We start from the raw sequence: 56,856 nt of genomic DNA, 5'->3' as shown, positions 1-56,856 counted from the left end.
CGATGTCGTTCGCAAATGCCGGCATTCCGGTCACCCTGATCGAGACCGGCGACGAGCAGCTCAAGCGCGGCCTCGGTGTCATGCAGAAAAACTATGAAGCCACCGCTGCACGCGGCGGCATTCCTGCCGACGCACCGGCCAAGCGCATGGGCCTGATCAAGGGCGTGGTCGGCATCGAAAACGTCAAGGATGCTGACCTCATCATCGAGGCCGTGTTCGAGACCATGGCGATCAAGAAGGACGTGTTCGGCAAGCTCGACCAGTTCGCCAAGCCGGGCGCCGTTCTTGCCACCAACACCTCGTATCTCGACATCAACCAGATCGCCGCCATGACCAAGCGTCCGCAGGACGTGCTGGGCATGCACTTCTTCTCGCCGGCAAACGTGATGAAGCTGTGCGAGATCGTGCGCGGCGAAAAGACCGCGCCTGACGCGCTGATGACCGCGGTGGCTGTCGCCAAGCGCATCGCCAAGGTGCCGGTGGTGGTTGGCGTCTGCGACGGCTTCGTCGGCAACCGCATGCTGGCCGCCCGCGGCAAGCAGGCCGAGAAGTTCCTGTTCGAAGGCGCGCTGCCGCAGCAGGTCGACGCCGTGCTCACCAAGTTCGGCATGCCGATGGGCCCGTTCGCGATGGGCGATCTCGCCGGCCTCGATATCGGCTGGCGCTCGCGCCAGGACCGCGGCATCAAGTCGGAAATCGCCGACGCGATCTGCGAGGCCGGACGCTTCGGTCAGAAGACCGGCAAGGGCTACTACAAGTACGAAGCCGGCTCGCGCTCGCCGCTGCCGGATCCGGAAATCGAAAAGCTGATCGAGGAAACCACCGCCAAGCTCGGCCTCAAGCGCCGCCAGATTGACGATCAGGAAATCCTCGAGCGCCTGATGTATCCGATGATCAACGAGGGTGCGCGCATCCTTGAAGAGAAGATCGCGGCGCGTCCGAGCGACATCGATGTGGTCTGGCTCTACGGCTACGGCTGGCCGATCTATCGCGGCGGCCCGATGTTCTACGCCGACCAGGTCGGTCTGAAGACGATCGCGGAGCGCCTGTCGTTCTACGCCAAGCAGACCAACGATCCGTCGCTCGAGCCGACCCCGCTGCTCAAGCGTCTGGCGGACGAAGGCAAGACATTCGCGTCCCTCGCCAAAGGCGCGTGAGTGTGAAAGAGCGGGCGAATCCGGAATCTCTGTTCCCTCCCCCCTTGCGGGGGAGGGTCAGGGAGGGGGGTGAGCAGCGAGTGTGGTGCTCGCGAGACCCCCACCCCCAACCCCTCCCCGCAAGGGGGAGGGGAGCAGATGCTCCATTCGCCTTCAGGCAACGGATTGCAGGGCATACATGACCCATCCCGGCGAACAGTACTATCCGGAGGGCGTGCGCTGGGATTCACCGATCCCACGCGGCACGCTGCCGGATTTGTTGTCGAAGGCTGCCGCGGATTTCGGTTCGCGCACGGCGATCGAATTCCGCGACCGGCCCATTTCCTTCACTGAGCTGCAAGGAATGGTCGAGGTCGCCGCGTCGGCGTTTCTCCGCGCCGGTTATGGCAGGGGATCGTCGATTGCACTGTTTCTGGGAAACTCGCCGGATCATCCGGTGAATTTCTTCGGCGCGCTGAAATCCGGCGCGCGCGTGGTGCATCTCTCACCGCTCGACGGCGAGATCGCGCTCACCCACAAGCTGAAGGATTCCGGCGCGCGCATCCTCGTCACCAGCAACCTGGCGACGCTGCTGCCCACAGCGCTGAAATTCTTCCAGAAGGGCCTGCTCGACAGGCTGATCGTCTGCGAGGACGGGACCTGGGGCGATGTCGGCAATCCGCAGGCTGCGATCCCGGCGAATCCGGCGATCGTTACGTTCAAGGATTTCGTCAAAGGCGCGCAGCCGCCCGCAAAGTGGCCTGAGGTCAGCGCCGACGACATCGCGCTGCTGCAATATACCGGCGGCACCACCGGCTTGCCCAAGGGCGCGATGCTCACCCACGGCAATCTGACGTCGGCGGTCTCGATCTATGACGTGTGGGGCGCGAAGCAGAAGGCCGAGCGCAACACCACCGAGCGCGTCATCCTCGTGCTGCCGCTGTTTCATATCTATGCGCTGACCGTCGTCCTGCTGCGCACGCTGAAGAACGGTGACCTGATCTCGCTGCACCAGCGGTTCGATCTCGAAGCCGTGATGCGCGACATCGAAGTGAAACGCGCCACGGCGTTCCCCGGCGTGCCGACCATGTGGATCGCCATCGCCAGCCTGCCCGATCTCGACAAGCGCGACCTGTCGTCGCTGGCGTTTGCCGGCTCCGGCGGCGCGCCGCTTCCGGTGGAAGTGGCGAAGGTGTTCGAGCGCAAGACCAAGCTCGCGCTGAAAAGCGGGTGGGGCATGACCGAGACCTGTTCACCCGGCACCGGCCATCCGCCGGACGGCCCGGAGAAGCCCGGTTCGATCGGCCTCATGCTGCCCGGCATCGAGATGGATGTGGTCTCGCTCGACGATCCGAAAAAAGTGATGCCGGTCGGCGAAACCGGTGAAATCCGCATCCGCGGCCCGAATGTCACCAGGGGCTACTGGAATCGCGAGGCGGAAACCGCCGAGGCCTTCGTCGGCGACCGCTTCCTGACCGGCGACATTGGCTATATGGATAGTGACGGCTATTTCTATCTGGTCGACCGCAAGAAGGACATGATCATCTCCGGCGGCTTCAACGTCTATCCGCAGATGATCGAGCAGGCGATCTACACCCACCCGTCGGTTCAGGAAGTCATCGTGATCGGCATTCCCGACGATTATCGCGGCGAAGCGTCCAAGGCGTTCGTGACGCTGCGCGCGGGCGCCGAGCCGTTCACCATCGAGGAACTGCGCACGTTCCTCGCCGGCAAGATCGGCAAGCACGAATTGCCGGTCGCGGTCGAGTTCATGAAGGAACTGCCGCGCACCAGCGTCGGAAAACTCTCTCGCCACGAATTACGCAACCAGCAACGCAACCAATCTCAACAACCAAAACTTGCAACAGGAGGTCGTTCATGACCGAAGCCGTTATCGTTTCCACCGCCCGCACGCCGATCGGCAAGGCCTATCGCGGCGCGCTCAACAACACCGAAGGCGCGACGCTGCTCGGCCACGCCATCGAACAGGCGGTCAAGCGCGCCGGTGTCGATCCTGCGGAGATCGAGGACGTGGTGATGGGCGCCGCCATGCAGCAGGGCGCCACCGCTGGCAACATCGCCCGCAAGGCCGCGCTGCGCGCTGGTCTTCCGGTGACGGTCGGCGGCACCACCATCGACCGCCAGTGCGCCTCGGGCCTTCAGGCCATCGCGCTCGCCGCGCGCTCGGTGATCTTTGACGGCGTTCAGGTCGCGGTCGGCGGCGGCGGCGAGTCGATCAGCCTCGTGCAGAACGAGCATATGAACATGTTCCACGCGGTCGATCCCGCGCTGAAGGCGATCAAGGGCGACGTCTACATGGCGATGCTCGACACCGCCGAAGTCGTCTCCAAGCGCTACGGCATTTCGCGCGAGAAGCAGGACGAATACTCACTGGAGAGCCAGCGCCGCACCGCCGCCGCGCAGCAGGGCGGCCGTTTCAAGGACGAAATCGCGCCGATCACCACCAAGATGGCTGTCGTCGACAAGAACACCAAGGAAGTCTCCTACAAGGACATCACCCTGTCGCAGGATGAAGGCCCGCGTCCCGACACCACCGCGGAAGGCCTCGCAAGCCTGAAGCCGGTGCGCGAAGGCGGCTCCATCACCGCCGGCAACGCCAGCCAGCTGTCCGACGGCGCCAGCGCCACTGTGATCATGAGCGACAAGGAAGCCGCCAAGCGTGGCCTCAAGCCGCTCGGCATCTTCCGCGGCTTCGTCGCCGCCGGCTGCGAGCCCGATGAAATGGGCATCGGCCCGGTGTTCGCGATTCCGCGTCTGCTCCAGCGTCATGGCCTCAAGATTGATGACATCGACATCTGGGAACTGAACGAAGCCTTTGCCGTGCAGGTGATCTATTGCCGTGACAAGCTCGGCATCGACCCTGAGAAGCTCAATGTCAGCGGCGGTTCGGTTGCGGTCGGCCATCCTTATGGCATGACCGGCGCACGTCTTGCCGGCCACGTCCTGATCGAAGGCCGCCGCCGCAAGGCGAAGTACGGCGTCGTCACCATGTGCATCGGTGGCGGTCAGGGCGCTGCCGGCCTGTTCGAAATCCTGCAGTAAATCCGACAGCTTTCACCTCCCCTGAAAAGGGGAGGTGAGCCAAGATAAATTCCGAACAGGAGGGTCCGATGGATCTCAGCTTCAGCAAGGAAGAACTGGCGTTTCGCGATGAAGTGCGGGCCTTCTTCAAGGAGAGTCTCCCCGCCGACATCCGCCAGAAACTGGTGGAAGGCCGCCATACCAGCAAGGAAGACATGGTCACCTGGCAGCGCATCCTGAACAAGAAGGGATGGGCGGTGCCGCATTGGCCGAAGGAATACGGCGGCACGGGCTGGTCGCCGGTGCAGCAGTATATCTTCCTCGAAGAGTTGCAGTCGGCGCCCGCGCCGTCGCCGCTGCCATTCGGCGTCAACATGGTCGGACCGGTGATCTACACCTTCGGCAACGAAGAGCAGAAGAAGCACTACCTGCCGCGCATCGCCAATCTCGACGACTGGTGGTGTCAGGGCTTCTCCGAGCCGGGCGCGGGTTCAGACCTTGCCTCGCTGAAGACCACCGCCAAGCGCAAGGGTGATGTTTACGTCATCAATGGACAGAAGACCTGGACCACGCTGGCCCAGCATGCCGACTGGATTTTCTGCCTCTGCCGCACCAACCCGGATGCGAAGAAGCAGGAAGGCATCTCGTTCATCCTGTTCGACATGAAGTCGCGCGGCGTCACCGTGCGGCCGATCCAGACCATCGATGGCGGCTTTGAGGTCAACGAAGTGTTCTTCGATGACGTTGAGGTGCCGGTCGAAAATCTCGTCGGCCAGGAAAACAAGGGCTGGGACTACGCCAAGTTCCTGCTCGGCAACGAGCGCACCAACATTGCGCGCGTCGGCATGTCGAAAGAGCGTGTCCGCCGCATCCGCGATCTCGCCTCCAAGGTCGAGTCGGACGGCAAGCCGCTGATTCAGGATTCCCGTTTCCGCGATAAGCTCGCGGCCGTGGAAATCGAGCTGAAGGCGCTCGAACTGACGCAGATGCGCGTGGTCGCCAACGAAAGCAAGAACGGCAAGGGCAAGCCCGATCCGGCATCGTCGACCCTCAAGATCAAGGGTTCGGAAATTCAGCAGACCATCACCGAACTCCTGCTGGAAATTACCGGACCGTTCGCGCTGCCTTACGCGGACGAGCACGACAAGAGCAATGAAGAGGCGAGCTGGGCGACGACAGTTGCGCCGGGCTACTTCAACTACCGCAAGGTCTCCATCTACGGAGGCTCGAACGAGATTCAGCGCAACATCATCACCAAGGCCGTGCTGGGTCTGTAACGGTTGTCATCCCGGGGCGCGCGGAAGCGCGACCCCGGAATCTCTATCAAGGCTTGCTGTGTGGATTCCGGGCCTGCGCGCTGCGCGCATCCCGGAATGACCGGCAAAGTCATCAAGCGAATGCGTCGAGCACAGGGATTGTAAAATGGATTTTGATTTGTCCGAGGAGCAGCGGCTCCTGAAAGATAGCGTCGAGGGCCTGCTGGCCGATTCCTATGATTTCGATCAGCGCAAGAAGTACGCCAAGGAAAAGGGCGGTTGGAGCAAGGCGGTCTGGAACAAGCTGGCGGAGCAGGGTCTGCTCGGCCTGCCGTTCTCGGAAGAAGATGGCGGCTTCGGCGCGGGCGCGGTGGAAACGTCCATCGTGATGGAAGCGCTGGGCCGGGCCTTGTTGCTCGAGCCGTATCTCGCCACCGTGGTGCTCGGCGGCGGCTTCCTTCGTCACGGCGGTTCCGCCGAACAGAAGGCCGCGCATATTCCCTCGATCATCGACGGCAGCAAGACGCTCGCCTTCGCGCAGCTCGAGAAGAACTCGCGCTACAATCTGGCGGACGTCACCACGACTGCGAAGAAAAAGGGCGCGGGCTGGGTCATCGACGGCGAGAAGTTCGTCGTGTTGCAGGGTGAAACGGCGGATACGCTGATCGTGACTGCGCGCACCAAGGGCGGCCAGCGCGATCGCAGCGGCATCGGCGTATTCCTGGTGCCGGCGAACGCCAAGGGCGTCACCGTCAAGGGTTATCCGACCCAGGACGGCTTGCGCGCTGCGGATATCCGGTTCGAGGGCGTCGAGGTCGGCGCGGACGCCGCGATCGGCGATCCGGAGAACGGTCTGCCGCTGGTCGAGCGTGTGGTGGACGAGGCGCGCGTCGCCCTGTGCGCCGAGGCGATCGGTGCGATGGACGAGTCGCTGAAATCGACCGTCGAGTATCTCAAGACCCGCAAGCAGTTCGGCGTGGCGATCGGCCAGTTCCAGACCTTGCAGCACCGCGCGGCGGATATGTTCGTGGCGCTGGAGCAGGCGCGCAGCATGTCGATCTTCGCCTCCATGGCCTCCAGTTTCGAGGATGCCAAGGAGCGCGAGAAGGCGGTCGCTGCGGCGAAGGTGCAGATCGGCAAGTCGTCGAAGTTCGTCGGGCAGCAGGCGATCCAGCTTCACGGCGGCGTCGGCATGACCATGGAGCTCAAGATCGGCCACTACTTCAAGCGGCTGACCATGATCGAGAGCACCTTCGGCGACACCGACTATCACCTGCGCCGCGTCAGCGAAGCGGGCAATCTGGTCTGACGCCCCTTACCTCTCCCCGTTTACGGGGAGAGGTCGAATCGCTTTTGCGATCCGGGTGAGGGGCCTTTCCTTCATCGAAATTATTCCCCCTCACCACAACCCTTTCCCCGCAGGCGGGGAGAGGGAGCAGATCGCGGTCGTGTTACTATTTTAGTCAGCAAGCAAGAGGGGAAGACGCGGCCATGACAACCTCACCGTTCGATCTCACCGGAAAAGTGGCCGTCGTCACCGGTTCGAGCCGCGGCATCGGCCGCGCCTCGGCGGAATTGCTGGCGCGGATGGGAGCGAAGGTTGTCATCTCCAGCCGCAAGGCCGACGCCTGCGAGAGCGTAGCAGAAGCCATCCGCAAGGAGGGCGGTGACGCCCACGTCATTCCCTGCAATATCTCGAGGCGCGAGGAGGTCGACGCGCTGATTGCCGGCACCGTGAAGCACTATGGCCAGATCGATAGTCTGGTCTGCAACGCGGCGGTGAATCCGTATTACGGCCCGTTGCTCGACATCACGGATGACGCCTTTGACAAGATCATGGGCGCCAACATCAAGAGCAACATCTGGCTGTGCAAGCAGGCAATGCCGCACATGGCCGAGCGCGGCGGCGGTTCGGTGGTCATCATTTCCAGCATTGGCGGCCTGCGCGGTTCGACCGTGATCGGCGCCTACGGCATTTCCAAAGCGGCGGACTTCTCGCTGGCGCGGAGCCTTGCCGGCGAGTGGGGCCCGAAGAACGTGCGGGTCAACTGCATCGCGCCGGGTCTCGTCAAAACCGATTTCGCCCGCGCGCTGTGGGAGGATCAGGAGAATCTCAAGCGCCGCACCGCGACCACGCCGCTGCGCCGGATCGGCGAGCCGCACGAGATCGCGGGCGCGGTGGTCTATCTCGCCTCCGACGCCTCGACCTTCATGACCGGCCAGACCATCGTGATCGACGGCGGCGTCACCACGGCGGCGGTGTAGCGTCTTCCTACCCTCTCCCCTTGTGGGAGAGGGTGCTGAGCGGCAAAGCCGCGAAGCGGGTGAGGGGTTTCTTACGGATGGAATGTCACCCCTCACCCGGCTCGAATTCGCTTCGCTCATTCTCGCCACCCTCTCCCACAAGGGGAGAGGGGAAGAAGCGTGCTCAATATTGACGCCCGCCCGCGCAATCGCTTTCTTGGCGTTTTGAAACCAAAACGAAAAGCATTCGAGGAAACGGCATGGCGTCCCATATTCTCGCGATCGATCAAGGCACGACATCGTCGCGCGCCATCGTCTTCCGTTCCGACATCTCCATCGCCGCCCAGGCCCAGCAGGAATTCCAGCAGCATTTCCCGGCGTCCGGCTGGGTCGAGCACGAGCCGGAGGATATCTGGACCTCGACACTCGCGACCTGCCGCGAGGCGATGAGCAGGGCCAATGTCACGGCATCCGACATCGCCGCCATCGGCATCACCAACCAGCGCGAGACGACGGTGGTGTGGGACCGCGCCACCGGCCATGCCGTGCATCGTGCCATCGTCTGGCAGGACCGGCGCACCGCGGAGATCTGCGCCCGACTGAAAGCCGACGGCCACGAACCGCTGATCAGCGCGCGGACCGGCCTCATTATCGATCCGTATTTCTCGGGCACCAAGGTGGCGTGGATTCTCGACCATGTTCCCGGCGCGCGCGAGCGGGCCGAGCGCGGCGAACTGATGTTCGGCACGGTGGACTCGTATCTGCTCTGGCGGCTGACCGGCGGCAAGGTTCACGCCACCGACGCCACCAACGCCTCGCGCACGCTGCTGTTCAACATCCACACGGGCGAGTGGGACGACGATCTGCTGAAGCTGCTGCGCGTGCCGCGTTCGATGCTGCCGGATGTGCGCGATTCCTCCGCGAGCTTCGGCACCACCGTTCCGGAATTGCTCGGCGGATCGATCGCCATTCGCGGCATCGCCGGCGACCAGCAGGCCGCTACCATCGGGCAGGCGTGCTTCACGCCGGGCATGATGAAATCCACCTACGGCACCGGCTGCTTCGCGCTGCTCAACACCGGCACCACGGCCGTCGCCTCGAAGAACAAGCTGCTGACCACCATCGCCTATCAGTTGAACGGCCAGCGCACCTATGCGCTGGAAGGCTCGATCTTTGTCGCGGGCTCGGCGGTGCAGTGGCTGCGCGACGGGCTCGGTCTGATCAAGCATGCGAGCGAAACCGGATCGCTCGCGGATGAGAACGACACCATGCAGTCGGTCTATCTGGTGCCGGCGTTTGTGGGCCTCGGCGCGCCGTACTGGAATCCGCGGGTGCGCGGTGCGCTGTTCGGCCTGACCCGCAACACCGGCCCGGCGGAACTGGCCCATGCCGTGCTGGAGAGCGTGTGTTACCAGACCTACGACCTGTGGGCGGCGATGCGCGCCGACTGGCCGGAGGCGAAAGAGACCAACACCGTGCTGCGCGTCGATGGCGGCATGACGGCATCGGACTGGACCATGCAGCGCCTCGCCGATCTGCTCAATGCGCCGGTGGACCGGCCGATGATTCAGGAAACCACGGCGCTGGGCGCGGCCTATCTCGCGGGACTTGGCGCCGGCGTCTATCCGGAGCCCGCGCGGTTTGCCGATTCATGGCGGCTGGAGCGGCGATTCAAGCCGAACATGTCGGACGCGACGCGCACGCGCAAACTCAAGGGCTGGTCACAGGCGGTGAAGGGCGTGCTCGCCTCCGATACGGGTGAAGACTGAGTTCAGATTTTTGAAAGCTGAGCTTGTTTTTAAAAGCAGAACTCGGCTCTTCACCTCTCCCGTGGGGAGAGGTCGACGCGCGGAGCGCGGCGGGTGAGGGCGTAGAATCCCGATAGATCGGAACCCCCTCACCCCAACCCTCTCCCCGCTGGGGAGAGGGAGCATATCGGCCTTGTGGGTACATGCGAGTAAGGGTTGCCAGCATGCTTGCCAGCCGGGTGCGTTGCCGGGTGTAATTGCGCTCGCAATCTCGCGGCGGAGATCACCTGATGAATCTGATCGGCCAGTACGACTCTCCTTTTGTGCGCCGTGTCGCGCTCGCACTGCGGTTCTACGGCATTCCGTTCGAGCACACGCCGTGGTCGACCTTCGGCGATGCCGAGAAGATCGCGCTTTACAATCCGCTGATGCGGGTGCCGACGCTGGTGCTGGACGACGGCGAGGTGCTGATCGAGAGCACGGCCATCCTGGATTATCTTGACGAGATATCCGGCCCGTCGCGGGCGCTGATCCCCGATTGCGGTCATGTCCGGCGCGAGGTGTTGCACATCTGCGCGCTGGCCACGGGCCTCGGCGACAAGGCGGTCAGCCTGCTCTATGAACGCGTGTTGCGCGGCGAGGAATCAAAACGCTGGGTCGAGCGCTGCCGCTCGCAGATCGCCGGTGTATTCGCGAGCCTCGAGGAGGATCGCGCGCGGCACAAGACGCGATACTGGTTCGGTGACAACATTACCCACGCCGACATTGCGGTGGCCTGCGTCATCCGTTTCACGCGGGAAGCCCATGCCGGGCTATTCGATGCGGCGCGCTATCCGGCGCTCGATCGTCATGCGGAGACCTGCGAAGCGTTGCAGCCGTTCCAGGATATCGTGCAGCCGCTGGCGCCGCCGAACTGACAGGCCAATGCGGTGGCCGGAGTGATTCCGCCCACCGCTGTTGTTCAATTTAAATCGCGATCAAACGTTACTGGCAGATGTTCCGCGTTCCCTTGATGAAGGTGCCCGGCTGACACATGAAGCCATTTCGCGCCGCATAATTCGACGACTGCGGAATCGCTACGCCGTTGTAGGTGTAGGTGGTGTCCACATAGCCCGGACCAAAGGCGTAAGTGTCACGATAGGCATAGCCCTCGCGATACGGTCCGCCGAACGGCGCGGCGGCAATGGCGCCTGCAGTATTCACGGCACCGGCTGCGACGGCACCCGCGGTTCCCACCGCGCCGGCGGCAACGGCACCCGGCCAGAAGCCGCGGTTATCCCAGCCGCGATCCCAATCATTCCGATTGTCCACGGCGGCGGAGCGCATGTAGGCCCGGTCACGGCTGTGAATACGGGCGCTGTGCTTCATATGCATGGTGTGCTTGGCACTGTGCTTCATGGGCTTGATCTGTTTGGCTTTGTCACTCTTGCCTTGCATCGCAGCGCGCGGCTTTGCCGTGTCCTGCGCGAGGGCCGGAGTGGCGACCAAAGCGGTTACAGCCGCAGCGGCGGCGAAAAAGCTCACCTTGCTCATGATCTCTCCTTTTGTGAGGTTGAAGCTTGCGGCGCACCAACGCCTCATGCGGGAGGGGGTTCCAGGTTATGCAACAGTTGATGTCACACGCGCGTGAGTTCCGGGAACATATCAATATAACGCGATCGCAGACCGCGCGACATCAAGCGTTAGATACAGCGAAGTTGAATCAACTTCAGCGCGCGACGGCATCCGCCACCGGCTTGCCGTTCATCCGCAGATGCATCGCACAGCCGCAGCCCGGGGGATGCTTGGCCAGCGGCAATTCCGCGACATCAGTCTCGTCAGACTCTGGCCGTGCATCACGCGATGGAATGTAGTTGAGGATCGGCGCCAGCCAGCGCTCGATTTCCTCCGGCGTCATCCCCTTGCGTTCGGCATAGTCCTCGACCTGATCGCGTTCGATCTTGCCGACACCGAAATAATAGCTTTCCGGATGGCTGAAATAGAGACCGGAGACCGACGAACCCGGCCACATTGCAAAGCTCTCGGTCAGGGTCACGCCTGCGGTGCGCTCTGCATCGAGCAGGCGGAACAGCGTTGCCTTCTCGGTGTGATCGGGCTGGGCCGGATAGCCCGGCGCGGGGCGGATGCCCGCATACTGTTCGAGGATCAGTTCGTCGGTGCTTAATGTCTCGTCCGGCGCGTAGCCCCAGAACTCCTTGCGCACGCGCTGATGCATCCGCTCGGCAAAGGCTTCCGCCAGACGATCCGCCAGCGCTTTCACCAGGATCGACGAGTAGTCGTCATTGGCGTTCTTGAAACGATCCGCGATCACGTCCTCGCCGATGCCTGCGGTGACCACGAACATGCCGATGTAATCCGGTACGCCGCTTGAGACCGGCGCGATGAAGTCCGACAGCGCGACGTTCTTGCGGCCTTCGCGCTTCTCGAGCTGCTGGCGCAGGGTATGCAGCGTGGTCAGCGGCCTGGTGCGCGCCTCGTCGCTGTAGAGAACGATGTCGTCGCCTTCGGCATTGGCGGGCCAGAAGCCGATGGTGGCGCTGGCCTTGAACCAATTTTCCTTGACGATGCGGTCGAGCATCTTGCGGGCGTCGTCATAGAGCGCGCGTGCGGCTTCGCCGACCTTTGGATCGTCGAGAATGGCCGGGAAGCGCCCGGTCAGCTCCCAGGTCTGGAAGAACGGCGTCCAGTCGATGTACTCCGCAAGTTCTTCAAGCGAATAGTCGCTGAAGCTCTTGATGCCGATGAACGCCGGCTTCTTTGGCTGGGTCTTCTTCCAGTCGATGACATGCGCATTGGCGCGCGCGGCGTCGAGCGACAGCCGGTTCTTGTTCTGCTGCGCCTTGAAATGCGCATTCGAAATCTTGGCGTAATCGGCGCGCACCTCGCGGGCATAGTCTTCGCGCTTCTCGGCCGAGAGGAGCGAGGACGCCACGCCCACCGCGCGGCTGGCGTCGTTGACGTGCACCACCGGGCCGCGCTTGTAGGCGGGATCGATCTTCACCGCGGTATGCACGCGGCTGGTGGTCGCACCGCCGATCAGCAGCGGCAGGTCGAGCCCCTGACGCTCCAGTTCGGAGGCCATGAACACCATCTCGTCCAGCGAGGGCGTAATCAGGCCGGAAAGGCCGATGATATCGGCGTTCTCGGCCTTTGCCGTCTCGATGATCTTGGCAGCGGGCACCATGACGCCGAGGTCTATGACCTCGAAGTTGTTGCACTGAAGCACGATGCCGACAATGTTCTTGCCGATGTCGTGGACGTCGCCCTTCACGGTGGCGAGCACGATCTTGCCGGCGGAGTTGCGGCCGTCACCGGCAATGCCGGCGGCAAGGTTGTCGGCCTTTTCCTTTTCCATGAACGGCATCAGATAGGCGACCGCCTGCTTCATGACGCGGGCGGACTTCACCACCTGCGGCAGGAACATCTTGCCGGCGCCGAACAGGTCGCCGACGACATTCATGCCGTCCATCAGCGGGCCTTCGATCACATGCAACGGCCGCTCCACCGTGAGGCGCGCGGCTTCGGTGTCGGCGTCGATGTATTCGGTGATGCCGTTGACCAGCGCGTGGCTCAGGCGCTTCTCCACCGGCCATTCGCGCCAGGCGAGATCCTGTTCCTTGACCTGCTTGCCCTGGCCGCGGAATTTTTCCGCAAGTTCAAGCAATCGCTCCGATGCGCCGGGATCGCGGTTGAGGATGACGTCCTCGCAGACCTGACGCAGTTCGGGATCGATGTCGTCATAGATCACCATCTGCCCGGCATTGACGATGCCCATGTCCATGCCGGCCTTGATGGCGTGATACAGGAACACCGAATGCATCGCCTCGCGCACCGGCTCGTTGCCGCGGAACGAGAACGACAGGTTGGAGACGCCGCCGGAAATATGCGCATGCGGCAGGTTCTGGCGGATCCAGCGCGTGGCTTCGATGAAATCGACGCCGTAATTGTTGTGCTCTTCGAGACCGGTGGCGATGGCGAAAATATTCGGATCGAAGATGATGTCCTGCGGCGGGAAATCGAGCTTCTCGACCAGGAGGTCGTAGGCGCGTTTGCAGATTTCGATCTTCCGCTCGAAGGTATCGGCCTGTCCGACTTCGTCGAAGGCCATCACGACCACGGCCGCGCCGTGACGGCGCGCGATTCCTGCTTCATGCAGGAATTTGTCGACACCTTCCTTCATGGAAATCGAGTTGACGATCGGCTTGCCCTGAACGCATTTCAGGCCGGCCTCGATCACGTCGAATTTCGACGAGTCGATCATCACCGGCACGCGGGCGATGTCCGGCTCCGAGGCGACCAGATTGAGGAAGTCGATCATCGCCTGCTTGGAGTCGAGCAGGCCCTCGTCCATGTTGACGTCGATGACCTGCGCGCCGTTCTCGACCTGATCCCGCGCGACCTGAAGGGCGGCGGTGTAATCGCCGTTCTTGATCAGCTTGCGAAAGCGGGCCGAGCCGGTGACGTTGGTGCGTTCGCCGACGTTGACGAACGGAATGTCGGAGGTGAGGTTGAATGGCTCGAGGCCCGACAATCGCAGCAGCGGCGGAATTTCGGGAACGATGCGCGGCTTGTGCGGCGCGCAGGCCTCGGCAATCGCCTTGATGTGTGCGGGCGTGGTGCCGCAGCAGCCGCCGACCACATTGACCAGACCGGCCTGCGCGAACTCGCCGACCAGGCGCGCCATGTATTCCGGGCTCTCGTCATACTGGCCGAATTCGTTCGGCAGACCCGCGTTCGGATAAGCACAAACAAGTGTGTCCGCGACACGGCCGATATCGGCGATATGCGCGCGCAGGTCTTCCGCGCCCAGCGCGCAGTTGAAGCCGATGGTGATCGGATTGGCGTGCTGGACCGAATACCAGAATGCTTCCGGCAACTGGCCCGACAGCAGGCGGCCTGATTTATCGGTGATGGTGCCGGACACCATCACCGGCACATGGATGCCGCGCGCTTCGGTGATCTCGGCGATAGCGTAGAGCGCCGCCTTGGCGTTGAGCGTGTCGAAAATGGTCTCGACCAGCAGGATATCCGCGCCGCCGTCGAGCAATCCGTTGATCTGTTCGCTGTAGGCGATGCGCAGGTCGTCGAAGGTCACGGCGCGGTAGCCGGGATTGGCGACGTCCGGCGAAATCGAAGCGGTGCGGTTGGTCGGGCCGAGGGCGCCTGCGACGAAACGCGGCTTGCCGTCCTTCGCGGTTGCACGGTTGGCGGCGTTGCGCGCCAGCCTGGCGCCGTCGCGATTCAGTTCATAGGCGAGGTCGACCATGTCGTAGTCGGCCTGCGCGATGGAGGTCGACGAGAAAGTGTTGGTCGCGACGATGTCCGCGCCGGCGTCGAGATAGGCGAAATGGATGTCTTCGATCGCCTGCGGCTGGGTGAGGATGAGAAGATCGTTGTTGCCCTTGACGTCGCGATGGAAGTCCTTGAAGCGCTCGCCGCGGAAGGCCGCTTCGTCGAACTGAAGCCCCTGGATCATGGTGCCCATCGCGCCGTCGAGCACGAGGATTTTCTCGCGGGCAAGCGCGCGGAATTGTTCGGTGACCGGAGATGTTCTTTTCGTCATGGGATCACGCGGCTTTCTGCGCACCGTTGGGACGAATTCCCAGAAGGTGGCTGATGGCGAACACAAGATCCGCACGGTTCATCGTATAAAAGTGAAAATTCTCGACGCCATGCTTGGCGAGCTTCTGCACCTGACCGGCGGCGACAGTCGCCGCGACCAGACGGCGCGTGTCGGCATCGTCGTCGAGGCCTTCGAATTTTGCCGACAGCCATTCCGGCATCGTTGCGCCGGCGCGCTTGGCGAAATTGGACGCCATCTTGAAGTTCTGCACCGGCAGGATTCCGGGAACGATCGGAATCGTGATGCCGGCGGCGCGGACGCGGTCGAGATAACGGAAGTAGAGATCGTTATCGAAAAAGAACTGGGTAATGGCGCGGGTCGCGCCGGCATCGACCTTGGCTTTCAGCGCGTCGATATCGGCCTCGAGCGTGGGACTTTCGGGATGCTTCTCGGGATACGCCGAGACGCTGACTTCCATATCGGGATGATGACGCTTGATGCTGGCGACGAGATCGGCGGAGCTTTGATAGCCCTCGGGATGCGCGGTGTAGGCATTGCCGATGCCGCTCACCGGATCGCCGCGCAGCGCCACGATGTGGCGGACGCCGACGTCATGATAGCGCGCGACCACGTCATCGATGTCCGCCTTGGTGGCGTCGACACAGGTCAGATGCGCGGCGGGCGTGAGTTTGGTCTCGGAGAGGATGCGCGCGATGGTCGAATGGGTGCGTTCGCGGGTCGAGCCGCCGGCGCCGTAGGTCACCGAAACGAAGTTCGGCGTCAGCGGTGCAAGCCGGTTGATGACTTCCCAGAGATTGCGCTCCATCTCTTCCGTCTTGGGCGGAAAGAACTCGAAGGAAATCGCCGGACGTTTTTGCCCCTGCGATCCGGCCGGGGCGGTTGCTTCGCTCGTCACGCTTCTCAACTCCACATCTCGATGGCGGCGCGGGGCCGGAATGGGCAGCGGCCTCTGCGAACTGGGTGCGCCTTCATTCCGCCCTTTGGGCCGGACTTCGTCACCGTTTCGCCATTCCGGACAAAATATGCGAAAGACCGCGTTTCCGACAGCCCATCCGTCAGGCTTCGGCCGTGGGAAATTGCCCAATTTGTGCCATTTGCCGATAGGATCAAGGCCGCCGGCGAATGCCGTGGAGGCAAAAGATTCGATATTTTTCCAACGAAACCGGCAATTTAGCGCATTTTTCGGATGAAACAGCGTGTTTGTAGTGGGCAGATATTCATGGGCTTAATCAATCTGTCATATATTTGCCCACTCGGTTTTGGCAACCGGCTCGATGGCATGCCCGGGCGACGCGTTGTCAGGCGCCTGCGAGTGACTAATTTGGCTTCATGACCCCGCTTTCCGTTCTCGACCTTTCGGTCGTCACCACCGGCACCAAACCTTCCCAGTCGCTGCGCAACAGCATCGATCTGGCGAAGCATGCCGACCGCCTCGGCTACACGCGCTACTGGCTGGCGGAGCATCACAGCCTTTCCTCGGTTGCGAGCCCCGCGCCCGAGATCATGATCGGGCAGATCGCAGCTGCGACGCAGCGCATCCGTGTCGGCTCCGGCGGCGTGATGCTGCCGAACCACGCGCCGCTGATGGTCGCCGAGCGGTTCAAGATGCTGGAAGCGCTGTTTCCCGGCCGCATCGATCTCGGCCTTGGCCGTGCGCCCGGCACCGATCAGACGACGATGCATGCACTGCGTCAGCGATTCGATCCGCGCGGCGGCGACGATTTCATCGAGCGCCTTGTCGAACTGACGTTATGGGAGACGCGCAAGTTCCCCGACGGCCATCCCTATCACAACGTGATTGCGATGCCCGAGGATGCGCCGCTGCCGCCGATCTGGCTGCTGGGATCAAGCGACTACAGCGCGCAGCTTGCAGCTCAGGTCGGCATGGGCTTCGCGTTCGCGCATCACTTCGCCTCGCACGATGCGGCCGATGCGATGATTCACTATCGTGCCCATTTCAAGCCGTCGAACTGGCGCGAAACGCCGTATGCCATTCTTGCGATTGCCGTGATCATGGCGGAGACGGATGAAGAGGCAGACCGGCTGGCATCGTCCGCCGATCTCAATCGTCTGCTGCGCGATCGCGGGCAGTATCGCCCGCTGCCGAGCATCGAGGAGGCGCAGGCCTATCCCTACTCGGACGCCGAGCGCGCCAGCATTGCGCGCAATCGCTCGCGGCTGTTCGTCGGCTCACCGCAGACGGTGATGGAGAAAATCACGCCGCTGATCGAGACCTGCAAGGCCGACGAGGTGATGGTGATCACTGCGACCTACGATCACGATGCACGCAAGCGTTCCTACAGCCTGCTGGCGGATGCGTTCGGCATCGGCAAACAGGCGGCGGCGTAAATCGCCTTATTCCGCAGCCTTTTCCGTGAATGCGACGCGGAACGGATGCGCCGGATAGACCCCGACGATCCGCAGTTCTTTAGAGAAAAATTTAAGTTCTTCCAGTGCATAGGCGAGATTTTTGTCGTCCGGGTGACCGTCGACATCGGCATAGAACTGCGTGGCGAAGAAGTTGCCCTCCACCATGTAGCTCTCGAGCTTGGTCATGTTGACGCCGTTGGTGGCAAAGCCGCCCATCGCCTTGTAGAGCGCCGCCGGAAGGTTGCGCACCCGGAAAACAAAAGTCGTCACCAACGGGCCGGAGCCCTGCGCGGCCCAGAGCTGCTCGCGCGCCAGAATGACGAAGCGCGTGGTATTGTGAGCCTCGTCTTCGATGTCCTCGGCCAGAATGTCGAGACCATAGATGTCCGCAGCAAGACGCGAGGCAATTGCCGCGCAGCTTTTATCGCCGCGCTCCGCGATGAGGCGCGCTGCGCCCGCTGTGTCGCTCGCGACAATCGGCTTGATGCCGAGCTTGCGGATGATGTTGCGGCATTGCCCGATGGCGTGGACATGGCTTTCAACCGTTTTGATGCCGTCAAGCTTTGCGCCGCGCGGACCCATCAATTGATGGCGGATCGGCAGAAACCATTCGCCGACGATGAACAGTCCTGACTGCGGCAGCAGGTGATGAATGTCTGCGACGCGGCCGGCCAGCGAGTTCTCTATAGGAATCATGCCGAGGCCGGCTTCGCCCGACGAGATCGCCGCCAGTGCATCCTCGAAGGTGGCGCAAGGCAGCGGCGTGGCGTCTGGAAAGGCTTCCGCAATCGCAATGTGCGAGTTGGCTCCGGGCTCGCCCTGGAAGGCGATTTTCATCGATTTGGTCATTGTGCTTTGCCTGCCAGCATTTGCCGCGCGGTCTCAAGATCGTGAGGCGTATCGACGCCCAGCGGCACCGTGTCAACCACCGTCACGTCGATCCGCATGCCGGCCTCGAGGGCGCGAAGCTGTTCGAGCTTTTCCCGGGTCTCCAGCGGCGAGGGCGGCAGGGCGACGAACCGCGCCAGCGCGCTCCGGCGATAGGCATAAAGCCCAATGTGGTGATAGCGCGGGCCGTCTCCATAGGGAGCCGTCGCCCGCGTGAAATACAGCGCCCGTAAACGGGCAACGCTCAGCGGCGATCCGATGACCTTAACCACGTTCGGATTGGTGTGTTCCTCGTCCTTGGCGATCACGGCGGCCAGCGTGGCGATATCGACTTCGGGATCGGCAAGCGGCGCCAGTACGGCGCGAATGTCCTCGGCCGCGATGGTGGGCAGATCGCCCTGCACATTGATGATGGTGTCGATCTGTCCTGCACTATCGATGGTCTGAAGCGCCTCGAAAATCCGGTCGGACCCGGACGGATGATCTGCGCGGGTCATGACGGCCTCGCCACCATGCGCCGTGACAATTTCGGCGATCTCCGGTGCGTCGGTCGCCACAACCACGCGGCCGATTCGCGCGGCGTCCGCACGGCGCACGACATGGACGATCATGGGCAGACCGGAAATGTCCAGCAAGGGCTTTCCCGGCAGCCTGGTCGCAGCCATGCGGGCGGGAATCAGCACCAGGGCGCGGGTTTCTTTCATGGGGGACGCTGGGCTCGGGACGGCCGGGTTGGCGAGGAAAATGACGGTGTTTTCAAGGGGTCGGCGCGTTTATACGGGTTGCCAGAAGGCAGGCAAACCGTTATCTCGATCCCGCTGCCTGTATTGCGCTGCACGCCTGTTCCCGGTAGCAATCCAAGGTCGCTCTGCGCGGCTAAATGTATCGACTTTCCGGCTCGGGGCCTGATCGAAAATGGACTCCTTCGAACTCAACAAGATCATGGGTGCGGTGCTCGCCACCTGCCTCGTTCTGCTCTCCATGAATATGGCTGCCAACGCGATTTTCTCGCCGAAGAAGCCCGAAAAGCCCGGTTTTGAAATCGCGATCAAGGAAGCTGAAGGCGCCGGTCCGGCTGCCGCGGCTGCGCCGAGCGAGCCGATCGAGAAGCTGCTCCAGACCGCCTCTGTCGAGAAGGGTTCTGCCGCGGCCAAGAAGTGCGCAGCCTGCCACACCTTCGAGAAGAACGGCCCGAACAAGGTCGGTCCGAATCTTTACGGCGTGATCGACGACGAGATCGGCCATGGCCGTAACGGCTTCAACTTCTCCGCTGCCATGAAGGGCAAGGGCGGCAAGTGGACCTACGATGCCATCAACAAGTTCATCGCCAGCCCGAAGGGCTTTATCCCCGGCACCGCGATGGGCTTCGCCGGCATCAGCAAGGACAGCGAGCGCGCGGATCTGATCGCCTATCTGCGCACGCTGGCCGACACCCCGGTGCCGCTGCCGACCGCCAGCAAATAAGCTCGGCGCGTGACAGAAATTTAATCCTAAAACGGCCAGGTTCGCCTGGCCGTTTTGCGTTGCAATTGCTGCTGTTTTCGAGCCGGACATTTCGCCGCAAAGAACGCGCCGCAACGGGCTGGCGTCATATCCAAAAACCGACATAATCGGCCAAGACGTTGCCTCGGCATCTGTTTTTCGATCAGCAACAGGAACATTGAATTTGAGCATTTCCCGACGCGATCTTCTTCAGAGCGGTGCGTTTGTTGCCACGGTTCCGATGCTGAAAGCGGCAGGGCTGGACGTGGTGGCTTCCGCGCAGGCCCAGACCGCTCCGGAATGGAAACATGCGTTGTCGCTGTTCGGCGACATCAAATATCCCGCCGACTTCAAGCGTTTCGACTACGTCAATCCGGATGCGCCGAAGGGCGGTATCGCCCGGCAGATTGCGATCGGCACGTTCGACAACTTCAATCTCGCTGTCGCCGGCGTGAAGGGAACGATCGCGCCCGCAGTCGGGCTGATCTACGAGACGCTGATGGCGCGGTCTCTGGATGAGGCGACCACCCAATATTGTCTGCTGGCGGAGTCGGTATCGCATCCCGACGATCATTCGTGGGTGATCTATCGTCTTCGCAAGGACGCGAAGTGGCATGACGGCAAGCCGGTGACTCCGGAAGACGTGGTGTTCTCGCTGGAGTCGCTGAAGAAATACAGTCCGATGTATTCGTCCTACTACAAGCATGTGGTGAAGGCGGAAAAGGTCGGCTTGCACGACATCAAGTTCACGTTCGACGCGCCCGGCAATCGCGAGCTTCCGACCATCGTCGGTGAACTGACGGTGCTTCCGAAGCACTGGTGGGAAGGCAAGGACAGCGAAGGCCGCAAGCGCGACATCGGCGCGACGACGCTGGAGAAGCCGCTCGGCTCCGGGCCCTATGCCATCAAGGATTTTGTCGCGGGCCGCTCCGTCACCTTGGAGCGGGTGAAGAATTACTGGGGCGAGAAGGCGCCGACGCGCGTTGGCCAGAACAATTTCGACGAGATGCGGTTTGAGTTCTTCCGCGACACGACGGTGTCGCTCGAAGCTTTCAAGGCCGACCAGGCGGACTGGATCATCGAGTCCTCCGCGAAGAGCTGGGCAACGGCCTATAATTTTCCCGCCGTGACCGAGAAGCGCGTCGTCCTTGAAGAATTTCCGATCAACGATTCCGGGCGGATGCAGGGTTTTGCGTTCAACATCCGCCGTGAACTGTTTGCGGACAAGCGCGTGCGCCGCGCCTTCAATTATGCGTTCGATTTCGAGGAAATGAACAAGCAATTGTTCTACGGCCAGTACAAGCGCATCAACAGCTACTTCGAAGGCACTGAACTCGCCAGCTCCGGCGTTCCGGTTCAGAGAGAATTTGAAATTCTCAAGGAGGTCTACGGCGACATTCCGCCGGAAGTGATCGCCAAGCCTTACGAAAATCCGGTTGGCGGCGATCCGGAGAAGGTGCGCGATAATCTTCGCAACGCTACAAGGCTTCTGCGCGAAGCCGGCTATGAAGTCCGCGAGGGCAAGCTGGTCAAAAAAGACGGCACGCCGGTTGCGGTCGAATTTCTGCTGGATAATCCATCGTTCGAGCGCATCGTGCTGTTCTACAAGCCGTCGCTGGAACGGCTCGGCATCACCGTGAATGTGCGTACAGTCGATGACGCGCAGTATCAGAACCGCGTGCGGAATTTCGACTACGACATCATCTCGGACATCTGGGGGCAATCGCTCTCGCCGGGCAACGAGCAGCGCGATTTTTGGGGCTCGCAGGCGGCCGACATTCCCGGCTCGCGCAACACCGTCGGCATCAAGAATCCCGTCATCGACAGGCTGATCGACAAGATCATTTTCGCGAAGGACCGTGAGACGCTGGTTGCGGCGACCAAGGCGCTCGATCGTGTGCTGCTCTGGCACTATTATGTCGTGCCGCAATTCACCTACGGGTTCTCGCGCTACGCGCGCTGGGATCGCTTCAGCCACGCGCCGCTTCCGAAATACGGCCGCTCCGGTCTGCCGGCGCTTTGGTGGTTCGACAAAGAGAAGGCCGACAAGATCGGCAAGCGCTCTTGAGCGGCCTTTCGCGGCGGCGGGTTCTGGTCCTTGGCGGCAGCGCGATGGCTGCGGCATGGTCGCCGCTGTCGGCTATGGCTCAATCCGGCATCCAGGCCGCCCCCGATAGCCACGGCATGTCGGCCTTCGGCGATCTGAAATATCCGGCGGACTTCAAGAACTTCGATTACGTCAATGTCGGCGCACCGAAGGGCGGCGTGTTCTCGACCGTTCCGTCGTCGCGCGCCTACAATCAGTCGTTCCTTACGTTCAACTCGCTGAACAGCTTTATCCTCAAGGGGGATGGCGCGATCGGCATGGATCAGACCTTCGCGGCGCTGATGGTGCGCGCCAGCGACGAGCCGGACGCAATGTACGGCTTGGTCGCGCGGTCGGTGCGGATTTCGCCGGACAAGCTGACATATCGGTTCACGCTGCGGCCTGAGGCGCGATTTCACGACGGCAGCAAAATCACCGCGAAGGACGCCGCGTTCTCCCTGACGATCCTCAAGGAGAAAGGTCATCCGATCATTCAGCAGCAGCTCCGCGACATGATCAAGGCGGAAGCTGGTGACGACGCCACGCTGACGGTGACATTCGCGGCAAAGCGCGGCCGCGATGTGCCGCTATATGCCGCGGGATTGCCGATCTTTTCGAAGGCGTACTACGACAAGAAAGCGTTCGACGAATCCACTCTCGATATTCCGCTCGGCTCCGGGCCTTACAAGGTCGGCCGCTTCGAGGTGGGACGTTATATCGAATACGAGCGCGTCAAGGACTGGTGGGCGAAGGATCTGCCGGTGTCGCGCGGCGCCTTCAACTTCGACGCCGTGCGCTACGAGTTCTACCGCGACCGCGATGTCGCGTTCGAAGGCTTCACCGGCCGGAATTATCTTTATCGAGAGGAATTCACGGCGCGCATCTGGAACACGCGCTACGATTTCCCCGCCATCAAGGACGGCCGCGTCAAGCAGGAGCTGCTGCCGGACGACACACCGTCGGGCGCGCAGGGCTGGTTCCTGAACACGCGCCGCGCGCAGTTCAAGGACCCGCGCGTGCGGGAAGCCATGATCCAGGCGTTCGATTTCGAATGGACCAACAAGACCATCATGTACGGCGCCTATGCGCGAACTGTCTCGCCGTTCCAGAACTCTGACCTGATGGCGGAGGGGCCGCCGCCGCCGGAAGAACTCAAACTGCTTGAGCCGTTCCGCGGTCAGGTGCCTGACGAGGTGTTCGGCGCGCCGTTCCTGCCCCCGGTCACCGACGGATCGGGACAGGATCGGACCCTGCTGCGCAAGGCGTCGCAGCTGTTGCAGGACGCCGGATGCGTCATCAAGGACGGCAAGCGCCGGCTGCCGAACGGCGATGCTTTCCGGGTCGAGTTTCTGCTCGAGGAGCCTGCGTTTCAGGCGCACCACGCGCCCTACATCAAGAATCTCGGCGTCCTCGGCATTGACGCCAGCGTGCGGCTGGTCGATCCGGTGCAGTTCCGGGCACGGGTCGATGATTTCGATTTCGATGTCGCGATCCAGCGCTTCAGCATGTCGTCGACGCCGGGTGATGCGATGCGGACGTTCTTTTCGTCACAGGTCGCCGACGTCAAGGGATCGCAGAATCTGTCGGGCATCAAGAATCCCGCCATCGATGCGCTAATCGAGCGCATCATCGCGGCCGAGAATCGCGACGAATTGCGCATCGCCTGCCGCGCGTTCGACCGCGTGTTCCGCGCGGGACGCTACTGGGTGCCGCAATGGTATTCCGCCAGCCATCGCATTGCCTATTGGGATGTCTTCGCCCATCCTCCGAACATTCCGCGTTACGCCACTGGCGTCGGCGCGCCTGACCTGTGGTGGTTCGATGAGGCAAAAGCCAAGAAGCCCGAGCAGGCCAAGCCCGTGCAGGCGAAGTAATCCATGACCGCGTATATTGCCCGCCGCATTCTGCTGATGGTTCCCACACTGCTGGGCATCCTGTTCGTGTCTTTCGTTGTGGTGCAGTTCGCCCCCGGCGGCCCGGTTGAGCGGGTGATCGCTCAGCTTTCCGGCTCGGACACCGGAGCCAGTTCGCGCATTTCGGGATCGTCCGGCGGCGATTTCGCCTCGCGGCCGCAGGCCGGGGCGTCGGCTGATGCGGTGTCTTCAAAGTATCGCGGTGCGCAGGGGCTCGATCCGGATTTCGTCAAGAGCCTCGAAAAGCAGTTCGGGTTCGACAAGCCTGCGCCGGAACGCTTCGCGCTGATGCTGTGGAATTTCGCGCGTTTCGATTTCGGCAAGAGCTACTTCCGTGACGTCAGCGTGATCCAGCTCATCAAGGAGAAACTGCCGGTTTCGATGTCTCTCGGCATCTGGATGACGCTGCTGACCTATCTGATCTCGATCCCGCTCGGAATCCGCAAGGCCATTCGGGACGGCTCGAAATTCGATACCTGGACATCGGGCATCATTATCATAGGCTTCGCGATCCCGGGCTTCCTGTTCGCAATTCTGCTGATCATCCTGTTCGCAGGCGGATCGTTCTTCGACATCTTCCCGCTGCGCGGGCTGACCTCGGACGGCTGGTCGCAATTCCCGTGGTACCAGAAGATCACCGACTATTTCTGGCACATCACGCTGCCGCTGGTTTCGATGGCGCTCGGCGCCTTCGCGACCATGACCCTGCTGACCAAGAACTCGTTTCTCGATGAAATCCGCAAGCAGTATGTGATGACCGCGCGCGCCAAAGGGTGCAGCGAAACGCAGGTGCTTTACGGCCACATCTTCCGCAACGCAATGCTGATCGTGATCGCCGGCTTTCCGAGTGCGTTCATTCACGCGTTTTTCTCCGGCTCGCTGCTGATCGAGACGATCTTCTCGCTCGATGGCCTCGGGTTGCTTGGTTTCGAGAGCGTGTTGAACCGCGATTATCCGGTGGTGTTCGGTACGCTGTTCATTTTCTCTCTGGTCGGTCTTGTGGTGAATCTGATCTCTGATCTTGCCTATATGTGGATCGACCCCCGGATCGATTTCGAGGCGCGCGAGGTATGACGATCGCCCCCGTCCCGCCCGTCGAGACCACGGCCTTGTCGCCGATGGGCGAAGCCGTGCCGCCGTCGCGCCACCCGCTCGGCATATCGCCGCTCAACCAGCGCCGCTGGCGCAATTTCAAGTCCAACCGGCGCGGCTATTGGTCGTTCTGGATTTTCGCACTGTTGTTTCTTGTCTCGCTGTTCGCAGAACTGATCGCCAACGATCGCCCGTTCCTGATCAAGTTCGACGGCAAACTGTATTTCCCGGCCTTCGTGACCTATCCCGAAACCGCATTCGGCGGGGACTTTGAGACGGCTGCCGACTACCGCGATCCGTATCTGCAGAAACTGATCAAGGAAAAGAACGGCACGGTGATCTGGCCGTTGATCCGCTATTCCTACAGCACGCATAATCTCGATCTGCCGACGCCGGCGCCGTCGAAGCCGACATGGATGCTCACCGAGGCGCAATGCAAGTCGGTGGTCGAGAAGAAGGGCCTGCGCGGCTGCCGCGACCTTGAGTATAACTGGCTCGGCACCGACGATCAGGGCCGCGATGTGGTGGCGCGCCTGATCTACGGCTTCCGGATATCGGTGCTGTTCGGTCTCACGCTGACGATCATCTCCTCCGTGATCGGCATCGCCGCCGGCGGTGTGCAGGGCTATTTCGGCGGATGGGTCGATCTTGGCTTCCAGCGCTTCATCGAAGTGTGGACCGCGATTCCGTCACTGTATCTGCTCTTGATCCTGTCATCGGTGCTCGTGCCCGGCTTCTTCGTGTTGCTCGGAATTCTTTTGCTTTTCTCCTGGGTGTCGCTGGTAGGCCTCGTGCGCGCGGAGTTCCTGCGCGGGCGCAACTTCGAGTACATTCAGGCGGCGCGGGCACTGGGTGTCTCGAATGCCACCATCATGTTCCGGCATCTGTTGCCGAACGCCATGGTGGCGACCATGACGTTCCTGCCGTTTATCGTCTCGTCGTCAGTGATGACGTTGACGGCGCTGGATTTCCTCGGCTTCGGTCTGCCGCCGGGTTCGCCGTCGCTCGGCGAATTGTTGTCGCAGGGCAAATCGAATGTGCAGGCACCGTGGCTCGGCTTCACCGGCTTTTTCTCGGTCGCGATCATGCTGTCGCTTCTGATTTTCATCGGCGAGGGCGTGCGCGACGCCTTCGATCCGCGCAAGACGTTCAGGTAAGGCCATGTTGGATTCCATCAACCAGCCTCTTCTCGATGTCCGCGACCTGTCTGTGGCGTTCCGTCAGGGCGGCAATGAAAGTATTGCAGTCGACAAGATTTCGTTCTCGATCGAGCGCGGACAGTGCGTGGCGCTGGTCGGGGAATCCGGTTCGGGCAAATCCGTCAGCGCGCTGTCTGTGCTGAAGTTGCTGCCGTATCCCACGGCGCATCATCCGACCGGAAGCATCCGCTTCAAGGGGCAGGACCTGCTCGAGATGAGCGAGAACGAGATTCGCGGCATTCGCGGCAACGACATCTCGATCATTTTCCAGGAGCCGATGACGTCCCTTAATCCGCTGCACACCATCGAGGCGCAGATCAGCGAAGTGATCTATCTGCACAGCGGCGTGCGCGGCGCGGCGGCACGGGCGCGGACACTTGAGCTTCTGACGCAGGTCGGCATTCCGGAACCGGAAACGCGCCTCGCCAGCTATCCGCATCAGTTGTCCGGCGGACAGCGCCAGCGCGTGATGATAGCGATGGCGCTGGCGAACGAGCCTGACCTTTTGATCGCCGACGAGCCGACCACGGCGCTTGACGTCACTGTGCAGGCGCAAATTCTCAAGCTACTCGCCGATATCCGCGAGCGCCTCGGCATGAGCATGCTGTTTATCACCCACGACCTCGGCATCGTGCGGCGCATCGCCGATGTGGTCTGTGTCATGAACAACGGCAGGATTGTCGAGCAGGGGCCGGTGGAACAGGTCTTCACCGCGGCCCAGCATCCTTACACCAAGGCGCTGCTGGCGGCGGAGCCGAAGCCGGATCCCGCGCCGCCGCGGCCGGAATCGCCGGTGGTGATGTCATCCGATGATTTGAAGGTCTGGTTTCCGATCAAGCGCGGCCTGCTGCGCAAGACCGTCGGCCACATCAAGGCGGTCGACGGTGTCAGCGTGTCGGTACGCAAGGGCGAAACGCTCGGCGTGGTCGGCGAGTCCGGTTCGGGCAAGACCACGCTCGGCCTCGCGTTGCTGCGCCTGATTTCATCGAACGGGCCGATCGTGTTTCTCGGCAAGGATATTCAGGGCCTGAAGTTCAAGGAGATGCGTCCGGTCCGGCGTGACATGCAGATCGTGTTTCAGGACCCATTCGGGGCGCTCAGCCCGCGCATGTCGGTCGGCGACATCGTTGCTGAGGGCCTGGGCGTGCATCAGCCGTCGCTGAGCGAGGCCGAACGCGAGGCACGGGTGATCAAGGCGCTGAAGGATGTCGGCCTCGATCCCGCGACGCGCTTCCGTTATCCGCATGAATTCTCCGGTGGCCAGCGTCAGCGCATCAGTATCGCACGCGCCGTGGTGCTGGAGCCGAACTTCGTGGTGCTGGACGAGCCGACCAGCGCCCTCGACATGCTGTTCCAGGCGCAGATGGTCGATCTGCTCCGCGAGCTGCAACGCAAGCGCGACCTGACCTACATGTTCATTTCGCATGACCTGCGCGTGGTGGCTTCACTGGCGAGCAACCTGATCGTGATGCGTCACGGCAAGGTGGTGGAAGAAGGCGCCGCGGCGGATATCTTCAAGAATCCGAAATCCGATTATACGCGCGCGCTGTTCGCGGCGGCGTTCAACATCGAAGCCGCGCCGAATATCGTGCCGGATTTGTGAAAGCTAGCGCAAGCGTTTGATGCTGGTCACGTCGCTGCCTGCGGCTTCGATGCGCGCCATGGCTGCGTCTGTCGGCTCGATGGCTGTCGCCATGTGGTGCGCGTTGGCGTGGACGATGGTGCTGCCATCGCGCACGATTGCGACATGGCCCTTCCAGAAGATCAGATCGCCGCGTTTGAGATCATGCCACTGCGACGGTGGCAACGCCGTTCCCAGAGCGCCTTCCTGCATGTCGCTGTCGCGCGGCGCTGCGATGCCGACAGCCGCGAGTGAGGCCTGCACCAGTCCCGAACAATCGATGCCGAGGCTTGTCCTTCCGCCCCACAGATAGGGCGTGCCGACGAAGCGTTCCGCAATGGCAACGAAATCCGTCTCATTGGTGTTAAGCGGCGCCACGTGCTGCGCTGGCAGATAATGCCGCTGGCTGGTAATGGCGAAGCCGCCTTCGGTCTTGAGGACTTCGATATGTGCGCCGAGCGGCAGGCTTTCCGCCGGCGGCAGCTTGATCGAGGGTCCTGGAAACGCGAAGGTGCGCAGCGCCGTGACTTTGTGCGTGGGTGTCGAGCGCGGCTGAACCAGCGCATTGTCGGGGAGCCATCCGACATAGCCGTCGGCCTTGAGCTGGCCCCACGCCCATCCCTCGGCGTCGCGATCGTAGATGACGACGCGTTCACCCTTCAGCGCCTCGGTGTCCAATGCTGCCTCGTGCGAAGGCTCGCGCCGGACCGGCGCAACGGGATCGAAGATTTCATATTCCGTTCCTTCGACAAAACGCGCGGCCGTCACCTTGCCTTCGAGATGCTTCGCGGCAAGATCAGGCCGTGCGGGCGTGAGCCTGGGATCGCGGGGGAGATCAGCCATGCCGCTCGCTCAACAGTTTGTAGATCGCGCGCGCGGCCTGGCATTCTCCGCCTTCGGGACGCGCGGGCTTGGCCGATGGCGTCCAGCCGTAGATATCGACGTGCAACCAGCTCTTGGCGCTTTCGACAAAGCGCTTCAGGAACAGCGCGCAGGTGATCGAGCCGGCGAACGCGCCGCCGGGTGCGTTGTTGAGATTGGCGGTTTTGGAATCCAGCCACGAATCGTACGGCATCCACAGCGGCATCCGCCACAGCGGATCGTTCTCGGCGCGGGCGTGGCGCGCGACGTCGGCTGCGAGCGTTTCATCGTTGGTGTAGAACGGCGGCAGGTCCGGCCCCAGCGCGACGCGCGCGGCGCCGGTCAGTGTGCCGAGATCGATCAGCAGATCGGGCTTCTCCTCGTCAGCCAGCGCCAGTGCGTCGGCCAGCACGAGGCGTCCCTCCGCATCGGTGTTGCCGATCTCGACATTGACGCCCTTGCGCGAGGGAAAAATATCGAGCGGGCGAAAGGCATTCCCCGCGACAGAATTCTCGACAGCGGGAATCAGAACACGCAGGCGAACCTTGAGTTTCGCATCCATGATCATCTGAGCGAGCGCGAGCACGTTGGCTGCGCCGCCCATATCCTTCTTCATGATCAGCATGCCGCTCGACGGCTTGAGATCGAGCCCGCCGGTGTCGAAGCAGACGCCCTTGCCGACCAGCGTCACTTTCGGATGCGATGCGTCGCCCCACGTGATGTCGATCAGGCGCGGCGCGCGGGTCGAGGCCATGCCGACCGCATGGATCAGCGGGAAATTCTGTTTCAGCAGGTCGTCGCCGATAATGCAGCTATAGGCCGCGCCGAACTTTTCGGCGAGCGCCTGTGCGGCCTGCGCGAGTTCGTCCGGCCCCATGTCGTTGGCGGGTGTGTTGATGAGATCGCGCGCCAGTGCCGCGGCGTCCGCCATGCGCGTCAGCTCAACCATGTCGAGGCCGTCGGGCGGGACGAGCCGTGCGCCGGGTGCATCGTTCTTGCGATAGCGATTGAACCGGTAACTGCCGAGCGCAAAGGCAAGCGCTGCAAGCCGGGTGTCGTGCGGCTCATTCGTAAAACTGTAGGTGCCTGCCGGCAGCAGGCCGGGCAATTGTCCCGGCCGGAAAAGATCGCGCCACTCGCTGGAAGCATCCTCGATGCCGAACAGGACATGAGCGAGCGATCCGTCCTCCGCCGGCAGCGCGAGATACTGGCCGGGCTTTGCGGCGAACGCATTGGCCGCTGCGAACCGCCGGGCTGTGGCGGGGAGGGCGGCGCTGACGGTGTCCCAGGTCGATTTGGTGGCAAAGGTAATGGGGACGGCGGATGAGGCGTTCTGGAAGGCTGGATGCATGGAGTTCCCGGACAGGGTGCGTGACAGATGCTCACTATAGCAGCGTGGCCGCACTGCGCAGCAGGCCCAAGATGGTGTTTTTACATGTCTTTCCGATCGGGACGCGCAGGGGCGGGCACCGTTGCCGCTCGGGGGAATTAACCAGCCATTAGGGTTAACAGTCTATTGCTGGCGTCATCCGGCTTCGCCAAACCTCGATAGCGAGTCCAAGCGTCATGCGTAATCCATCCCGTTTCGCCAGGTACTTTGGGTCCGCTGCGGTCGCGGCGCTCCTCGCGGCCAGCCTTGGCGGCTGCCAGACCGCGCGCTCGCCCGACATCACCGGATCGCTCAATGCCCGTGCCGAAGCAGGGCCTAGCGTTGCTTCGCGCGATGAGATCGAGGCTTACGGCGAACGCTACCGTGCCAATCCGCGCGACGCCGCGGCCGCGCTTCAATATGGCCAGTCCCTGCGTTTGAACGGGCAGCGCCAGCAGGCCGTTGCCGTGCTGGAGCAGGCGACCATCGCCAACCCCGGCAACAAATCGTTGCTGGCAGCCTATGGCCGCGCGCTGGCGGACAACGGAAATTTCCAGCAGGCGTTCGACATCCTGACCCGTGCCCATACGCCGGCAAATCCTGACTGGCGCATTCTGTCGGTGCAGGGCACGACGCTCGATCAACTCGGCAATCACGAGGAAGCACGCCGCTACTATGCGAGCGCGCTGAAGATTGCCCCGGAAGAGCCGTCGGTGCTGTCGAATCTCGGCATTTCCTATGTTCTGTCCAAGGATCTTCCCAAGGCCGAGTCGGTGCTGCGCAGAGCCTATAATCGCGGCTCGGCTGATTCCCGCGTTCGCCAGAATCTTGGACTGGTGGTCGGGCTTCAGGGACGATTCGCGGAAGCCGAAACCATCGTGAAGGCAGACCTTCCCGCTGAAGAGGCGGAAGCCAATGTCGCCTATCTAAAGCAGATGCTCAGCCGCGATGGCGGCGGACGAGGTCCGCGCACAACGGCCGTGGCAGAGCCCAGCCGCTCATAGGCCACACTTCATTTCTGCTATCTTGAGGCTGAACGATGCCGCGGCGCCTGACCGGCGCCGCTCACATCACTTCATGTATTCCGAGACCTTGATGCCGGTCGGGCCGAGAATGACCACGAACAGCACGGGCAGGAAGAACACGATCATCGGCACGGTCAGTTTCGGCGGCAAGGCGGCCGCCTTCTTCTCGGCCTCGTTCATGCGCATGTCGCGATTTTCCTGAGCCATCACGCGCAGCGTCTGTCCCAGCGGCGTGCCATAGCGCTCCGACTGTTGCAGGGCCAGACAGACGGACTTCACGCCCTCGGTGCCCGTCCGCTTGGCGAGGTTCTCGTACGCCATCTTGCGGTCCTGGAGATACGAGAGCTCCGCGGTCGTCAGGGAGAATTCCTCCGCCAGCGCGATCGACTGGCTGCCGATCTCCTGGCTCACCCGGCGAAACGCCGCTTCGATCGACATGCCGGATTCGATGCAGATCAGCAGCAGGTCGAGCGCATCCGGAAATGCGCGCCGGATCGACAACTGGCGCTTGGTAATGGCGTTCTTCAGGAACAGCATGGGCGCCTGCATGCCAAACCATGTCGCGCCCAGGCACATGCCGATTTTCATCGCTGTCGGCTGCTGCATGTTCGAGATCACGAACACATAGAGAATGGCGCAGATCAGGAACACGATCGGCATGACAAGGCGGAAGAAGAGAAACGTGACGTAAGGCGCCTGACCGCGATAGCCGGCCATCACCAGCTTGTCGCGCGCTTCCTCCTGAGCCACCCACTTGCCGAGGTTGAAGTCTTCGACGACTCTCGCCACGACCTGTTTCGGCGTCTGGCGCAGCGAAACTTTCTCGTTGCGGTTGAGCCGGTCGCGTTCGCGCTGGCGCATCCGCTCGCGTTCGCTGGCGACGGCTTTCATGCGCTTGGCCAGTCCGTCGCCGGCGAACATCGGCGCCACAACTGCGTAGGCTGCTGCTGCGGCGGCGATCGCCGCCATCAGCATCGTCATGAACCTGACGTCGTGGAACTTTTCGATGAGAAGATCGACCATGGTTCCTCGTCAGAAATCGAAATTGATCATTTTTTTCATGACCATGATGCCGGTCGACATCCAGAGCACGCAGCCCGCCAGCATCAGCCGTCCGGTCGGATGGGTCCAGAGCAGTGAGATGTATTCGGGCGTCATGATGTAGACCATGAGCATCACGAGCGGCGGCAGCGCGCCGATGATGCCGGCCGAGGCCTTGGCTTCCATCGACATCGCCTGAATCTTGGCCTTCATCTTCTTGCGATCGCGAAGCACCTTCGAGAGATTGCCGAGAGCCTCCGACAGGTTGCCGCCAGACTTGGTCTGAATCGCGATCACGATGCCGAAGAAGTTGGCTTCCGGCAGCGGCATTCTGTCGTAAAGACGCTGGCAGGCGTCGCCAAGCGGCATGCCGATGGTCTGGGTTTCGATGATCGCATTGAATTCGCTGCGCAGCGGCTCCGGCGCATCGGCGGCAACGACCTTGAGCGAATCGAACAGCGGAAGGCCGGCCTTGATACCGCGGACGATGACGTCGACGGCGTCCGGCAGTGCCTCGAGAAACTTGGTTTCGCGGCGCTTCTTGAGAAAGCCCAGCACCCAGCGCGGCAATCCGAAACCCGCGCCTATGCCAAAGCCGAGCGATGCGAGTGGGGGCGCGCCTGCAAGATAGGACCCGATCAGAGCGGCCGCGCCGAGAATTCCCGAGCCGATCATGAACTGCTGCTTGGTCCAGCTCATGCCCGCCTGGGAGATACGGTTCTCGATCGAAATTTTCTTGGACTCGGCGAGCCGCTGTTCAAGCTCCTTGATCGAGTCTTCGACAGCTACGCGACGCGTGCGCGACCGGTCGTCGATGCGCAATGCAGGTTCGGCGCGCGCAAAGGACTGGACGCGCTTCTCGGTCTGCTTCTCGCCGGAGAGTAGCGGATAGATGAAAACCCATGCGAGACCGCCCACCGTGACGGCGGAGAGGAAAGCCAGTGCCAGCGCCTGCATGTTCATGGGCGCTCCTATACCTCTGCAACTTCGGCGGCATCGAGCGCCGCGGCGAGCCGCTTTTCCTCATTGTAGTAGCGGGCACGTTCCCAGAACTTCGGACGTCCGATGCCGGTCGAGCGATGCCGGCCGATAATGTTGCCGTTCAGATCTTCGCCCATCAGGTCGTAGAGGAAGATGTCCTGGGTGATGATGGTGTCGCCTTCCATCCCCATCACTTCGGTGATGTGGGTGATACGGCGCGAGCCGTCGCGCAGGCGGGCCGCCTGTACAATCACGTCGATCGAGGCGCAGATCATCTCGCGGATGGTGCGCGACGGCAGAGAGTAACCGCCCATGGTGATCATGGATTCGCAACGCGACAGGGCTTCGCGGGGATTATTGGCGTGCAGCGTTCCCATCGATCCGTCGTGGCCGGTGTTCATCGCCTGCAACAGGTCGAACGCCTCGGGTCCGCGGACTTCGCCGACGATGATACGTTCCGGCCGCATACGCAGGCAGTTCTTGACGAGGTCGCGCATGGTGACCTGGCCTTCGCCTTCGATGTTCGGCGGACGCGTTTCGAGGCGCACGACATGCGGCTGCTGCAATTGAAGTTCCGCTGCGTCTTCGCAGGTGATGATGCGCTCGTCTTCGTCGATGTAGTTGGTCAGACAGTTCAGCAGCGTGGTTTTACCTGAGCCGGTGCCGCCGGAGATCAGCACGTTGCAGCGGACCCGGCCGATGATTTGCAGGATCTGAGCGCCTTCGGGCGTGATCGCGCCGAATTTGACCAGCTGATCCAGCGTCAGCTTGTCCTTCTTGAACTTACGAATGGTGAGCGCGGGGCCATCGATGGCCAGCGGCGGCACGATCGCGTTGACGCGCGACCCGTCGGCGAGACGGGCGTCGCATATCGGCGAGGATTCATCGACGCGGCGGCCGACCTGGCTGACGATGCGCTGGCAGATGTTGAGAAGCTGCTGGTTGTCACGGAAGCGGATGCCGGTCTTCTGGATCTTGCCGCCGACTTCGATAAAGACAGTGCCGGCGCCATTCACCATGATGTCGGCGATGTCGTCGCGGGCGAGCAGCGGCTCGAGCGGTCCGTAACCGAGAACGTCGTTACAGATGTCGTCGAGCAGTTCTTCCTGCTCGGCGATCGACATCACGATGTTCTTGATCGCGATGATCTCGTTGACGATGTCGCGGATTTCCTCGCGCGCGGACTCGACGTCGAGCTTTGCGAGCTGGGCGAGATCGATGGCCTCGATCAGCGCCCCGAAGATCGTGGCCTTGACCTGATAGTAGGTGTCCGAGCGCCGTGCTTCAACGACAGGAGCGGGCGCGGCAGGACGCGCAGGCGACAACGGCGGCGATGTGACGTTCGCCACCGCCGGCTTTGCGGCGGCCGGCGTTGTCACATGCCCACGGTCCGCGGGCTGAGTCCCCCGGCCATCGGCTTCTGATCCGCTACGCTTACCAAACACGACGGTACTCCACGCGAAAGTCTATTTGGCCCGGAGCTTTCCGAGCAGAGGTGCCAGAAACGAATTGCGCGGCTTCTTGGCTTCGCCACGGCCGGTCAGGCGCTGCGCGATCTGCAAGAACATCTCGGATGTGCGGTGATTGGCGGCGATTTCCGCGATCATCTGTCCATTGTTCGCAGCCGCACCGAAGATTTGCGGCTCAAACGGAATGGTCACGATCGGCGGGCTTTCGATGGCCTTCGCGAATTCGCTGGTGTTGATCTCGGGCCGCTTGGGAACGCCGGCCTGATTGATGCAGTACAGCGGCGCCCTGTCGTTGGGCCGCGCGGCCTTCAACGTATCGAACATGTTCTTGGTGTTGCGCAGATTGGCGAGATCGGGGGTCGCGACGATCAGGATATCGTCGGCGCCGACCAGCGCGCGCTTGGTCCATCCGGACCACTGGTGCGGAACGTCGAGAACGATGCAGGGCATCGTCGTGCGCAGCGTATCGAAGATCGAATCGAACGCGTCCGCCCCGAAATCGTACACCCGGTCGAGGGTGGCAGGCGCGGCGAGCAGGCTGAGATGGTCGGTGCACTTGGAGAGCAGCCGGTCCACAAAAGCCGTGTCGATGCGGTCGGGAGAGAACACGGCGTCGGCAATACCCTGCGGAGGATCCTGATTGTAATCGAGGCCCGCGGTGCCGAAGGCCAGATCGAGATCGGCGACCACCGAATCCAGCGCCAGATCGCGTGCGATCGCCCACGCAACGTTATGCGCCACGGTGGATGCGCCCACGCCGCCCTTGGCGCCGACCACAGCAATGATCCGTCCGACGGCCTTGGCTTCCGGTACCGAAAACAGGCCGCAGATCGAGCGCACGACGTCGAGGGGCGCAACCGGCGCGATGACATAGTCGCTGATGCCGCGGCGCACGAGTTCACGGTAGAGAACGACGTCGTTGACTTTGCCGATCACGATCACCCGCGTACCGGCGTCGCAAACCGTTGCAAGTTGATCGAGGCCCGAAAGGATGTCGTTGCGGCCCTCGGTCTCGAGCAGGATTACGTTGGGGGTCGGCGCGGTGCGGTACGCCTCGATGGCAGCCGCCATGCCGCCCATCTGAATCTTGAGATGAGCCTTGTCCAGCCGCCGGTCTTCGCCGGCAGCCTGTACGGCTGCCGCTGTTTCAACAGTTTCGCAGAAAGCCTGGACGGACACGCGCGGCGCTGGCGCGATATGCTCCTCGGCGGCGGTCGAGGCCGCCCCGTCCTCCTGATCCTGGCGCGCGTAACTAATCATTTGCCTACTTCGCTCAGTTTGGCCTTCTCGGCTTCAGGATATGCGGTCGTCGTCGTGTTGCCCTTGCGGTACTTGTCGAAGGCGACGTTGCGGCGAGGTGTATAGGCCGGCGTTTCGGCGCGCGGCTGGACGAGATCGGACGGATTGTCGACCATCGCCGCAAGATTGCGCTGACTTGCGCAGCCCAGATTGTAGTACGGCCGGTTTTCGTAATAGCTCTTGTTCTTGATGGAAGGGCCGAGGTCTTCCGGCCAAACGCCGCACGGACCGGCATCCGCGACGATCCGCGGATAGTTGACGCGGATGGTCGCAAACTGCCGGGGATCGGTCGGACGATAACTCCTGACGGTGATGCCGCGCGGCGGCACACCGGCGGCGGCCAGGATGCCCTGGATCTCACGCAAGGAATCGTTCGCCACGCGTGCGTTCGGCGTATTCGCCGGCATATCGATGATGATGCCGCCGGTGCCTTCGCGTAGCCAGGTTTCGGCGACACCGGCAATATCCGAGCGCTGCGCAGCCGTGAGGCCGCCGCGGCCGGTGCCGACGAAGACTTCGGTCGTGCGGTTCGCTTCCTGAACCACGATGGGATGGCGCTGGCGGTAATCGTTCGGGATGCTGCTTGTCGGCGTATCCTGATCGGTGTGCGTGCAGGCTCCCAACGCGGCAGACGCCCCGAGAAGGGCGACCGCGACGCGCAGGCTGCGCTTGAGATTGGGTACTCGCATCGTCATCGTTACTGTCCTTGTCCCATCTCAGTCGGTGATGAAGCCGTAAGTGCCGCGATACTTGCGGCCGGGCTCCGCGCGTCCGGGAACGCCGTAGATGCGGTTGATGTTGCCAAGAAGGTCCGACTGCGGGTCCGCAGCGTCGGCGAAGCCGTCGTCAGGACGCGACAGATCCTTCTGCGCGACCGCGCGAACCACGAATGGCGTCACCAGCACCATCAGTTCGGTGTTGCGGTTGACGTAGTCGCGGCTGCGGAACAGCGTTCCGAGCACCGGCAACTGCGCCAGTCCGGGCAGACCGTTGATGGATTGCTTGGTCTGTTCCTGGATCAGGCCGGCCATCGCCATCGAGCCGCCCGACGGAATTTCAAGCGTGGTTTCGGCGCGGCGGGTTTTGACCGACGGAATGGTCAGGGTGTTTCCCGACTGATCGAGTGTAATCGAGTTGTCGGGCGACAGTTCGGAGACTTCGGTCAGCACGCGCAGGCTGATCCGGCCTTCGGACAGCACGATCGGCGTGAAGTTCAGGGTAATACCGAACTTCTTGAAATCGATCTGAGTGGTACAGGCCCGCGAGACTGGGTCGCAGGTATAACCCTTGGGAAGCGGGAATTCGCCGCCCGCGACAAAGGTCGCGGATTCGCCGGAAATCGCGGTGAGGTTCGGTTCCGCCAGCGTGCGGACGACGCCGGCGCTTTCCATCGCGCGCAGCGTCGCGGTGACCGCCGGAACGCGCTGTCCAAGCAGATTTGTCGCCGAACCGGCCGCGCCAACCAGACTGTTGCCGGCGACCAGCGGGCGGCCGTATGCGGTGAACGGATTGGTGTTGTTGAAGTTCACGACCGCGGTGCCGTAGTTCATCGTGGCGCTGAGATCGACGCCCAACTGCTTGATGATGTCGCGCTGAACTTCAGCCACGGTAACTTTCAGCATCACCTGATCGCGCCCGCGAACCGCGATGCTGTTCACAACCTTGTCCGGGCCGCCGGCCAGACGTGCCGCCATTTCCTGCGCCTGCTGCGCCTCGACAGGGCTGGCTGCCGAACCCGACAGCACGACGCCGTCGCCGACGCCTTCAATCCGGATATCGGACAGCGGGAACGATTGTTTCAGTGCGGCGCGGACACCGTTGAGATCGCGCGTCACCGCGATATCGTAAGCGGCAATCTGCTGACCCGACGTGTCGAAGAAAACGATGTTGGTCTGACCGACGGCGGCGCCGATGATGTAGGCGCGCTGCGCCGATCGGACCACGGCGTTGGCGATCTTGGGGTCCGCAACCAGAACGTCCTTGATATCGCGCGGCAGGTCGATGACGACGGACTTTCCGATGCCGAGGGGCAGGAACCGCGCATTCAACTGGCCGCCATTCGACGCGACAGCCGCGGCTGCCGGCGTGCGGTAGTCGCTCGCGATCACCGGCGACAGGGCCGGATTCAGCGTCAGCGCGGAAACCGCGGCAAACGACAGGGCACGCACCATAAAGGTCCGTACAGGTGCCTGATCTCCCTCTCGCCTCATCGTATCCGTCCTCTCGATCACTTCCGTGTCGTCATTGTCGTGGTGACGCCGTAGCGAACGACATTGACGCTGTCGCTCTTGGTGCCGTCGTCGATGTTGATGTCGTTGCGGTTGGCGTCGACCAGGCTGCGCAGTGCGAGCGACAAGGTGCCCGCCTGGCGCGCACGCGCCAGCGTTTCGGCCTGATCGGGTTTCAACTCGAGGGTGGTGGTCTTGCCGACCACGACCTTCTGTCCGTCCTTTTCTCCGACTGTCTGGTCGATGGCGAGAACGCGGATGTTGCTCAGGATGATTTCAGAGTTGATGACGTCGTTTGTGCCACTGCGGCTGGCGACTCTCTCGCGCTTGGTGAGAATGACGTCGACCTTGTCGTTGGGCAGGATAAAGCCCCCGGCGCCGGTTTCCGGCGAAATTTCCGTTGAAATCGCGCGCATGCCGCTCGGCAGGATGGCCGCCATGAAGCCGGAGCCGTTGCCCTTGACGAGCTTGGTTTCGCGGATCGGTTCGCCCGCAAGGAACGGCGAACGTGCAATCGATCCCACGATCTGGGTCATTGCCTCGGGCTGGTCGTTGCGGCGGATGAAGCTGGAGCTTGCCGTCGCGGAAGGCCAGCCCTGCCATGCGATATCGTCAGGCGTGACGGTCTGACCGAGCGGAATGTCGATGCGGGCAACCAGAACGTCGGTGGTGTCCATTGTCGTTGGCGCTGCGACCGGCTTCGGATCGGAGCCGCTTGCAAGATATGCAGCAGCGCCGCCGGCGCAGACAGCAATGGCCAGGACGACAATCCGCGCGGTATTCATACGCTTTCACTTTCCACATCACGCCGCGACGGACCTGTCGCTGTGGTCGGATTTGACCAGCTAAACGTCAAAGCATGGTTAATGAGGCGTATCTAAATCGCGTTAATGAGACGTTGCCGACGTGCTGCGGCTCTCAAGTCCGCAAGTGTCACCAGCATGTTGTGTGGGAAACGGATTTGCCGAGTCTGAACGGTGAAGGTTCAGTGGCCGATGAAGCGGGTGAGGTCGACGGCTTTCATCCAATCGGTCTCGGGATAGATCATCAGCGCGCCGAGGGCGAGGGCGATGCCGTACGGGATGCCGCTGTCCTTGCGGTGGAGCCGTTGCAGCCATTCCTGCGAAATGAGCGAGTACGGCAGCGGCCATTGCCGGAACTGAAGCATCAGGAGCGTCAGCGCGCCGCCGAACAGGGAGGCATAGACCAGATAGCTGGCAAGCGGCGGAAACCCGAACCAGAGCCCGGCTGCGGCTGCGACCTTGGCGTCGCCGCCCCCCATCCAGCCGAAAGCGAAGCAGGCGAAGGCGATGACCAGCACTGTCAGGCCCGCCGCCACATGCATGCCGATCTCGGACAGAGGCATGCCGCTGAAACCGGCCAGAACAAAGAAGCCCGCCACCAGCAGCAGCGATATCCGGTTGGGGATCGTCATTGTGAAGAGATCGCTTGCCGCAGCGAAGGCCATCAATGCGGGAAACAGGAAGACGCGCGCGAGATCAAGGATCATGGGTTTGCCGGGTCTGACAGATTGAGCCGCGGGAACTGGTGGTCCGATTCTAACATTCGCATCGCGAACTCGCGGCCGGATGGGATGCGAATTTCAAATCCGCTCCACTCAGTCCGATTGAGCGACACCGCAGGCTAGCCGGCAGAAATGAACAATATTAAAACGCGCCGGGCCAGATGCTGGCGATCCGGAACAGGACCGCGAACAAGGCAAGGACCAGGGCCCCACAAACCAGCCGGGTCGGCTCATCGCGGGAAAGCGACATGAAGAAGTGCCCGAAATTAGTGCGTTTCTCGGCGGGAGACGGCTTCATACGCTTTACTGAGCTTCCGTCGGAATGATCCGGGCACAAAAAAGGCTTCGGTTTCCCGAAGCCTTTTCTTCATCGCGACGCGATCAATTACTTGATCGAGGCGTTGATGTTGGTGAACTTCGTGTTCAGGGTGGTGCCGAGGCCGTTCACGGCGGCGATGATTGCGAGCGCAATGCCCGCAGCAATCAGGCCATACTCAATCGCGGTGGCGCCGGATTCGTCCTTGACGAAGCGAGCAACGAGCTTGGTCATCTATAACTCCATTTGTACACGTGGCTGTAGAACTCTGGCCGTTGCGGGGGCGGAAACCACCGTGACCATGGCGTCAACCTACGCAGCAGGAATTGCAGCGCAGTTAATTCGATTGTCGAAAGCCTGAGGTATCCGCCTCTTCTTGCTGACGGTAAATGCCGGTTTAACGGCACTGGGCAAATTGCGGTGGTTTCCCGTTGTTAAGTGCCTGGTGCGGTAAAGGCACGCGATCTTCACTCATGCGCTGTTTGCAGTTCATTCATCAATTAACGTCAGATTTGCCATGTCGGGCGCCGGCACCGCTGCGTATCGCTTTTGCCGGCTTGTACACGCCCCGGAGTAAAGTATGTCGATCAATGTCTCGCGCCGTTACGCGCATAAAGCCGTAGCGCTGCGCTTTCTCGTTGCCGGTTTCCTGATGTGTCCGATCGCGACGTTCGCCGGAACCGGCGATGAATCCGTTGCGGTCTTCGTCGATCAGGCAAAGGTGGTGAAACTGCCGGAGAAGGTTGCGACCATCGTGGTCGGAAACCCCCTGATCGCAGACGTTAACGTTCAACCCGGCGGGATGGTGGTTGTCACCGGCAAGGGTTACGGCTCAACCAACATGATCGCCATGGATCGCGCCGGTGAGGTTCTGGCCAGCCGTTCCATCCAGGTTGAAGGCCCCGCGGACAAGATGGTTACTGTCTACCGCGGCCTGGAGCGTGAGTCTTACAGTTGCACGCCCGACTGCCAGCGGCGTGTGACCCTCGGCGACGGACGGTCTTACTTCGAGACCGCTCTCGGCCAGACCAACGTCCTGAACAACCAGGCCACCACCGCCGGTGCGCGGCCCTGAGACCGGGCACCGGCTGATTCGTTAACAACCGGTTAACTCCGCGCCGCATGTTGTTCTGATCGGGCGCAAGCATTCAACAATCTCTGTCGTCTATTCTCGGCGGTAGTTATTTCCCGCTGCATGCCGAGGATAGCCCGATGCGCCCGCCCGCGACATCCATGAACGCAATCAACAAGGCACTGCGCCGGTTTCGCCGCGACCGGCGAGCCTCGGCCGCCGTCGAGTTCGCGTTCGTCGCGCCGATCTTCTTCGTGTTGCTGTTCGCAGTCATGGAGACGGCGCTGGTGTTTTTCGCTGCGCAGATCCTGGAGACAGGCACGCAGGATACGGCGCGCCTGATGTTGACGCACCAGGCGCAGGATGCCGGCATGACACAGGCCCAGTTCAAGCAGGATCTCTGCAACCGCGTCAGCGTGATGTTCACCTGCTCCGACGTTTACGTCGATGTGAAGTCATACGCCGAGGGTGCGACAGTCAACATCGTCGATCCGATCGATGGATCGGGGAATTTCGTCAACAACTTCACCTATCAGACGGCGCCCGCCGGCAGCCCGGCAACTGTCGTCGTACGCTCCTTTTATCAGTGGCCGATGTTCGTGACCGGGCTCGGCTACAACATCGCGAATATCGGACGCAACACGTCCAACAGCAAACGCCTCCTGGCAGCGACCGCTGCGTTCCGCGTCGAACCTTGATGGACGAACGATCATGAAGCTGATTTCGCTTTTCAAATATGTCCGCAGCAGCCGGCAGCTCGTACTCCGGTTCGGCAAGGACAAGCGCGGCGTAGCTGCGGTCGAATTCGTCTTTATTGTGCCGCTGATGCTGGCGCTGCTGTTCGGAATGATCGACGTTTCAAGCGGCGTCGCCATCGATCGCAAGGTGACGCTGACCGCGCGCACGTTGTCCGACCTTGTCTCGCAGGGCACGAAAGTATCGTCCACGGACATCTCGAACTTCTTCAAGATGGGCAGCGCCATCATGACGCCGTATGCCGTCACGCCGGCGACGATGACCCAGAGAATCTCAGCGGTCAGCATCGATGCATCGAAGAAGGCGAAGGTGGTCTGGAGTTACTCCGGCGCTGTCAGCGGCCCCAGCTCTGTCACGGTCACGACCGGCTATGCCAAGGATACAGTCATCACAACGATCCCGGCCGATCTTCTTGTCGCGAACACGCAGTTGATCTGGAGCGAGGTGACCTACACCTTCACGCCGATCACCGGATACATCATCAAGACCAACGTGCCGCTGTCCGAGAACTGCTACACCCGGCCGCGCCAGTCCGACACCGTCACCTATACAAGCTGACCGCAAACGCCTTCCAACAATGTAAAACAAAAAGGCCGTGCGAACGGCACGGCCTTTCGATGCTCTGGTTCTCGTTATCCGAAACTCCCGCAGCGTGAGCCGCAGAAATTCCAGTTAGCCGGCGGCGCGGAGATTGTCGGCCGACGACTTGCCCGAACGGCGATCGGCAACGATTTCGTAGCTGATCTTCTGGCCCTCACGCAGCGTTCCCAGACCAGCGCGCTCGACGGCGCTGATGTGAACGAACACGTCGTTTCCGCCATCGTCAGGCTGAATGAAACCGTAACCCTTAGTCGCGTTGAACCACTTCACTGTTCCCATGCTCACGCAGGTAGTCCTTCTCAAGATAGATATAGTCAAAGCCCACGTCTAAATGGGCTGGTGAGATCGAAATTTGGATGAGGTCGTCAGCGTCTAAACCGGCTGTACCGGTGGATAGCTATGTCGTCCGGCCGAAGATCGATATCTCAATATTACGTGAAAATGGGCCCCGAAACAATCCTGACGGGTGCGGATTTTTGATGCCCGTCCAGCGTGCTCCAGATGCAGGAGATCGCGCATGACGCGTGCCATGCGCGATCCGTATGATGCGGAGAAACCCGCTTATCTGCGCCGAAACTGTCCGCGTGGCGGGGTGCCGCGGGGTGGGCCGCCGGCGCCTCCGGGACGCTCGTCCTTGTGCCGGAAAATCAGGCGGCCCTTCTCGAGATCGTAAGGTGACATTTCGATGGTCACCCGGTCGCCTGCCAGCGTCTTGATGCGGTTCTTCTTCATCTTCCCGGCGGTGTAGGCCACGATCTCATGTCCGGCATCGAGCTGGACGCGATAGCGTGCGTCGGGAAGAATTTCGGTCACCAGTCCTTCGAACTGGATCAACTCTTCTTTGGCCATAGGGGTCTCCAAGTCCTTCTAATCAAGTTCGCTAATTCTGTCCGCGGGTCCGGTTCAGGACCGCTGCGGGCGCTGATTCCGATTGGGCTGATTTTGCGCCGGACGGCTTTCACGATGCAAGAAGGCGACGCCCTGAATACCCTCGCTCTTGCCGGCTTGTGACGGCCGGGACTGTTCGTGGCGATTGCCTTCGAAACGGTTTGCCTGCGCTGGGGCGGCTCCACCCGGACGACGGCGGCGGCGCGGACCCTTCGATCCGGGGGCGCCATCGTTCGCACGCGGGCTATGTCCGTTGTGGCTGTGACCACCTGACCGTGCCGGACGGTGATGCTGCGCGGGCGCGGCTGCGGCCGGACGCTGTTGCTGTCCCGGCGTGCGGCGATCTTCCTTCGGCAGGTTGACCTTGATCAGCCTTTCGATGTCGCGCAGATAGCCAAGCTCCTCACCGGCCGCCACCAGCGAAATCGCAGTGCCGTCAGCGCCGGCGCGCGCGGTGCGGCCGATGCGGTGAACGTAGGTTTCCGGCACGTTGGTCAGGTCGAAGTTGATGACATGGCTGATACCGTCGACGTCGATGCCGCGCGCTGCGATATCGGTTGCGACCAGCGTGCGGATGTCGCCGGTGCGGAATGCCGCCAGCACGCGCTCGCGGTGGTTCTGCGACTTGTTGCCGTGGATGGCTTCAGCAGGAATCCCCGCTTTTACGAGGCCTTTCACGACCTTGTCGGCGCCGTGCTTGGTGCGGGTGAACACCAGCGCGCGGTTGACCTGCTCGGTCTTGAGGATCTGCGCCAGAATGGCGGGCTTCGCGGAATGATCGACCTGGAGGACCTTCTGCGTGATGCGCTCGACGGTGGAAGACACCGGCGTCACAGCGACACGCGCTGGATTGTTCAGCATCTGATCGGCGAGATCGGCGATGTCTTTCGGCATGGTCGCCGAGAAGAACAGCGTCTGACGCTTCGTCGGAAGCTTGGCGACGATTTTGCGGATGTCGTTGATGAAACCCATGTCGAGCATGCGGTCGGCTTCGTCGAGGACCAGAAACTCGACCTGTCCGAGTTTCAGGGCGTTGCCCTGTACCATGTCGAGCAGACGTCCGGGTGTCGCCACCATGACATCGATGCCGGGCATGACGGAGCGGACCTGGCGGCCCATCGGGACGCCGCCGATCGCCAGCGCCGAGGTCAGCTTGATGTGCCGGCCGTAGGCGTTGAAGCTTTCGAGAATCTGGCCGGAGAGTTCGCGGGTCGGGCTCAGCACCAGCACGCGGCAGGTCTTGGGCTGCGGCTTGATACGGTTTTCCAGCAGGCGATGCAGGATCGGAAGCGCGAACGACGCGGTCTTGCCGGTGCCGGTTTGCGCGATGCCGATGACGTCGCGTCCGGTGATCGCGATGGGAATGGTTTGAGCCTGAATGGGGGTCGGCGTGACGTAATTTTCTTCTTTAAGTGCACGCGAGATGGGATCGGCGAGGCCGAAATCCTGAAAGGAGGTCAAAAGGGTATCTTTCTATGAGTCGCAGCGCGCGCCCAGCGGATGCCGGGTGCGGGCGGGTGTCGGAGACACCCGCGTGTCTGGGGCGTCGGTTTTGGTTAGCTGAAGGGGCAAGCCAGAAACCGTAAACGGGATCAGTACACGCGGCTCGCAAGGACCCGATGATTCTCAAGGTCGTAGCGCTCATATGGAACAGGAACACGGCGCTTTCAAGGTGAAAACGACCGGAGGGCGGCAGCATGAGCCTGGAAACTTCGTAGGGGCGGACCTGTCGGGCCGCTTTCTGCTTGAATTGTAGACAACGCAGAATTTTTGATTATTTTTTATGCAAATGCCGAAAGGGAGGTCAGTTTAACTGGTTGAAAAACGGGCAGGCGACATCCGGGTGGATCCGAAACCGAATTTAGACCTGTAAAATCAAAATGTTAGGCAAATCTGTCCCATGGCATAGTTCTTGCGATTCCCTTAACGCCGGCGGCCGAAGGCCGTCGCACAGCGTTTCACGTCTGCGTCAGGGAGATGACATCGCATGACTACGCATTTCAGCAGCGTCGCAGTTGCACCGTTCAGCCGCCGTAAATGGCTGGCCGCAACTGCAGGTCTTTTTTTGGGTCTCGCCACGGTCGGCGCGGCCAAGGCGCAGGAGACCATCAAGGTCGGCGTCCTTCATTCGCTTTCCGGAACAATGGCCATCAGCGAAACCACGCTGAAGGATACGGTGCTTTTCCTGATCGATGAGCAGAACAAGAAGGGCGGCGTTCTCGGCAAGAAGCTTGAGGCCGTCGTTGTCGATCCGGCGTCCAACTGGCCGCTGTTCGCGGAAAAGGCCCGCGAACTGATCACCAAGGACAAGGTGTCCGTGGTGTTCGGCTGCTGGACGTCGGTGTCGCGCAAGTCCGTGCTGCCGGTGTTCAAGGAACTGAACTCGATCCTGTTCTACCCGGTGCAGTACGAGGGTGAGGAGAGCGAGCGCAACGTGTTCTACACGGGTGCAGCGCCGAACCAGCAGGCGATCCCTGCGGTGGACTATCTCGCCAAGGAAGAGAAGGTGCAGCGCTGGGTTCTGGCCGGCACCGACTACGTCTATCCGCGTACCACCAACAAGATCCTTGAAGCCTACCTGAAGTCGAAGGGCGTCAAGGCTGAAGACATCATGATCAACTACACGCCGTTCGGTCATTCGGACTGGCAGACGATCGTGGCCGACATCAAGAAGTTCGGTTCGGCTGGCAAGAAGACGGCGGTGGTTTCGACCATCAACGGCGACGCCAACGTTCCGTTCTACAAGGAACTCGGCAACCAGGGCATCAAGGCGACCGATATTCCAGTCGTCGCGTTCTCGGTCGGTGAAGAAGAACTCGCCGGCATCGACACCAAGCCGCTGCTCGGCCATCTCGCCGCCTGGAACTACTTCCAGTCGATCAAGACGCCGGAGAACGAGGCTTTCATCAAGTCGTGGCAGGCCTACACCAAGAACCCGAAGCGCGTGACCAACGATCCGATGGAAGCGCATGTGATCGGTTTCGACATGTGGGTGAAGGCCGTCGAGAAGGCCGGTTCGGTTGACGCCGACAAGGTGATCGACGCTCTTCCCGGCACCAAAGCCAAGAACCTCACTGGCGGCGTGTCGGAAATGCTTCCGAACCATCACATCACCAAGCCTGTGTTCATCGGCGAAATCAAAGCCGACGGCCAGTTCGATGTGGTGTGGAAGACCCCGGGCCTGGTGGCCGGCGACGCCTGGTCGAAGGAGCTTGAGGGCTCCAAGGACCTGATCGGTGACTGGGTCGGCAAGAAGTGCGGCAACTTCAACACCAAGACCAACAAGTGCGGTGGTCAGGGCTCCTGAGCAGCGTTACGCGGCGTGATGCATCCGCGGCGCATCACGCTCTGATCTGAAACGACCGGAAGGCGGCGGCAGTCGCCGCCTTCCTCTCACCTCTGCCGGGGTTGTCAGGTGTTTTCCTTAGTTCTTCATCGCTGCCGTGCGGCGGCTATTGTGCTGATATTGATGATCGTCTCGGGCATGCCGGTGCTGGCCGGTCCCTTTGAAGACGCGGTCGCGCAATTCGCCAACGATTCATTTTCCGATACCGAAGCCGCCATCGGTGCGCTCGCGACCAGCGGCAATCCGCTTGCGTTCCCGATTATCGACGCACTTCAGGACGGCCGCCTGTTGGCCGATCCGCAGAGCAGGAAGGTTTTCGTCAAGGACAAGAGCGGCAAGGTCACTGACGCCGCAACCGGTGAAGCCGCGACTGCGCCATCGGGCGCCGTAGCGGTACGCCTCAACAATCGTCTGCGCCGCACGGTGGACGCCGCGCTTGGCGGACTGACGTTGCTGTCGCCGGACCCCGCGAAGCGCATTCAGGCGGCGCAATCCGTTTTCAAGACCCATGACGCGGCTTTCCTGCCGGTCATCGAAGGCGCATTGCAGAAGGAAACCAACAGCGGCGCGAAGCGGGCGTTTGCCGAAGCCAAGGCCGCGATCGTGCTGTTCGATCCGAAGGCCTCCGAAGCCGACAAGCTCGATGCGATCTCGGTGATCCGCGATCGCGGCGATCAGGAAGCATTGGCTTTGCTGACAGGTTTGTCGTTCGATCCGTCGTCCGCGCTGGGGCGGACCTCCGCCGCTGCCATCAGTTCGATCCAGAGCAAGCTCGCGATCTGGGCGACGGCGCAGAATGCCTGGTACGGCCTGTCGCTCGGCTCGGTACTGCTGCTCGCCGCCATCGGTCTCGCCATCACATTCGGCGTGATGGGCGTCATCAACATGGCGCATGGCGAGATGGTGATGATCGGCGCTTACGTGACCTTTATGGTGCAGGAAGTCATCCGCACCAGTTATCCCGCTCTGTTCGACTACTCGCTGCTGATCGCCGTGCCGCTCGCCTTCCTTGTGGCGGGACTCATTGGCGTCGTCATCGAGCGGACCATCATCCGCTTCCTCTACGGCCGCCCGCTGGAGACACTGCTCGCGACATGGGGACTGTCGCTGGTGCTCCAGCAGGCGGTCCGTACCATGTTCGGTCCGACCAACCGCGAAGTCGGCAATCCGTCGTGGATGAGCGGCGCGTTCGAGATCGGCCAGATGACGATCACCTACAACCGGCTCTGGATTGTGGTCTTCACTATCGCCGTGTTCTTCATTCTGCTCGGGATGCTGCGCTTCACCAGTCTCGGGCTTGAGATGCGCGCCGTGACGCAGAACCGCCGCATGGCGGCCTCGATGGGCATCGCCACCTCGCGCGTCGATGCGCTGACGTTCGGTCTCGGCTCGGGCATCGCCGGCATTGCGGGCGTGGCGCTGTCGCAGATCGACAACGTCAGTCCCAATCTCGGTCAGAGCTACATCATCGACTCGTTCATGGTGGTGGTGTTCGGCGGCGTCGGAAATCTGTGGGGCACCCTGGTCGGAGCACTGACCCTCGGTATGGCCAACAAGTTCCTAGAGCCGGTGGCGGGAGCGGTGCTCGGCAAGATCGCCATTCTGGTGCTCATCATTCTGTTCATTCAGAAGCGGCCGCGCGGCCTGTTCGCGCTCAAGGGCCGGTCGGTGGAAGCATGATGCCGTATCTGCTCACCCGCTCGCTCAACAAAAGCGCGACGATCTTCCTGCTGATCGTCGCTGCCGTCGGCATCTTCGTGCCGCTGTCGAACCTGTTGTTGCCGGCGTCCTCGCCGTTTCAGGTGCCGACCTATCTGATGGCGCTGTTCGGAAAGTATCTCTGCTACGCCATCCTCGCGCTCTCGATCGATCTGATCTGGGGCTATTGCGGTATCCTGTCTTTGGGCCATGGCGCGTTCTTCGCGCTCGGTGGGTATGCGATGGGCATGTACCTGATGCGCCAGATCGGCTCACGCGGCGTCTACGGCAATCCGGTGCTGCCGGACTTCATGGTGTTCCTGAACTACAAGGCGCTGCCGTGGTACTGGTACGGGTTCGACATGTTCTGGTTCGCCGCGCTGATGGTGCTGCTGGTGCCGGGGCTGCTGGCGTTCTGCTTCGGCTGGCTCGCGTTCCGGTCGCGCGTCACCGGCGTGTATCTCTCCATCATCACCCAGGCGATGACCTACGCGCTGCTGCTGGCGTTCTTCCGCAATGATTTCGGCTTCGGTGGCAACAACGGCCTGACCGATTTCAAGGACATCCTCGGCTTCAATGTGCAGGCGCAGGGAACACGCGCCGTGCTGTTCATCCTGTCCTGTATCGCGCTGGCTCTCGCGTTCCTGATCTGCCGTGCCGTCGTCACATCCAAGCTCGGCAAGGTGCTGATCGCGATCCGCGATGCGGAATCCCGCACCCGCTTTCTCGGCTACCGTGTCGAGAACTACAAACTGTTCGTGTTCACCCTATCCGCCTGCATGGCGGGCGTCGCGGGGGCGCTGTATGTGCCGCAGGTCGGCATCATCAATCCCGGCGAATTCGCGCCGGGCAACTCCATTGAAGCCGTCATCTGGGTGGCGGTCGGCGGCCGTGGCACACTGACTGGCGCTGCGCTTGGCGCGATCGTCGTCAACTACGCGAAGACGGTGTTCACGTCCGGCGTCCTCGCGCCGTACTGGCTGTTCATGCTCGGTGCGTTGTTCATTCTGGTCACGCTGCTGCTGCCCAAAGGCATCGTCGGCACCGTCAAGGATTGGTGGGCGGGCCGCCGTGAGCAGCTTGCTGCCGATGAGGCCAGCGCTGCGGCGGAAGACGGTGTGAGCAAGCCCGGCCTCAAACCTGGTTTAGCGGAGTAGGGCATATGAATGTCATGGACACCCGCGCAACCTCGGCCATGCTCTACCTCGACGGCGTGCACGTCTCGTTCGATGGCTTCCACGCCATCAACAACCTGTCGCTGACCATTGCGCCGGGCGAGATGCGGGCCATCATCGGACCCAACGGCGCCGGCAAGACCACAATGATGGACATCATCACCGGCAAGACCAAGCCGGACGAGGGCGATGTGCTGTTCGACGGCAAGACCGATCTCACGCGGCTCGACGAGACGCAGATCGCCGAACTCGGCATCGGCCGCAAGTTTCAGAAACCGACGGTGTTCGAAAGCCAGACCATCGAGGACAATCTGCTGTTGGCGCTGAATGTCGATCATCGGGTGCGTGGCACGCTGTTCTGGCGCGAGACGCCGGATGAAAGCGAGCGGATCGAGCGCGTGCTTGAGACCATCCGCCTGAAGGATTCACGCGACCGCCTGGCGGGCGCGTTGTCTCATGGGCAGAAGCAATGGCTCGAGATCGGCATGCTGCTGGCGCAGGACCCCAAACTGTTGCTGGTCGACGAGCCGGTGGCGGGCATGACGGACGTCGAGACCCACCAGACCGCCGAACTGCTCAAAGAGATCAACAAGGACAAGACTGTCGTCGTCGTCGAACACGACATGACGTTCGTGCGCGAACTGGGCGTTCGCGTCACATGCCTGCATGAAGGTTCGGTTCTCGCGGAAGGCACGCTGGATCAGGTCTCGAACAACGAGCGCGTCATCGAAGTGTATCTGGGGCGGTGATGTTTCAGGCTTCGCAACATTATTTGCGTGCACCTCGAAACTTCTCCCTCCCCCCTTGCGGGGGAGGGTTGGGGAGAGGGGTGAAACGGCGCTCAGGTTTCGCGGCTTACCACCCGCCCTGTCCCTCCCCCGCAAGGGGGGAGGGAACCAGAATGGGAAGATCGACGGAGGCGATGCCGCCATGCTCGACGTAAAGGACATCACTCTCTACTACGGCGCGGCGCAGGCCTTGCGCGGCGTCTCGCTGACTGCCGAGCCCGGCAAGGTGACCTGTGTGCTCGGTCGCAACGGCGTCGGCAAGACCAGTTTGCTGCGCGCCATGGTCGGCCAGTATCCGATCAGGGACGGCTCGATCACCTTCGATGGCGCGGATCTTGGCCCGCTGAAGCCCTATGAGCGTGCACGTAAGGGCATCGGCTTCGTGCCGCAGGGCCGCGAGATTTTTCCGTTGCTGACCGTCGAAGAAAATCTCAAGACCGGCTTTGGGCCACTCAAGCGTGAAGACCGCACCATTCCGAACGACGTGTTCTCGCTGTTTCCGGTTCTAAACACCATGCTGGGGCGGCGAGGTGGCGACCTTTCCGGCGGCCAGCAGCAGCAGCTCGCGATCGGCCGTGCGCTGGTGATGCGGCCGAAACTGCTTTTGCTCGATGAGCCGACTGAAGGCATCCAGCCCTCGATCATCAAAGACATTGGCCGCGCCATTACCTATCTGCGCAGCCTGGGCACTATGGCGATCGTTCTGGTCGAACAGTATCTCGACTTTGCCTGCGAGCTCGGCGACAATTTCGCGGTCATGGACCGCGGCGCGGTGAAGTTCACCTGCGACCGCGGCAATCTCGATCCCGCCGAAATCAGCCGCCAGATGGCGCTGTGAAGCGGGATCGCGTGACCTGAACTGGCCGGGGCGGATGCAGAGCAGGACAAGTGCCTCAGAAGCGGAGATGTTCGCTGCCAACCGAGCGGTCGGCAGGGTGAAGTTCGACGTGCATCTCAAGGACGGCGCGACGCGCCGCCGCCAGTTGCATGAAGAAGGCTCGCTCCGCGTGCGGTTTCCCTCACCGGAGCAGCAGGGTCTGTCGGCGGTGTTCGTCAACACGGCGGGCGGCATCGCGGGTGGCGACCGTTTCGACATCGGCATCGCGGCCGGGGACGGGGCACATCTCACCGTGACCACCGCAGCCGCCGAAAAGATTTACCGCTCCCATGGACCAGAGGCGCAGGTGAATATCGCGCTGCGCGCTGGCGATGATGCGCGTCTGGCGTGGTTACCGCAGGAAACCATCCTGTTCGATCAGGCGCGTGTGATGCGGCGGATCGACATCGATCTGTCACAGAGCGCATCGCTTCTGCTCTGCGAAATCGTTGTGTTTGGCCGCGCCGCCATGGGCGAGGTCATGGCGCACGGCAGCTTCACCGACCGCTGGCGGCTACGGATCGGCGGCAGACTCGCTTTCGCCGAAACCATCCGGCTCGACGGTGACATTGCGGGGAAGCTGGCAAGTCGCGCGGTCGCGAACGGTGGCATCGCCATCGGAACGGCGCTGATCGTGCCCGGCGACGAGGCTGTCGTTGAGCATATTCGCGAGGTGTCCGATGCGTTCGGTGCGGAAGTTGGCGTTTCGGCGTGGAACGGATTTGCAATGGCGCGTTTCTGCGCCCAGGATGCGGCGCGGCTTCGCGCCGATATGATGAAAGTGCTGGAACGTGTGAGCCCATCGGGCTTGCCGCGACTCTGGCTTAACTAGAATTCAGATAAACCGGATACTGCCCGCATGAATTTGTCTCCTCGCGAAAAAGACAAGCTCCTGGTTTCCATGGCCGCCATCGTCGCGCGGCGCCGCCTCGAACGAGGCGTGAAGCTCAATCATCCTGAAGCGATTGCGATCATCTCGGATTTCATCATTGAAGGCGCACGCGACGGCCGCACCGTCGCCGACCTGATGAAGGCTGGTGCGGAGGTCATCACCCGCGAGCAGTGCATGGATGGCATCGCCGAGATGATTCACGACATTCAGGTCGAAGCGACGTTCCCCGACGGGACGAAGCTGGTGACCGTGCACGAACCCATTCGTTGAGGAATCCAAATGATCCCCGGTGAACTCTTCATCAAGGACGGCGATATCGAACTCAATGCCGGCCGCAAGACGGTGACGCTGACCGTGGCGAACACCGGCGACAGGCCGATCCAGGTCGGCTCGCACTATCATTTCTTCGAGACCAATCCGGCGCTGAAGTTCGACCGCAAGAAAGCGCGCGGCATGCGGCTCGATATTGCAGCGGGCACCGCTGTCCGTTTCGAGCCGGGTCAGACCCGCGAGGTCCATCTCGTGGCGCTTGCGGGGAAGCGTACGATCTACGGTTTCCGCGGCGACGTGATGGGCAAGCTGTGAGCGGTATCATTTTCAAGGCAGGGGCACGCTAATGGCCACCAAAATTTCCCGCTCCGTCTATGCCGCTATGTTCGGCCCCACCACCGGCGACAAGGTTCGGCTCGCCGACACCGATCTCATCATCGAGGTCGAGAAGGATTTCACCGTCTACGGCGAGGAAGTGAAATTCGGCGGCGGCAAGGTGATCCGCGACGGCATGGGCCAAAGCCAGATCACCAACAAGCAGGGCGCGGCCGACACCGTCATCACCAATGCGCTGATCGTTGACCACTGGGGCATCGTCAAGGCCGACGTCGCGATCAAGGATGGAATGATCTCCGCCATCGGCAAGGCGGGCAATCCGGACATCCAGCCCGGCGTCACCATCGTGATCGGTCCCGGCACCGACATCATTGCGGGCGAAGGCAAGATTCTCACCGCAGGCGGTTTCGACAGCCACATCCATTTCATCTGTCCGCAGCAGATCGAACACGCGCTGATGAGCGGCGTGACGTCGATGCTGGGTGGCGGTACGGGGCCGTCGCACGGCACCTTTGCCACCACCTGCACGCCGGGGCCGTGGCATATGGCGCGGATGATCCAGTCGTTCGACGCGTTTCCGGTCAACCTCGGCATTTCAGGTAAGGGTAACGCCTCACGACCCGCCGCTCTGGTCGAGATGATCAAGGCGGGCGCCTGCGCGCTGAAACTGCACGAGGACTGGGGCACCACGCCCGCCGCCATCGACAACTGCCTCTCGGTCGCCGACGACTACGATATTCAGGTGATGCTGCACTCCGACACGCTGAACGAGTCAGGGTTCGTTGAGGACACCATCAAGGCATTCAAGGGCCGCACCATCCACGCCTTTCACACCGAAGGCGCGGGCGGCGGCCATGCGCCGGATATCATCAGGGTGGCCGGCCTGAAAAACGTTCTGCCGTCGTCGACCAATCCGACCCGGCCGTTCACGCGCAACACCATCGACGAACATCTCGACATGCTGATGGTCTGCCATCATCTCGATCCGTCGATCGCGGAAGATCTGGCGTTCGCTGAAAGCCGCATCCGCAAGGAAACCATCGCGGCAGAGGACATCCTTCACGACCTCGGCGCGCTGTCGATGCTGTCGTCAGACAGTCAGGCGATGGGCCGCCTCGGTGAAGTGATCATCCGCACCTGGCAGACCGCCGACAAGATGAAGAAGCAGCGCGGTTCGCTGCCGGAGGACAAGGGCAAGGACAACGACAATTTCCGCGTGAAGCGCTACATCGCGAAATACACCATCAACCCTGCGATCGCGCATGGCGTGTCGAAGCTGATCGGTTCGGTCGAGAAGGGCAAGATGGCCGATCTCGTGCTGTGGTCGCCGGCGTTCTTCGGGGTGAAGCCGGACTGCATCGTCAAGGGCGGCTCGATCGTTGCCGCGCCGATGGGCGATCCGAACGCGTCGATCCCGACGCCGCAGCCGGTGCATTACCGGCCGATGTTCGCCGCCTACGGCAAGTCGCTGACCGCATCGTCGGTGGTTTTCACCTCGAAAGCGGCGATTACGGGCGGGCTGGCCAGGAAGCTCGGCATCGACAAGAAGCTGTATGCTGTTTCAAACACCCGCGACCGCATCTCCAAGAAGAGCATGATTCACAACGGAGCGACCCCGAATATCGAGGTCGATCCCGAAACTTACGAGGTGCGCGCCGACGGCGAATTGCTGACCTGCGCGCCCGCGGAGGTGCTTCCCATGGCGCAGCGCTATTTCATGTACTAGGGTCCCCGGCCTGAAATAGCAAAATCCGGGAGGATGCCCTTGATCTACGTTGTTGCGACTTTGACCATCAAGCCTGAAACGCGTGCGGACATGATCGCTGCGGCGAAAGCCTGCATCGCCGAGACCCGCAAGGAAGCCGGAAACATCGCTTACGATCTGCATGAGAGCGTGACCGATCCAACCAAGCTCGTGTTCGTTGAGCAATGGGAAAATGCCGAGGCGCTGGTGCCGCATCGCAAGGCCGAGCACATGAAGACATTCGGACGCGTGGTCGTGAATTGCCTCGCAGCGCCGCCGAAGATCGAAGTCATCACGCCCGCGAATGTGGAAGTCCGATGATCTACGTGGTTGCGACCACAAAGGTAAAGCCTGAGCACCGCGCGGCCTATGTCGCCGGTGCGAAGGACTGCATCGCCGAGACGCGCAAGGAGAAGGGCTGCGTCGCGTATGATCTCCACGGCAGCGTGTCCGATCCGGATACGTTCGTGTTCGTGGAGCGGTGGGAAAGTCATGACGATCTCGCAGCGCATCGCCTCACGCCGCATTTGAAGGCGTGGCGCGCGCTGTCGGGCCCGTTCAAGGCGTCGCCGACCAATATCGAGGTCATTATCGGCGGCGAAGGGCAGAAGCTCACATCATGATCCGCGCGACGCAGGTTCATCCGCCCGGCAGTTGGGCCGAGGCCGCCGATACGGTGGTCCTCGGTTTCGACGATCGTCACCGGCGCCGCATGGCGATGACCGGCACGCGCGGACTGGAGTTCCTGCTCGATCTGAAGGAAGCGGTGGCGCTGCGCGGCGGTGATGCGCTGGTGCTGGAAGACGGGCGGCTGGTCGAGGTGGTGGCGGCGCCGGAGCCTCTGGTGGAAATTCGCGGCACCGATCCGCATCATCTGGTCCGCGTCGCGTGGCATCTCGGCAATCGCCATCTGCCGACACAGATTGTCGGCAAGGGGCTTCGCATCCGGCGCGATCACGTGATTGAGGATATGGTGCGGGGCCTCGGCGCGCGCGTCATCGCCATCGAAGCGCCGTTCGATCCCGAAGGCGGGGCGTATTCCGGCGGCGGTCATGCGTCGCACGGTCATGATCATCATGACCACGGCCATCATGATCATGGTCACCACGATCACGCACATCACGATCAGGGTCACGGCAAGCATGACCACGATCATCACCACGGTCACTCCCATGCTCATGACCACACATGATCGCGGTCGGGATGGCATCGCCTCTGAGGCGGAGGAATCGGCTGCGCTCTTCCGTTTGATGACATGGCTGTCGCCGTCATTTCCGGTCGGGGCGTTCTCCTATTCCAGCGGTATCGAGTGGGCGATTGAGGCCGGTGATATCACCGACAGGCAGACATTGCAGGATTGGCTCGCGGCGATGCTGCTGGAGGGAGCCGGATTCTGCGATGGCCTGTTTCTGTGCCACGCCTGGCGCGCCGCCGAGGCGGGCGAGGGGCGCACACTGGGCGAGATTGCCGAACTTGCCGCCGCGTTCACGCCGTCGCGCGAGCGGCATCTGGAGACAACGGCGCAGGGCCGCGCCTTTGTCGAGATCGCCCGTTCGGCCTGGAACTGCGATACACTGGACCTGCTGTCATCGCACGTGACCGGCCCGATCACCTATCCGGTTGCCGTGGGCGTCCTCGCGGCGGGACACCGCATTTCGCTCAGCTCGACCCTGCATGCGTTTCTCCACGCCGCGACGTCGAACTGGATTTCGGCGGGCGTGCGTCTTATCCCTCTCGGGCAGACCGACAGTCAGCACGTTCTCGCCGCGCTTGAAGGCGCGATCGCCGCGACGGCGGAAAAATCCTTGCTGGGTTCGCTGGACGATCTCGGCAGCGCGACGTACCGCGCCGATCTCGCCAGCATGCGCCATGAAACGCAATACACCCGGCTGTTCCGGTCTTGAGAAAGATGTCCCTATGAGCACCAGCATGAACGGACCATTGCGCGTCGGTATCGGCGGACCAGTCGGATCGGGCAAGACCGCCCTGATGGATCTGCTCTGCAAATCGATGCGCGAGCGCTATGAGATCGCGGCCATCACCAACGACATCTACACCAAATGGGATGCGGAGTTTTTGGTCCGCTCAGGTTCGCTGACGCCGGATCGCATCGCGGGCGTCGAGACCGGCGGCTGTCCGCATACGGCGATCCGCGAAGACGCGTCGATGAATCTCGCGGCAGTGGCCGACATGCGGGTCAAGTTCCCGGATCTCGATCTGGTGCTGATCGAATCCGGCGGTGACAATCTCGCGGCGACCTTCTCGCCGGAACTTGCCGATCTCACCATTTACGTCATCGACGTTGCAGCAGGCGACAAGATTCCGTCCAAGGGCGGCCCCGGCATCACGCGATCCGATCTGCTGGTCATCAACAAGATCGACCTCGCGCCCCATGTCGGTGCATCGCTGGAGAAGATGGACACCGATGCGAAGCGCATGCGGGGTGAGCGGCCCTTTGTCATGACAAATCTGAAAAAGAGCGAGGGGCTGGATCGCATCATCCGCTTTATTGAGGCGAAGGGCGGTCTTCGGGCAGCGGTTCCAGAGAACGTTAATTGAACCGGAACCGGACACCCGTTTTCCCACAGGACAGTCCTGACGCATGGATATTTTCAGGAACGCTTGCGCGGGCGGTGTGT

The 56,856-nt window shown here is 62.0% G+C and carries 52 protein-coding genes (1 of these 52 only partly in view); 33 read left to right on the top strand and 19 right to left on the bottom strand.

Annotation, left to right across the window (positions count from 1 at the left end; all coding sequences use genetic code 11):
- From ACP7AL_RS15170 to ACP7AL_RS15135, 8 genes are all read left to right on the top strand, one after another.
- On the top strand, positions 1-1,157 hold the 3' portion of the coding sequence (locus ACP7AL_RS15170) for a 3-hydroxyacyl-CoA dehydrogenase NAD-binding domain-containing protein (RefSeq protein ID WP_024919625.1). It extends 934 nt beyond the left edge of the window; the window shows 1,157 of its 2,091 coding nt (coding positions 935-2,091); the start codon falls outside the window, past its left edge; the stop codon is at positions 1,155-1,157.
- Between the two features lie 178 nt (positions 1,158-1,335).
- Complete coding sequence (gene pimA, locus ACP7AL_RS15165; protein WP_425992513.1) at positions 1,336-3,018, top strand: dicarboxylate--CoA ligase PimA; 1,683 nt, start codon at positions 1,336-1,338, stop codon at positions 3,016-3,018.
- Positions 3,015-4,199 (top strand): acetyl-CoA C-acyltransferase, encoded by a 1,185-nt coding sequence (locus ACP7AL_RS15160; protein ID WP_006022763.1) that lies wholly within the window; start codon positions 3,015-3,017, stop codon positions 4,197-4,199. Before pimA ends, ACP7AL_RS15160 begins: the two co-directional genes overlap by 4 nt.
- 68 nt (positions 4,200-4,267) lie before the next feature.
- On the top strand, positions 4,268-5,455 hold the full coding sequence (gene pimC / locus ACP7AL_RS15155) for a pimeloyl-CoA dehydrogenase large subunit (protein WP_006022762.1): 1,188 nt from the start codon (positions 4,268-4,270) through the stop codon (positions 5,453-5,455).
- Positions 5,456-5,600: 145 nt separating this feature from the next.
- Positions 5,601-6,743, top strand: coding sequence for a pimeloyl-CoA dehydrogenase small subunit (gene pimD, locus ACP7AL_RS15150; RefSeq protein ID WP_006022761.1), 1,143 nt, complete (start codon positions 5,601-5,603; stop codon positions 6,741-6,743).
- A gap of 182 nt (positions 6,744-6,925) precedes the next feature.
- Positions 6,926-7,699, top strand: coding sequence for an SDR family NAD(P)-dependent oxidoreductase (locus ACP7AL_RS15145; RefSeq protein WP_425992510.1), 774 nt, complete (start codon positions 6,926-6,928; stop codon positions 7,697-7,699).
- 239 nt (positions 7,700-7,938) lie between these two features.
- Positions 7,939-9,447, top strand: a complete 1,509-nt coding sequence (gene glpK, locus ACP7AL_RS15140) for a glycerol kinase GlpK (protein ID WP_425992508.1) — start codon at positions 7,939-7,941, stop codon at positions 9,445-9,447.
- A gap of 269 nt (positions 9,448-9,716) precedes the next feature.
- A complete protein-coding gene (locus ACP7AL_RS15135; RefSeq protein WP_425992506.1) occupies positions 9,717-10,343 on the top strand; it encodes a glutathione S-transferase family protein in 627 nt (208 codons plus the stop codon).
- A gap of 67 nt (positions 10,344-10,410) precedes the next feature.
- On the opposite strand, the gene ACP7AL_RS15130 is transcribed toward ACP7AL_RS15135, so the two are convergent.
- From ACP7AL_RS15130 to metF, 3 genes are all read right to left on the bottom strand, one after another.
- The gene (locus tag ACP7AL_RS15130; RefSeq protein ID WP_425992504.1) at positions 10,411-10,959 is read right to left on the bottom strand and encodes a hypothetical protein; all 549 of its coding nucleotides are present in this window, start codon (positions 10,957-10,959) and stop codon (positions 10,411-10,413) included.
- 175 nt (positions 10,960-11,134) lie between these two features.
- Positions 11,135-14,989, bottom strand: coding sequence for a methionine synthase (metH, locus tag ACP7AL_RS15125; RefSeq protein ID WP_425992502.1), 3,855 nt, complete (start codon positions 14,987-14,989; stop codon positions 11,135-11,137).
- Between the two features lie 4 nt (positions 14,990-14,993).
- On the bottom strand, positions 14,994-15,905 hold the full coding sequence (metF, locus tag ACP7AL_RS15120; RefSeq protein WP_425992500.1) for a methylenetetrahydrofolate reductase [NAD(P)H]: 912 nt from the start codon (positions 15,903-15,905) through the stop codon (positions 14,994-14,996).
- Positions 15,906-16,339: 434 nt separating this feature from the next.
- Here metF and ACP7AL_RS15115 point away from each other — a divergent pair, with 434 nt between their 5' ends.
- Positions 16,340-17,359, top strand: coding sequence for an LLM class flavin-dependent oxidoreductase (locus tag ACP7AL_RS15115; protein WP_425992498.1), 1,020 nt, complete (start codon positions 16,340-16,342; stop codon positions 17,357-17,359).
- Positions 17,360-17,365: 6 nt separating this feature from the next.
- On the opposite strand, the gene ACP7AL_RS15110 is transcribed toward ACP7AL_RS15115, so the two are convergent.
- Together ACP7AL_RS15110 and ACP7AL_RS15105 are read right to left on the bottom strand one after the other, a co-directional pair.
- Positions 17,366-18,229, bottom strand: a complete 864-nt coding sequence (locus ACP7AL_RS15110; protein ID WP_024919617.1) for a prephenate dehydratase — start codon at positions 18,227-18,229, stop codon at positions 17,366-17,368.
- Positions 18,226-18,972: a 3-deoxy-manno-octulosonate cytidylyltransferase gene (locus ACP7AL_RS15105; protein WP_006022751.1), complete on the bottom strand. Its 747-nt coding sequence runs from the start codon at positions 18,970-18,972 to the stop codon at positions 18,226-18,228. Before ACP7AL_RS15105 ends, ACP7AL_RS15110 begins: the two co-directional genes overlap by 4 nt.
- Positions 18,973-19,183: 211 nt before the next feature.
- Between ACP7AL_RS15105 and ACP7AL_RS15100 the strand changes: the two genes are divergently transcribed.
- The 6 genes from ACP7AL_RS15100 (at position 19,184) to ACP7AL_RS15075 (ending at position 27,643) form a co-directional block, all read left to right on the top strand.
- Positions 19,184-19,732, top strand: a complete 549-nt coding sequence (locus ACP7AL_RS15100) for a c-type cytochrome (RefSeq protein WP_006022750.1) — start codon at positions 19,184-19,186, stop codon at positions 19,730-19,732.
- A gap of 202 nt (positions 19,733-19,934) precedes the next feature.
- Positions 19,935-21,818, top strand: coding sequence for an extracellular solute-binding protein (locus ACP7AL_RS15095; protein WP_425992494.1), 1,884 nt, complete (start codon positions 19,935-19,937; stop codon positions 21,816-21,818).
- Positions 21,815-23,710, top strand: coding sequence for an extracellular solute-binding protein (locus ACP7AL_RS15090; protein ID WP_425992492.1), 1,896 nt, complete (start codon positions 21,815-21,817; stop codon positions 23,708-23,710). Before ACP7AL_RS15095 ends, ACP7AL_RS15090 begins: the two co-directional genes overlap by 4 nt.
- A 3-nt stretch (positions 23,711-23,713) precedes the next feature.
- Entirely contained in the window at positions 23,714-24,823 is a 1,110-nt protein-coding gene (locus ACP7AL_RS15085) for a microcin C ABC transporter permease YejB (RefSeq protein WP_006022747.1), read from the top strand.
- Complete coding sequence (locus tag ACP7AL_RS15080) at positions 24,820-25,998, top strand: ABC transporter permease (protein WP_425992489.1); 1,179 nt, start codon at positions 24,820-24,822, stop codon at positions 25,996-25,998. The genes ACP7AL_RS15085 and ACP7AL_RS15080 overlap by 4 nt, the downstream gene beginning before the upstream one ends.
- A 7-nt stretch (positions 25,999-26,005) precedes the next feature.
- Entirely contained in the window at positions 26,006-27,643 is a 1,638-nt protein-coding gene (locus ACP7AL_RS15075) for an ABC transporter ATP-binding protein (RefSeq protein ID WP_425992981.1), read from the top strand.
- Positions 27,644-27,646: 3 nt separating this feature from the next.
- Here the strand turns inward: ACP7AL_RS15075 and ACP7AL_RS15070 are convergent, their stop codons facing one another.
- Both ACP7AL_RS15070 and ACP7AL_RS15065 read right to left on the bottom strand, forming a co-directional pair.
- Complete coding sequence (locus ACP7AL_RS15070) at positions 27,647-28,504, bottom strand: C40 family peptidase (RefSeq protein WP_425992487.1); 858 nt, start codon at positions 28,502-28,504, stop codon at positions 27,647-27,649.
- On the bottom strand, positions 28,497-29,873 hold the full coding sequence (locus tag ACP7AL_RS15065; RefSeq protein ID WP_425992485.1) for a leucyl aminopeptidase family protein: 1,377 nt from the start codon (positions 29,871-29,873) through the stop codon (positions 28,497-28,499). The genes ACP7AL_RS15070 and ACP7AL_RS15065 overlap by 8 nt, the downstream gene beginning before the upstream one ends.
- Positions 29,874-30,088: 215 nt before the next feature.
- Between ACP7AL_RS15065 and ACP7AL_RS15060 the strand changes: the two genes are divergently transcribed.
- On the top strand, positions 30,089-30,895 hold the full coding sequence (locus ACP7AL_RS15060) for a tetratricopeptide repeat protein (protein WP_425992483.1): 807 nt from the start codon (positions 30,089-30,091) through the stop codon (positions 30,893-30,895).
- A gap of 66 nt (positions 30,896-30,961) precedes the next feature.
- Here ACP7AL_RS15060 and ACP7AL_RS15055 read toward each other — a convergent pair whose 3' ends face one another.
- From ACP7AL_RS15055 to ACP7AL_RS15015, 9 genes are all read right to left on the bottom strand, one after another.
- Positions 30,962-31,939: a type II secretion system F family protein gene (locus ACP7AL_RS15055; RefSeq protein WP_425992481.1), complete on the bottom strand. Its 978-nt coding sequence runs from the start codon at positions 31,937-31,939 to the stop codon at positions 30,962-30,964.
- A 9-nt stretch (positions 31,940-31,948) separates the two neighbouring features.
- Positions 31,949-32,920: a type II secretion system F family protein gene (locus tag ACP7AL_RS15050; protein ID WP_425992479.1), complete on the bottom strand. Its 972-nt coding sequence runs from the start codon at positions 32,918-32,920 to the stop codon at positions 31,949-31,951.
- An 8-nt stretch (positions 32,921-32,928) separates the two neighbouring features.
- Positions 32,929-34,383: a CpaF family protein gene (locus ACP7AL_RS15045; protein WP_425992477.1), complete on the bottom strand. Its 1,455-nt coding sequence runs from the start codon at positions 34,381-34,383 to the stop codon at positions 32,929-32,931.
- Positions 34,384-34,404: 21 nt separating this feature from the next.
- The gene (locus ACP7AL_RS15040; protein ID WP_006022738.1) at positions 34,405-35,667 is read right to left on the bottom strand and encodes an AAA family ATPase; all 1,263 of its coding nucleotides are present in this window, start codon (positions 35,665-35,667) and stop codon (positions 34,405-34,407) included.
- The gene (locus ACP7AL_RS15035; protein ID WP_425992475.1) at positions 35,664-36,401 is read right to left on the bottom strand and encodes a CpaD family pilus assembly protein; all 738 of its coding nucleotides are present in this window, start codon (positions 36,399-36,401) and stop codon (positions 35,664-35,666) included. The genes ACP7AL_RS15040 and ACP7AL_RS15035 overlap by 4 nt, the downstream gene beginning before the upstream one ends.
- A gap of 21 nt (positions 36,402-36,422) precedes the next feature.
- On the bottom strand, positions 36,423-37,877 hold the full coding sequence (locus tag ACP7AL_RS15030) for a type II and III secretion system protein family protein (RefSeq protein WP_034459863.1): 1,455 nt from the start codon (positions 37,875-37,877) through the stop codon (positions 36,423-36,425).
- A 56-nt stretch (positions 37,878-37,933) separates the two neighbouring features.
- The gene (gene cpaB / locus ACP7AL_RS15025; protein ID WP_425992472.1) at positions 37,934-38,719 is read right to left on the bottom strand and encodes a Flp pilus assembly protein CpaB; all 786 of its coding nucleotides are present in this window, start codon (positions 38,717-38,719) and stop codon (positions 37,934-37,936) included.
- A gap of 200 nt (positions 38,720-38,919) precedes the next feature.
- On the bottom strand, positions 38,920-39,444 hold the full coding sequence (locus ACP7AL_RS15020) for an A24 family peptidase (protein WP_425992470.1): 525 nt from the start codon (positions 39,442-39,444) through the stop codon (positions 38,920-38,922).
- Positions 39,445-39,844: 400 nt separating this feature from the next.
- The gene (locus ACP7AL_RS15015) at positions 39,845-40,009 is read right to left on the bottom strand and encodes a Flp family type IVb pilin (protein WP_006022733.1); all 165 of its coding nucleotides are present in this window, start codon (positions 40,007-40,009) and stop codon (positions 39,845-39,847) included.
- Positions 40,010-40,355: 346 nt separating this feature from the next.
- Between ACP7AL_RS15015 and ACP7AL_RS15010 the strand changes: the two genes are divergently transcribed.
- From ACP7AL_RS15010 to ACP7AL_RS15000, 3 genes are all read left to right on the top strand, one after another.
- The gene (locus tag ACP7AL_RS15010) at positions 40,356-40,850 is read left to right on the top strand and encodes a pilus assembly protein N-terminal domain-containing protein (protein ID WP_425992468.1); all 495 of its coding nucleotides are present in this window, start codon (positions 40,356-40,358) and stop codon (positions 40,848-40,850) included.
- Between the two features lie 137 nt (positions 40,851-40,987).
- Positions 40,988-41,545, top strand: coding sequence for a TadE/TadG family type IV pilus assembly protein (locus ACP7AL_RS15005; RefSeq protein WP_425992466.1), 558 nt, complete (start codon positions 40,988-40,990; stop codon positions 41,543-41,545).
- Positions 41,546-41,558: 13 nt separating this feature from the next.
- Complete coding sequence (locus tag ACP7AL_RS15000; RefSeq protein WP_425992464.1) at positions 41,559-42,161, top strand: TadE/TadG family type IV pilus assembly protein; 603 nt, start codon at positions 41,559-41,561, stop codon at positions 42,159-42,161.
- Between the two features lie 114 nt (positions 42,162-42,275).
- On the opposite strand, the gene ACP7AL_RS14995 is transcribed toward ACP7AL_RS15000, so the two are convergent.
- From ACP7AL_RS14995 to ACP7AL_RS14985, 3 genes are all read right to left on the bottom strand, one after another.
- A complete protein-coding gene (locus tag ACP7AL_RS14995; protein WP_002714433.1) occupies positions 42,276-42,488 on the bottom strand; it encodes a cold-shock protein in 213 nt (70 codons plus the stop codon).
- A 276-nt stretch (positions 42,489-42,764) separates the two neighbouring features.
- Positions 42,765-43,052, bottom strand: coding sequence for a translation initiation factor IF-1 (gene infA / locus ACP7AL_RS14990; protein ID WP_006022729.1), 288 nt, complete (start codon positions 43,050-43,052; stop codon positions 42,765-42,767).
- 54 nt (positions 43,053-43,106) lie between these two features.
- Positions 43,107-44,552 (bottom strand): DEAD/DEAH box helicase, encoded by a 1,446-nt coding sequence (locus tag ACP7AL_RS14985; RefSeq protein ID WP_425992461.1) that lies wholly within the window; start codon positions 44,550-44,552, stop codon positions 43,107-43,109.
- A gap of 526 nt (positions 44,553-45,078) precedes the next feature.
- On the opposite strand from ACP7AL_RS14985, the gene urtA reads away from it, so the two are divergent.
- The 14 genes from urtA to ureG all read left to right on the top strand — a co-directional run bounded on the left by urtA (position 45,079) and on the right by ureG (position 56,776).
- Positions 45,079-46,398, top strand: coding sequence for an urea ABC transporter substrate-binding protein (gene urtA, locus ACP7AL_RS14980; protein WP_425992459.1), 1,320 nt, complete (start codon positions 45,079-45,081; stop codon positions 46,396-46,398).
- Positions 46,399-46,560: 162 nt separating this feature from the next.
- A complete protein-coding gene (urtB, locus tag ACP7AL_RS14975) occupies positions 46,561-48,117 on the top strand; it encodes an urea ABC transporter permease subunit UrtB (RefSeq protein ID WP_425992979.1) in 1,557 nt (518 codons plus the stop codon).
- Positions 48,114-49,292: an urea ABC transporter permease subunit UrtC gene (gene urtC, locus ACP7AL_RS14970; RefSeq protein WP_425992457.1), complete on the top strand. Its 1,179-nt coding sequence runs from the start codon at positions 48,114-48,116 to the stop codon at positions 49,290-49,292. The genes urtB and urtC overlap by 4 nt, the downstream gene beginning before the upstream one ends.
- A gap of 5 nt (positions 49,293-49,297) precedes the next feature.
- Positions 49,298-50,059 (top strand): urea ABC transporter ATP-binding protein UrtD, encoded by a 762-nt coding sequence (gene urtD, locus ACP7AL_RS14965; RefSeq protein WP_425992455.1) that lies wholly within the window; start codon positions 49,298-49,300, stop codon positions 50,057-50,059.
- Between the two features lie 181 nt (positions 50,060-50,240).
- Complete coding sequence (gene urtE, locus ACP7AL_RS14960; protein ID WP_425992453.1) at positions 50,241-50,936, top strand: urea ABC transporter ATP-binding subunit UrtE; 696 nt, start codon at positions 50,241-50,243, stop codon at positions 50,934-50,936.
- A 34-nt stretch (positions 50,937-50,970) separates the two neighbouring features.
- On the top strand, positions 50,971-51,807 hold the full coding sequence (locus tag ACP7AL_RS14955) for an urease accessory protein UreD (protein ID WP_425992451.1): 837 nt from the start codon (positions 50,971-50,973) through the stop codon (positions 51,805-51,807).
- Between the two features lie 27 nt (positions 51,808-51,834).
- Entirely contained in the window at positions 51,835-52,137 is a 303-nt protein-coding gene (locus ACP7AL_RS14950; protein ID WP_002714442.1) for an urease subunit gamma, read from the top strand.
- Positions 52,138-52,146: 9 nt separating this feature from the next.
- A complete protein-coding gene (locus ACP7AL_RS14945) occupies positions 52,147-52,452 on the top strand; it encodes an urease subunit beta (RefSeq protein WP_002714443.1) in 306 nt (101 codons plus the stop codon).
- Between the two features lie 31 nt (positions 52,453-52,483).
- Positions 52,484-54,199: an urease subunit alpha gene (gene ureC, locus ACP7AL_RS14940; RefSeq protein WP_425992448.1), complete on the top strand. Its 1,716-nt coding sequence runs from the start codon at positions 52,484-52,486 to the stop codon at positions 54,197-54,199.
- Positions 54,200-54,238: 39 nt separating this feature from the next.
- Positions 54,239-54,538: a putative quinol monooxygenase gene (locus ACP7AL_RS14935; protein ID WP_006022719.1), complete on the top strand. Its 300-nt coding sequence runs from the start codon at positions 54,239-54,241 to the stop codon at positions 54,536-54,538.
- Entirely contained in the window at positions 54,535-54,840 is a 306-nt protein-coding gene (locus ACP7AL_RS14930; protein ID WP_425992445.1) for a putative quinol monooxygenase, read from the top strand. Before ACP7AL_RS14935 ends, ACP7AL_RS14930 begins: the two co-directional genes overlap by 4 nt.
- A complete protein-coding gene (locus ACP7AL_RS14925; protein WP_425992443.1) occupies positions 54,837-55,409 on the top strand; it encodes an urease accessory protein UreE in 573 nt (190 codons plus the stop codon). The genes ACP7AL_RS14930 and ACP7AL_RS14925 overlap by 4 nt, the downstream gene beginning before the upstream one ends.
- Complete coding sequence (locus tag ACP7AL_RS14920) at positions 55,360-56,121, top strand: urease accessory protein UreF (RefSeq protein ID WP_425992977.1); 762 nt, start codon at positions 55,360-55,362, stop codon at positions 56,119-56,121. Before ACP7AL_RS14925 ends, ACP7AL_RS14920 begins: the two co-directional genes overlap by 50 nt.
- A gap of 13 nt (positions 56,122-56,134) precedes the next feature.
- A complete protein-coding gene (gene ureG / locus ACP7AL_RS14915) occupies positions 56,135-56,776 on the top strand; it encodes an urease accessory protein UreG (RefSeq protein WP_024919595.1) in 642 nt (213 codons plus the stop codon).
- The last annotated feature ends 80 nt before the right edge of the window (positions 56,777-56,856 follow it).

It is taken from the genome of Afipia sp. DC4300-2b1 (genome assembly GCF_049895725.1).
Taxonomy (GTDB): Bacteria; Pseudomonadota; Alphaproteobacteria; order Rhizobiales; family Xanthobacteraceae; genus Afipia; species Afipia broomeae.
The sequence above is the reverse complement of the archived record's forward strand: the minus strand, read 5'-3'. Positions and strand labels throughout refer to the sequence as shown.

Excerpts from the sequence above, each read along its gene's own strand:
- pimA (WP_425992513.1), top strand. The coding sequence starts at position 1,336 with ATGACCCATCCCGGCGAACAGTACTATCCGGAGGGCGTGCGCTGGGAT.
- ACP7AL_RS15160 (WP_006022763.1), top strand. The coding sequence starts at position 3,015 with ATGACCGAAGCCGTTATCGTTTCCACCGCCCGCACGCCGATCGGCAAG.
- pimC (WP_006022762.1), top strand. The coding sequence starts at position 4,268 with ATGGATCTCAGCTTCAGCAAGGAAGAACTGGCGTTTCGCGATGAAGTG.
- pimD (WP_006022761.1), top strand. The coding sequence starts at position 5,601 with ATGGATTTTGATTTGTCCGAGGAGCAGCGGCTCCTGAAAGATAGCGTC.
- ACP7AL_RS15145 (WP_425992510.1), top strand. The coding sequence starts at position 6,926 with ATGACAACCTCACCGTTCGATCTCACCGGAAAAGTGGCCGTCGTCACC.
- glpK (WP_425992508.1), top strand. The coding sequence starts at position 7,939 with ATGGCGTCCCATATTCTCGCGATCGATCAAGGCACGACATCGTCGCGC.
- ACP7AL_RS15135 (WP_425992506.1), top strand. The coding sequence starts at position 9,717 with ATGAATCTGATCGGCCAGTACGACTCTCCTTTTGTGCGCCGTGTCGCG.
- ACP7AL_RS15130 (WP_425992504.1), bottom strand. The coding sequence starts at position 10,959 with ATGAGCAAGGTGAGCTTTTTCGCCGCCGCTGCGGCTGTAACCGCTTTG.
- metH (WP_425992502.1), bottom strand. The coding sequence starts at position 14,989 with ATGACGAAAAGAACATCTCCGGTCACCGAACAATTCCGCGCGCTTGCC.
- ACP7AL_RS15115 (WP_425992498.1), top strand. The coding sequence starts at position 16,340 with ATGACCCCGCTTTCCGTTCTCGACCTTTCGGTCGTCACCACCGGCACC.
- ACP7AL_RS15110 (WP_024919617.1), bottom strand. The coding sequence starts at position 18,229 with ATGACCAAATCGATGAAAATCGCCTTCCAGGGCGAGCCCGGAGCCAAC.
- ACP7AL_RS15105 (WP_006022751.1), bottom strand. The coding sequence starts at position 18,972 with ATGAAAGAAACCCGCGCCCTGGTGCTGATTCCCGCCCGCATGGCTGCG.
- ACP7AL_RS15100 (WP_006022750.1), top strand. The coding sequence starts at position 19,184 with ATGGACTCCTTCGAACTCAACAAGATCATGGGTGCGGTGCTCGCCACC.
- ACP7AL_RS15085 (WP_006022747.1), top strand. The coding sequence starts at position 23,714 with ATGACCGCGTATATTGCCCGCCGCATTCTGCTGATGGTTCCCACACTG.
- ACP7AL_RS15080 (WP_425992489.1), top strand. The coding sequence starts at position 24,820 with ATGACGATCGCCCCCGTCCCGCCCGTCGAGACCACGGCCTTGTCGCCG.
- ACP7AL_RS15070 (WP_425992487.1), bottom strand. The coding sequence starts at position 28,504 with ATGGCTGATCTCCCCCGCGATCCCAGGCTCACGCCCGCACGGCCTGAT.
- ACP7AL_RS15065 (WP_425992485.1), bottom strand. The coding sequence starts at position 29,873 with ATGCATCCAGCCTTCCAGAACGCCTCATCCGCCGTCCCCATTACCTTT.
- ACP7AL_RS15060 (WP_425992483.1), top strand. The coding sequence starts at position 30,089 with ATGCGTAATCCATCCCGTTTCGCCAGGTACTTTGGGTCCGCTGCGGTC.
- ACP7AL_RS15055 (WP_425992481.1), bottom strand. The coding sequence starts at position 31,939 with ATGGTCGATCTTCTCATCGAAAAGTTCCACGACGTCAGGTTCATGACG.
- ACP7AL_RS15050 (WP_425992479.1), bottom strand. The coding sequence starts at position 32,920 with ATGAACATGCAGGCGCTGGCACTGGCTTTCCTCTCCGCCGTCACGGTG.
- ACP7AL_RS15040 (WP_006022738.1), bottom strand. The coding sequence starts at position 35,667 with ATGATTAGTTACGCGCGCCAGGATCAGGAGGACGGGGCGGCCTCGACC.
- ACP7AL_RS15035 (WP_425992475.1), bottom strand. The coding sequence starts at position 36,401 with ATGACGATGCGAGTACCCAATCTCAAGCGCAGCCTGCGCGTCGCGGTC.
- ACP7AL_RS15030 (WP_034459863.1), bottom strand. The coding sequence starts at position 37,877 with ATGGTGCGTGCCCTGTCGTTTGCCGCGGTTTCCGCGCTGACGCTGAAT.
- cpaB (WP_425992472.1), bottom strand. The coding sequence starts at position 38,719 with ATGAATACCGCGCGGATTGTCGTCCTGGCCATTGCTGTCTGCGCCGGC.
- ACP7AL_RS15020 (WP_425992470.1), bottom strand. The coding sequence starts at position 39,444 with ATGATCCTTGATCTCGCGCGCGTCTTCCTGTTTCCCGCATTGATGGCC.
- ACP7AL_RS15015 (WP_006022733.1), bottom strand. The coding sequence starts at position 40,009 with ATGACCAAGCTCGTTGCTCGCTTCGTCAAGGACGAATCCGGCGCCACC.
- ACP7AL_RS15010 (WP_425992468.1), top strand. The coding sequence starts at position 40,356 with ATGTCGATCAATGTCTCGCGCCGTTACGCGCATAAAGCCGTAGCGCTG.
- ACP7AL_RS15005 (WP_425992466.1), top strand. The coding sequence starts at position 40,988 with ATGCGCCCGCCCGCGACATCCATGAACGCAATCAACAAGGCACTGCGC.
- ACP7AL_RS15000 (WP_425992464.1), top strand. The coding sequence starts at position 41,559 with ATGAAGCTGATTTCGCTTTTCAAATATGTCCGCAGCAGCCGGCAGCTC.
- infA (WP_006022729.1), bottom strand. The coding sequence starts at position 43,052 with ATGGCCAAAGAAGAGTTGATCCAGTTCGAAGGACTGGTGACCGAAATT.
- urtA (WP_425992459.1), top strand. The coding sequence starts at position 45,079 with ATGACTACGCATTTCAGCAGCGTCGCAGTTGCACCGTTCAGCCGCCGT.
- urtB (WP_425992979.1), top strand. The coding sequence starts at position 46,561 with ATGATCGTCTCGGGCATGCCGGTGCTGGCCGGTCCCTTTGAAGACGCG.
- urtC (WP_425992457.1), top strand. The coding sequence starts at position 48,114 with ATGATGCCGTATCTGCTCACCCGCTCGCTCAACAAAAGCGCGACGATC.
- urtD (WP_425992455.1), top strand. The coding sequence starts at position 49,298 with ATGAATGTCATGGACACCCGCGCAACCTCGGCCATGCTCTACCTCGAC.
- urtE (WP_425992453.1), top strand. The coding sequence starts at position 50,241 with ATGCTCGACGTAAAGGACATCACTCTCTACTACGGCGCGGCGCAGGCC.
- ACP7AL_RS14955 (WP_425992451.1), top strand. The coding sequence starts at position 50,971 with ATGCAGAGCAGGACAAGTGCCTCAGAAGCGGAGATGTTCGCTGCCAAC.
- ACP7AL_RS14950 (WP_002714442.1), top strand. The coding sequence starts at position 51,835 with ATGAATTTGTCTCCTCGCGAAAAAGACAAGCTCCTGGTTTCCATGGCC.
- ACP7AL_RS14945 (WP_002714443.1), top strand. The coding sequence starts at position 52,147 with ATGATCCCCGGTGAACTCTTCATCAAGGACGGCGATATCGAACTCAAT.
- ureC (WP_425992448.1), top strand. The coding sequence starts at position 52,484 with ATGGCCACCAAAATTTCCCGCTCCGTCTATGCCGCTATGTTCGGCCCC.
- ACP7AL_RS14930 (WP_425992445.1), top strand. The coding sequence starts at position 54,535 with ATGATCTACGTGGTTGCGACCACAAAGGTAAAGCCTGAGCACCGCGCG.
- ACP7AL_RS14925 (WP_425992443.1), top strand. The coding sequence starts at position 54,837 with ATGATCCGCGCGACGCAGGTTCATCCGCCCGGCAGTTGGGCCGAGGCC.
- ACP7AL_RS14920 (WP_425992977.1), top strand. The coding sequence starts at position 55,360 with ATGACCACGATCATCACCACGGTCACTCCCATGCTCATGACCACACAT.
- ureG (WP_024919595.1), top strand. The coding sequence starts at position 56,135 with ATGAGCACCAGCATGAACGGACCATTGCGCGTCGGTATCGGCGGACCA.